Origin of the sequence: Novosphingobium sp. AP12 (genome assembly GCF_000281975.1) — a bacterium.
In the GTDB taxonomy this organism is placed as follows: domain Bacteria; phylum Pseudomonadota; class Alphaproteobacteria; order Sphingomonadales; family Sphingomonadaceae; genus Novosphingobium.
This window is the reverse complement of the sequence record NZ_AKKE01000139.1, coordinates 57,672-105,223: the sequence shown is the minus strand read 5'-3', so window position 1 is coordinate 105,223 and position 47,552 is coordinate 57,672. Positions and strand designations below refer to the sequence as shown.

The 47,552-nt window shown below is 65.8% G+C and carries 44 protein-coding genes and 2 tRNA genes (1 of these 46 only partly in view); 28 read left to right on the top strand and 18 right to left on the bottom strand.

The window, feature by feature from the left end:
- The 7 genes from PMI02_RS20420 to PMI02_RS20390 form a co-directional block, all read left to right on the top strand.
- On the top strand, positions 1–618 hold a 618-nt coding region (locus tag PMI02_RS20420; RefSeq protein ID WP_007686439.1), incomplete at its 5' end, for a rod shape-determining protein.
- Positions 619–728: 110 nt separating this feature from the next.
- Positions 729–1,613 carry a rod shape-determining protein MreC gene (gene mreC / locus PMI02_RS20415; RefSeq protein WP_007686438.1) on the top strand — a complete coding sequence of 295 codons (885 nt, stop codon included), beginning with the start codon at positions 729–731 and terminating at the stop codon, positions 1,611–1,613.
- Between the two features lie 2 nt (positions 1,614–1,615).
- Positions 1,616–2,164 carry a hypothetical protein gene (locus PMI02_RS20410; RefSeq protein ID WP_007686436.1) on the top strand — a complete coding sequence of 183 codons (549 nt, stop codon included), beginning with the start codon at positions 1,616–1,618 and terminating at the stop codon, positions 2,162–2,164.
- The gene (gene mrdA, locus PMI02_RS20405; RefSeq protein WP_007686434.1) at positions 2,161–4,251 is read left to right on the top strand and encodes a penicillin-binding protein 2; all 2,091 of its coding nucleotides are present in this window, start codon (positions 2,161–2,163) and stop codon (positions 4,249–4,251) included. The genes PMI02_RS20410 and mrdA overlap by 4 nt, the downstream gene beginning before the upstream one ends.
- Complete coding sequence (gene rodA, locus PMI02_RS20400; RefSeq protein ID WP_007686432.1) at positions 4,248–5,360, top strand: rod shape-determining protein RodA; 1,113 nt, start codon at positions 4,248–4,250, stop codon at positions 5,358–5,360. Before mrdA ends, rodA begins: the two co-directional genes overlap by 4 nt.
- A gap of 111 nt (positions 5,361–5,471) precedes the next feature.
- Positions 5,472–5,547 (top strand) — tRNA-Lys (locus PMI02_RS20395).
- A gap of 25 nt (positions 5,548–5,572) precedes the next feature.
- Positions 5,573–5,648 (top strand) — tRNA-Lys (locus tag PMI02_RS20390).
- A 48-nt stretch (positions 5,649–5,696) separates the two neighbouring features.
- Here PMI02_RS20390 and PMI02_RS20385 read toward each other — a convergent pair.
- The 4 genes from PMI02_RS20385 to PMI02_RS20370 form a co-directional block, all read right to left on the bottom strand.
- Positions 5,697–6,017, bottom strand: coding sequence for a PilZ domain-containing protein (locus PMI02_RS20385; protein WP_007686431.1), 321 nt, complete (start codon positions 6,015–6,017; stop codon positions 5,697–5,699).
- Positions 6,018–6,078: 61 nt separating this feature from the next.
- Positions 6,079–6,282 carry a hypothetical protein gene (locus tag PMI02_RS20380; RefSeq protein ID WP_007686428.1) on the bottom strand — a complete coding sequence of 68 codons (204 nt, stop codon included), beginning with the start codon at positions 6,280–6,282 and terminating at the stop codon, positions 6,079–6,081.
- Positions 6,282–10,556, bottom strand: a complete 4,275-nt coding sequence (locus PMI02_RS20375; RefSeq protein ID WP_007686427.1) for a translocation/assembly module TamB domain-containing protein — start codon at positions 10,554–10,556, stop codon at positions 6,282–6,284. The genes PMI02_RS20380 and PMI02_RS20375 overlap by 1 nt, the downstream gene beginning before the upstream one ends.
- Positions 10,556–12,868: an autotransporter assembly complex family protein gene (locus PMI02_RS20370; protein WP_007686425.1), complete on the bottom strand. Its 2,313-nt coding sequence runs from the start codon at positions 12,866–12,868 to the stop codon at positions 10,556–10,558. The genes PMI02_RS20375 and PMI02_RS20370 overlap by 1 nt, the downstream gene beginning before the upstream one ends.
- A gap of 104 nt (positions 12,869–12,972) precedes the next feature.
- Between PMI02_RS20370 and PMI02_RS20365 the strand changes: the two genes are divergently transcribed.
- A complete protein-coding gene (locus PMI02_RS20365; protein WP_238539124.1) occupies positions 12,973–14,070 on the top strand; it encodes a YihY/virulence factor BrkB family protein in 1,098 nt (365 codons plus the stop codon).
- Positions 14,071–14,129: 59 nt separating this feature from the next.
- On the opposite strand, the gene PMI02_RS26020 is transcribed toward PMI02_RS20365, so the two are convergent.
- Entirely contained in the window at positions 14,130–14,822 is a 693-nt protein-coding gene (locus PMI02_RS26020) for a TetR/AcrR family transcriptional regulator (protein ID WP_007686422.1), read from the bottom strand.
- Between the two features lie 142 nt (positions 14,823–14,964).
- Between PMI02_RS26020 and PMI02_RS20355 the strand changes: the two genes are divergently transcribed.
- The 8 genes from PMI02_RS20355 to PMI02_RS20320 all read left to right on the top strand — a co-directional run bounded on the left by PMI02_RS20355 (position 14,965) and on the right by PMI02_RS20320 (position 23,283).
- Positions 14,965–17,064, top strand: coding sequence for a PQQ-dependent dehydrogenase, methanol/ethanol family (locus tag PMI02_RS20355; protein WP_007686421.1), 2,100 nt, complete (start codon positions 14,965–14,967; stop codon positions 17,062–17,064).
- A 129-nt stretch (positions 17,065–17,193) separates the two neighbouring features.
- Entirely contained in the window at positions 17,194–18,030 is an 837-nt protein-coding gene (locus PMI02_RS20350) for a coniferyl-alcohol dehydrogenase (protein ID WP_007686419.1), read from the top strand.
- A 516-nt stretch (positions 18,031–18,546) separates the two neighbouring features.
- Entirely contained in the window at positions 18,547–19,350 is an 804-nt protein-coding gene (locus PMI02_RS20345; RefSeq protein WP_007686417.1) for a crotonase/enoyl-CoA hydratase family protein, read from the top strand.
- 57 nt (positions 19,351–19,407) lie between these two features.
- Positions 19,408–20,718 carry a 3,4-dihydroxy-2-butanone-4-phosphate synthase gene (gene ribB / locus PMI02_RS20340; RefSeq protein WP_007686415.1) on the top strand — a complete coding sequence of 437 codons (1,311 nt, stop codon included), beginning with the start codon at positions 19,408–19,410 and terminating at the stop codon, positions 20,716–20,718.
- Between the two features lies 1 nt (position 20,719).
- Entirely contained in the window at positions 20,720–21,142 is a 423-nt protein-coding gene (gene ribH / locus PMI02_RS20335) for a 6,7-dimethyl-8-ribityllumazine synthase (protein ID WP_007686413.1), read from the top strand.
- Positions 21,135–22,076, top strand: a complete 942-nt coding sequence (locus tag PMI02_RS20330) for an aldo/keto reductase (protein ID WP_007686411.1) — start codon at positions 21,135–21,137, stop codon at positions 22,074–22,076. The genes ribH and PMI02_RS20330 overlap by 8 nt, the downstream gene beginning before the upstream one ends.
- Before the next feature lie 296 nt (positions 22,077–22,372).
- Positions 22,373–22,537: a hypothetical protein gene (locus PMI02_RS20325; RefSeq protein ID WP_238539123.1), complete on the top strand. Its 165-nt coding sequence runs from the start codon at positions 22,373–22,375 to the stop codon at positions 22,535–22,537.
- Positions 22,538–22,722: 185 nt separating this feature from the next.
- Positions 22,723–23,283 carry a hypothetical protein gene (locus PMI02_RS20320; protein ID WP_007686407.1) on the top strand — a complete coding sequence of 187 codons (561 nt, stop codon included), beginning with the start codon at positions 22,723–22,725 and terminating at the stop codon, positions 23,281–23,283.
- 213 nt (positions 23,284–23,496) lie between these two features.
- Here PMI02_RS20320 and eno read toward each other — a convergent pair whose 3' ends face one another.
- Complete coding sequence (gene eno / locus PMI02_RS20315) at positions 23,497–24,783, bottom strand: phosphopyruvate hydratase (RefSeq protein ID WP_007686406.1); 1,287 nt, start codon at positions 24,781–24,783, stop codon at positions 23,497–23,499.
- Between the two features lie 180 nt (positions 24,784–24,963).
- Here eno and PMI02_RS20310 point away from each other — a divergent pair, with 180 nt between their 5' ends.
- The 5 genes from PMI02_RS20310 to PMI02_RS20290 all read left to right on the top strand — a co-directional run bounded on the left by PMI02_RS20310 (position 24,964) and on the right by PMI02_RS20290 (position 27,177).
- Entirely contained in the window at positions 24,964–25,476 is a 513-nt protein-coding gene (locus tag PMI02_RS20310) for a hypothetical protein (RefSeq protein ID WP_007686404.1), read from the top strand.
- A gap of 28 nt (positions 25,477–25,504) precedes the next feature.
- Positions 25,505–25,888 (top strand): phage holin family protein, encoded by a 384-nt coding sequence (locus PMI02_RS20305; protein ID WP_007686403.1) that lies wholly within the window; start codon positions 25,505–25,507, stop codon positions 25,886–25,888.
- Between the two features lie 16 nt (positions 25,889–25,904).
- A complete protein-coding gene (locus PMI02_RS20300) occupies positions 25,905–26,198 on the top strand; it encodes a hypothetical protein (RefSeq protein WP_007686401.1) in 294 nt (97 codons plus the stop codon).
- 11 nt (positions 26,199–26,209) lie between these two features.
- The gene (locus tag PMI02_RS20295) at positions 26,210–26,827 is read left to right on the top strand and encodes a hypothetical protein (protein ID WP_007686398.1); all 618 of its coding nucleotides are present in this window, start codon (positions 26,210–26,212) and stop codon (positions 26,825–26,827) included.
- A gap of 128 nt (positions 26,828–26,955) precedes the next feature.
- The gene (locus PMI02_RS20290) at positions 26,956–27,177 is read left to right on the top strand and encodes a DUF4170 domain-containing protein (protein WP_007686395.1); all 222 of its coding nucleotides are present in this window, start codon (positions 26,956–26,958) and stop codon (positions 27,175–27,177) included.
- A 72-nt stretch (positions 27,178–27,249) separates the two neighbouring features.
- Here PMI02_RS20290 and greA read toward each other — a convergent pair whose 3' ends face one another.
- From greA to carA, 5 genes are all read right to left on the bottom strand, one after another.
- Positions 27,250–27,726, bottom strand: a complete 477-nt coding sequence (greA, locus tag PMI02_RS20285) for a transcription elongation factor GreA (RefSeq protein ID WP_007686393.1) — start codon at positions 27,724–27,726, stop codon at positions 27,250–27,252.
- A 134-nt stretch (positions 27,727–27,860) separates the two neighbouring features.
- The gene (carB, locus tag PMI02_RS20280; RefSeq protein ID WP_007686391.1) at positions 27,861–31,184 is read right to left on the bottom strand and encodes a carbamoyl-phosphate synthase large subunit; all 3,324 of its coding nucleotides are present in this window, start codon (positions 31,182–31,184) and stop codon (positions 27,861–27,863) included.
- Between the two features lie 48 nt (positions 31,185–31,232).
- Positions 31,233–31,610 (bottom strand): hypothetical protein, encoded by a 378-nt coding sequence (locus PMI02_RS20275; RefSeq protein WP_007686390.1) that lies wholly within the window; start codon positions 31,608–31,610, stop codon positions 31,233–31,235.
- Complete coding sequence (locus PMI02_RS27340; RefSeq protein WP_007686389.1) at positions 31,607–31,759, bottom strand: hypothetical protein; 153 nt, start codon at positions 31,757–31,759, stop codon at positions 31,607–31,609. Before PMI02_RS27340 ends, PMI02_RS20275 begins: the two co-directional genes overlap by 4 nt.
- The gene (gene carA / locus PMI02_RS20270; protein WP_007686388.1) at positions 31,759–32,925 is read right to left on the bottom strand and encodes a glutamine-hydrolyzing carbamoyl-phosphate synthase small subunit; all 1,167 of its coding nucleotides are present in this window, start codon (positions 32,923–32,925) and stop codon (positions 31,759–31,761) included. Before carA ends, PMI02_RS27340 begins: the two co-directional genes overlap by 1 nt.
- Positions 32,926–33,101: 176 nt before the next feature.
- Here carA and PMI02_RS20265 point away from each other — a divergent pair, with 176 nt between their 5' ends.
- From PMI02_RS20265 to rpoD, 4 genes are all read left to right on the top strand, one after another.
- Complete coding sequence (locus PMI02_RS20265) at positions 33,102–33,554, top strand: GatB/YqeY domain-containing protein (protein ID WP_007686387.1); 453 nt, start codon at positions 33,102–33,104, stop codon at positions 33,552–33,554.
- A 72-nt stretch (positions 33,555–33,626) separates the two neighbouring features.
- Positions 33,627–34,061 (top strand): endonuclease domain-containing protein, encoded by a 435-nt coding sequence (locus tag PMI02_RS26550; RefSeq protein ID WP_007686386.1) that lies wholly within the window; start codon positions 33,627–33,629, stop codon positions 34,059–34,061.
- Complete coding sequence (gene dnaG, locus PMI02_RS20260; protein WP_036504744.1) at positions 34,061–35,941, top strand: DNA primase; 1,881 nt, start codon at positions 34,061–34,063, stop codon at positions 35,939–35,941. Before PMI02_RS26550 ends, dnaG begins: the two co-directional genes overlap by 1 nt.
- Positions 35,942–35,981: 40 nt before the next feature.
- Positions 35,982–38,009, top strand: coding sequence for an RNA polymerase sigma factor RpoD (gene rpoD, locus PMI02_RS20255; RefSeq protein WP_007686384.1), 2,028 nt, complete (start codon positions 35,982–35,984; stop codon positions 38,007–38,009).
- Between the two features lie 92 nt (positions 38,010–38,101).
- Here the strand turns inward: rpoD and PMI02_RS20250 are convergent, their stop codons facing one another.
- Entirely contained in the window at positions 38,102–38,731 is a 630-nt protein-coding gene (locus PMI02_RS20250; RefSeq protein ID WP_007686383.1) for a hypothetical protein, read from the bottom strand.
- 92 nt (positions 38,732–38,823) lie between these two features.
- Here PMI02_RS20250 and trmFO point away from each other — a divergent pair, with 92 nt between their 5' ends.
- A complete protein-coding gene (trmFO, locus tag PMI02_RS20245; RefSeq protein ID WP_007686382.1) occupies positions 38,824–40,182 on the top strand; it encodes a methylenetetrahydrofolate--tRNA-(uracil(54)-C(5))-methyltransferase (FADH(2)-oxidizing) TrmFO in 1,359 nt (452 codons plus the stop codon).
- 6 nt (positions 40,183–40,188) lie between these two features.
- Here the strand turns inward: trmFO and PMI02_RS20240 are convergent, their stop codons facing one another.
- From PMI02_RS20240 to PMI02_RS20220, 5 genes are all read right to left on the bottom strand, one after another.
- On the bottom strand, positions 40,189–40,641 hold the full coding sequence (locus tag PMI02_RS20240; RefSeq protein ID WP_007686381.1) for a hypothetical protein: 453 nt from the start codon (positions 40,639–40,641) through the stop codon (positions 40,189–40,191).
- 81 nt (positions 40,642–40,722) lie between these two features.
- Positions 40,723–41,418 carry a hypothetical protein gene (locus PMI02_RS20235; protein WP_007686379.1) on the bottom strand — a complete coding sequence of 232 codons (696 nt, stop codon included), beginning with the start codon at positions 41,416–41,418 and terminating at the stop codon, positions 40,723–40,725.
- A gap of 236 nt (positions 41,419–41,654) precedes the next feature.
- A complete protein-coding gene (locus tag PMI02_RS20230) occupies positions 41,655–43,064 on the bottom strand; it encodes a pyruvate dehydrogenase complex E1 component subunit beta (protein ID WP_007686377.1) in 1,410 nt (469 codons plus the stop codon).
- A 1-nt stretch (position 43,065) separates the two neighbouring features.
- Entirely contained in the window at positions 43,066–44,148 is a 1,083-nt protein-coding gene (gene pdhA / locus PMI02_RS20225) for a pyruvate dehydrogenase (acetyl-transferring) E1 component subunit alpha (RefSeq protein WP_007686374.1), read from the bottom strand.
- Positions 44,149–44,319: 171 nt separating this feature from the next.
- Positions 44,320–44,631, bottom strand: coding sequence for a septum formation initiator family protein (locus PMI02_RS20220; RefSeq protein ID WP_007686372.1), 312 nt, complete (start codon positions 44,629–44,631; stop codon positions 44,320–44,322).
- Positions 44,632–44,841: 210 nt separating this feature from the next.
- Between PMI02_RS20220 and PMI02_RS20215 the strand changes: the two genes are divergently transcribed.
- Positions 44,842–46,710 carry an ABC-F family ATP-binding cassette domain-containing protein gene (locus PMI02_RS20215; protein WP_007686370.1) on the top strand — a complete coding sequence of 623 codons (1,869 nt, stop codon included), beginning with the start codon at positions 44,842–44,844 and terminating at the stop codon, positions 46,708–46,710.
- Positions 46,707–47,168, top strand: a complete 462-nt coding sequence (locus PMI02_RS20210; RefSeq protein WP_007686368.1) for a GreA/GreB family elongation factor — start codon at positions 46,707–46,709, stop codon at positions 47,166–47,168. The genes PMI02_RS20215 and PMI02_RS20210 overlap by 4 nt, the downstream gene beginning before the upstream one ends.
- An 83-nt stretch (positions 47,169–47,251) precedes the next feature.
- Here the strand turns inward: PMI02_RS20210 and PMI02_RS20205 are convergent, their stop codons facing one another.
- Positions 47,252–47,552, bottom strand: partial view of a DEAD/DEAH box helicase gene (locus tag PMI02_RS20205; protein ID WP_007686365.1) — the 3' end only. Its footprint extends 1,517 nt past the window's final position; only the last 301 of its 1,818 coding nucleotides appear in the window; its start codon lies off the right edge, out of view — the gene reads right to left on this strand; the stop codon is at positions 47,252–47,254.

Sequence of the window (47,552 nt, the reverse complement as noted above, 5' to 3'; positions counted from 1 at the left end):
GAGCCTATGGCTGCCGCCATCGGCGCCGACATGCCCGTTACCGAGCCGGTGGGCTCGATGGTGGTCGACATCGGCGGTGGCACCACCGAAGTCGCGGTACTTTCACTGCGCGGTCTCGCCTACACCACGTCGGTGCGCGTGGGCGGTGACAAGATGGACGAATCGATCGTCTCCTACGTCCGCCGCCATCACAACCTCCTGATCGGCGACGCCACGGCGGAGCGCATCAAGAAGGACTACGGCATCGCGATCATGCCGGCCGACGGCATCGGCGAGACGATCCACATCAAGGGACGCGACCTCGTCAATGGCGTGCCCAAGGAGATCACCATCTCCCAGGCGAACATCGCAGAAGCCCTGGCCGAACCGATCGGCGCGATCATCGAGGGCGTGCGCATCGCGCTCGAGAACACCGCCCCCGAACTCGCCGCCGACATCGTCGACCAGGGCATCGTGCTCACCGGCGGCGGCGCGCTGATCCAGGGCCTCGACCAGTACCTGCGCGAGGAAACCGGCCTGCCGGTATGCGTCGCCGAGGACCCGCTGTCCTGCGTCGCGCTCGGTACCGGCCGCGCCATGGAGGACCCGATCTATCGCGGCGTCCTGATGTCCGCCTGATTGATTGCGGGAGCGTCTGCCGGGCTCCTTGGCCCGGCCGTCCTCCCCGACGTAAGCGGCGCACCTATCCTGCTCGGTGACGCCGCTAAGATGACAGGAGTGCATGGCGCATGGCACCGCCAGCAAATCGGCGCTCCGGCTTTTCGCGCAGGGCGCAATACACGACGTTCTTCAGCTATGCCGCCGGCGTCATAGGCGCGGTGGTGGGCCTGATCCTGCTTGTCGTGGCGATCGTCAGCCCCGGTACCTTCGCCGGCCTGCGAGGCGCGGCCGCCGACGTGACCGAACCGGCCGCGCAGACGACTGCCGGCGCCCGGGCCACCGGCAAGGATTTCATCGGCACCATCTCGGGCTTCTTCAAGACGGGTAGCGAGCACGCACGGCTCAAGCGCGAGCTTGCCGAGGCCAAGGTCCGCCTGGTCGAAGCGCAGGCCACCAAGGATGAAAATCGCCGCCTCAAGAAATTGCTCGATTTGCGCGAAGGTGACGCGCAGCCGGTCGCCTTCGCGCGTCTAGTCGGGTCGACCGGAGCCAGCTCGAGGCGTTTCGCGACGCTGGGCGCGGGCGCCGATCGCGGCGTGATAAAGGGCATGCCGGTCCGTTCGTCCATGGGACTGGTGGGCCGCGTGCTGGAGGTCGGCGCGTCGAGTTCGCGCGTACTGCTCATCACCGATACCGAAAGCCTGGTTCCGGTTCGCCGAGCGCGAGACGGTATCGCCGCATTCGCGCAAGGCCAAGGCGACGGCACCATCCGCATCCGCCTCGTCAACCTGGGACTCAATCCGCTGCTCAGGGGCGACGTCATGGTTACCACTGGCTCGGGTGGCCTTTACCGCCCCGGCACGCCGATGGCGGTCGTGACGGATCTGCTCCGCGACGGCGCCATTGCCCGTGTGCTCAGCAACCCTTCGGACACAGACTACGTGATCGTCGAAAGGGCATGGGCACCCCCGCCGCCTCCGCCGCCCGCCGACACCCAGCCCGGAAACCGATAGGCATGGCGCTGTTACCCCGCCCGGACAGCGTGGCCAGGCCAAGGATAAACCGCCAGCCCTCCGCTGTGGTGGCGCGCAGTCTTCCGTGGCTCACGGTGATGCTGGGGTCGATGGCGCCGGGCTGGCTGCTCATCGCCTCGGCGCCCGTACTGCCTCCGCTGGGCTTCCTGGCGTTCGTCGCCTGGCGGCAACTGCGTCCCGGACTGCTGCCGGTCTGGGCGGGCCTGCCGCTGGGCCTGTTCGACGACCTGTTCTCTGGCCAGCCGTTCGGCACCGCGGTCATGCTGTGGTCAATCGCCGCGATCGTGCTCGACGTGATCGAGGCGCGGCTGCCTTGGCGCAATTTCCTGACCGAGTGGCTGGTGGCGATCGGGCTGATCATCGCCTATATCGCGCTGTGCCTCGGCATCTCCAACATAGCCGGGGCCTCTGCCCCCTTACGCATCATTGGTCCGCAACTCGTGATTTCGGTGTTCTCCTACCCGCTCGTCGGACGTTTCGTGGCCCTCGTCGACCGCTTTCGGCTCACGCCCTTCGTGCTCATTCGATGAAAATCGACTTCCGGCGCTGGATCCGTCAACCGCATGTCAGCGCGGGCACGCTCCGCAACAGCTTCGACCGTCGCAGCGTGGTCATAGGAGCGATACAGGGCGGGATCGGCGTCCTGCTGGCCTCGCGCATGACCTACCTCTCGGTGTTCGAGAATGAGAAATACAAGCTCGAAGCCGAGAGCAACCGCGTAAACCTCTCGCTGGTTCCGCCGCGCCGGGGATGGCTGCTGGACCGCCACGGGCAGCCGCTCGCCTCCAACCGCGCCGACTTCCGTGTCGACGTCATCCCCGAGCAGATGAAGGACGCCGACCGCACCATCGCCGAACTCGGCAAGTTGCTTTCGCTCTCGCCCATCGACCTGCAGGACCTGCAGGACAAGATCGACAAGGCCCACGGCTTCGCCCCCGTGGAAGTCGCCACCGGCCTCGACCTTGAGCGCTTTTCCGCCGTCAGCGTGCGCCTGCCCGACATGCCGGGCGTCGTCACCCAGCGGGGTTTTTCGCGCTTTTATCCGACTGGCCCCTCCGTCGGTCATCTCATCGGCTACGTCGGCGCCGCCTCGGCCGAAGAGTACGAGAAGGACCACGACCCGGTCCTGATCACGCCGGGGTACAAGGTTGGCAAGGACGCGCTCGAGAAAATCTTCGAGAAGGAACTGCGCGGCAAGCCCGGCGCCCGGCGTGTCGAAGTCACCGCATCGGGCCGCATCGTGCGCAACCTCGACACGCGCGAGGACGTGCCGGGCCAGACCATAAAGCTGACGGTCGATGCAGGCATACAGGACTACGCCGCCCGCCGCATCGGTCCGGAATCGGCGGCGGTCGTCGTCATGGACTGCCGCAACGGCGACGTGCTCGCGATGGCCTCGATGCCCAGCTACGATCCCAATAGCTTTTCCGACGGGATCGGCCGCCTCGAATGGAAGATGCTGTCGGACGACGACCATGTGCCCCTGCGCAACAAGGTGCTGCGAGGGCTGTACCCGCCCGGCTCGACGGTCAAGCCGATGGTCGCGCTCTCCTTCATGGAGGCGGGGCTCGACCCTGACGAGTCGGTGTTCTGCGGCGGCGGCCTGCGAGTAGGTAACCGCGTGTTCCACTGCTGGCAGCGGCGCGGCCACGGTTCGGTCAACATGGCCAAGGGCATCTACCAGAGCTGCGACGTCTACTTCTATCACTTCGCCCAGCGCATCGGCATGGACCCGATCGCCGCAATGGCCGGCCGTCTGGGACTGGGCCACGAATTCGAATTGCCCGTCGTCGGCCAGTCCTACGGCACCGTGCCCAACCCGGCCTGGAAGCTGAAAAAGTACGGCAAGGAGTGGCAGACCTTCGATACGGTGAATGCCACGATCGGCCAGGGCTACTTCCTCGTGAATCCGTTGCAGCAGGCGGTCCAGGCGTCGCGCCTCGCCAGCGGACGGATCATCATGCCGCGCTTGATCCATGGCCGTGACGACAAGCCCGCGCCCTCGCTGGGCGTGCCGGCGGAGCACCTCGCCTATATTCACCAAGCCATGTCCGACGTAGCCAACGGGCCCGGCTCCGCGCCGCACGCGCGGCTGCCCTTCCCCGACATCAAGCTCGCCGGCAAGACCGGCACGGCGCAGGTCGTCGGCCTCAATATCGGCAACGGCAAGGGTGGACAGTGGAAACACCGTGACCATGGCCACTTCATCTGCTTCGCCCCGGCCGAGAACCCGATCTACGCCTGCTCGGTCGTGGTCGAGCATGGCGGCGGCTCCGGCGCGGCCTACCCGATTGCGCGTGACGTCCTGACCTACGTCTTCGACAAGCAGAAGGGCATGGACATCCTGACCGAGCTCGAGAAGAATTGGGGCGGCACTCCTCAGGAGCGCCTCGATGCCCGCTACCGTGCCTATTCCGCGCAATACGGCGTAGGCGCGCCTGCGGTCTCGCCCGACGCCGTCCAGCAGGCGGAAACCGTTCCCGAGCCCCGCCAGCCCATCGTCAGCGATGCCCAATCCCCTGCTCCCGAACCGGACGCAGCAGCCAATGCACCCGCTGGCACTGCCTCGCCCGTTGCACCGGTTACGCCCGGCAACTCTGGAGGAAACCCGCAGTGAGCCGTTCGATCGTTCCCGAGGCGATCTCGCGTCAGCCGTGGCAGATGCTCATCCCGCTCTGCGGCCTGGTCTGTCTCGGCGCAGCAGTGCTCTACTCCGCGGCTGGCGGCGGATTGCAGCCCTATGCGCTGAGCCATGTCGTGCGCTTCTGCGTATTCCTGGTCATGGCGATCATGATCTCTCACACGACCCGCAACCTTTTCCGCCTGGCCGCTTACCCGGTCTATGGCGGCATAGTCGTCCTCCTTGTTCTGGTGGAACTCATAGGAGCCGTCGGCGGGGGCAGCCAACGCTGGCTCAATCTGGGGGTGATGACGCTTCAGCCGTCCGAGCTTATGAAGCCGGCGATCGTTCTCGTGCTCGCACGCTTCTACGAGACCCTGCCCCACGCGATGACCGCGAGCTGGCGCGGCCTCGTACCCGCGGGCGTTCTGATCGGGGTCCCCGCGCTTTTCGTGATGATCCAACCTGATCTCGGCACGGCGCTGGCGATCTGCTTCGGCGGCGTGGTGACGATGTTCCTTGCCGGTCTGCCCCTCTGGTGGTTCGTCAGCGCAGCCGGTGCCCTCATGGTGATCGCACCGCTTGCGTTCTTCACCCTGCTCCACGATTACCAGCGCAACCGTGTGCTGGTGTTCCTAGACCCCGAGAGTGATCCCCTCGGCACAGGGTACCACATCACACAGTCCAAGATTGCGATCGGCTCGGGAGGCATCTTCGGCAAGGGTTTCGGAAACGGCACGCAGAGCCATCTGCAATACCTACCGGAACCGCACACCGACTTCGTCTTCGCCACCATGTCCGAGGAGTGGGGCCTTATGGGCGGTCTCTTCGTACTAGCGGTCTTTGCGATCGTCCTGGGCTGGGGCATGGGTGTCGCCCGCCGAGCGCCGGACCGGTTCTCCAGCCTCCTGGCTGCCGGCGCCACGGCGACGATGTTCTTCTACGTCATGATCAACCTGATGATGGTCATGGGTCTGGCACCGGTGGTCGGTATCCCGCTGCCGTTCATGAGCCACGGCGGGACGTCGATGCTCACCAACATGATCTGCCTCGGCACGATCATGGCGGTAAACCGTTGGAATCAGGGACGCGGCTCGCTTCGTTGAGCTATCCTGAAAACTTTTTCAAATTCCCTCTTCCCATACCCGAAACAGGCTTTATAGGGGCCTCTCCGCCGCCAAGCGGAGGGTCGAAAGACCCCTCGAGGCAGGTAGCGTGGACGCATAGCTCAGTTGGTAGAGCAGCTGACTCTTAATCAGCGGGTCCTTGGTTCGAGCCCAAGTGCGTCCACCATACCTACCTCCCACCCACTCCGTGGGGACGCATAGCTCAGTTGGTAGAGCAGCTGACTCTTAATCAGCGGGTCCTTGGTTCGAGCCCAAGTGCGTCCACCACCCCCCAATATCACGCCGCATTGAAAGCGCCTCTTGCCGGGTGCATTTTCACGCCTGCATGATGGTGATGCCGTAGGTTTCGCCTAGCTCCTCGATCACGCGCCCCTTGAGCGCGGAGATGAACTCCACTCCCACCTTGTCCTCCCGCAGCCAGCGCACCCGCGCTTCGATCGGCTTGAGGTGGGCGATCGTCAGGCGGACGTCCTCACCGGGGACGAAGCCGTCGGAGCTGCCGACGATACTGCAGCCACCTTGCGAAATGTCGCCAAGTTCCACCGGGAAGACGTGCCAGCTGGACTTGCGGCAGCGGGCTTGCAGCAGGACCGTGCGACGCGTGCTGAGCCGGTCACCGTTTTCATTCTCCTGCACGCACACTCCCCTCAGCGCCCATAGAGGAATTCACGTAGCAACAAGAAGTAAACCCGGAGTTTCAGTTGCCGACGGGATCGGGCTCGATATCGCCGTCGGCGGCGACCGGGGGAGCACCCGTCGCCGCAATCTGCGAATCGATGGCTTTCGCCTTCTTGACAATCGTCTTGCTCACGCTGTTGTAGCGCTCGTCGAAATCCGGCTCGCGGCTGCAGCCGCCAAGTACGGCCGCAATCATGACGACAGGGGCGATGAGCCGGCGCATCAGTAATCCTTCTTGATACGCACGTTGACGCTGTTCACGCCCGAGCCGCCCGCCTGGCTGAGTACCGAGAGCCACTTGGTGACACTCACTTCCAGCTGCGTGGCGGTGAAGCCGCGCGCGTCAGTGATCAGTTCCACGTAGATGTCGTCGGTAAGGTACTGGCCCGCCGCCAGCGCCGTGCCGCGGCCGCTCGCCTCGTCGGCGCCGAGGATGCGGAGCCGGTCTATTCCCGTCGCGGAGCGTAGCTTGCCAAGCGGGTTCAGCCCGCCGCCGCTGCCGCGCAGGGAATTGAGCGAGGAGGCGAGCTGCACGGCCTGGAGCGCCGAGAGATTGGCGATCGAGCTTCCGAACAGGATGCGCGACAGAACTTCGTCGTCGGGCAGGCTGGGTGTCGACGAGAAATCAATCTGCGGATTGAAGGCTTGGCCGCTGACATTCACGCTTACCGCGATATCCTCGATATCCTCAGTCGCCGTGATCGCCACGGTGGGATCGATCGTGTTGCCACCAGTGAACGAGACCAGTCCCTTGGTAATTTCGAACGACTTGCCGGCGAAGCCCAGCGTTCCCCGGACCAGTTCCACTTCGCCAGAAACGGAAGGCGCGGCGCTTGTCCCGGTCACGCGGAAATCCGCGCTCCATTCGGATTCGAGGCCCATGCCCGAGACATAGAGCTTCTCCGGCGCGCGCAAGCGCAGGTCGAGGCGGATGAGGGCGAAGGCGCTGGAGGCAGTGGGCGCCGGCTCGTCACCGGTGATGCGCTTGGGGCCGACGGGCGGCTTGAAGCGCACGCCGGTAAGACGCGGAACCTGGGCCGAGCCTTCACGCACGATCTGGTAGCGGGTTTCCGGAAGCCTGATCTCGCCTGCCAGCAGGGCAGTCTCGCCCGCTGCCTTGGTGAGGTGCAGATTGCCGGTTGCAGTGGCCGAGAGCGCGTCGCTGCGCGCCAGACGGGCGCGGTCAAGCTTCACGTTGATATCCATCGGGTAGCCCGCGTCCGCCGCGAGGCTGACGTTGCCGCTGGCGCTTACCGTGCCATCTCCGGCGCGCGCGGTAAGCGAGGTGAGTTCAAGCGTGCTCCCGGTGAACTTGCCGGAAAGCGCCATCGAACTGAGACGGGTGCCGTAGGCCTGGTTCTCGTAGACAAGATCGCGGCCCTGGACGACGCCGTTGATGCACGGGTCGGAGACGCGGCACGAGAAGTCGGCCGCAAGACCGATTGGACCGGAGAGCGTCTGGCCGGAGAGGCCGGCGAAGGAGAACAGGGTATCGGCGGGCCCGTTGTAACGGATGCCGCCTCCCAGCGGTGCCTCCATCAGGCGCGTGCTCCACGAGCCCGTTCCCGGCGCGAGCGGCTTCAAGCTCGCGACCATGCGGCCGATCACGGTCCCGCGGCGGCGGAATACCATACGGGTCTCGCCGCCGTCGTCGAGCAGCTTGCCCACGAAGTTGATGTCTACCGGCTGACTGACGGCGCTTGAGCTGGTGCGGGTGAAATTGTCGAGCGTCAGGCGCGCGTCGGCGTGCGGGAACGCGGCCGAGTTCGCCTGCTCGAAATCAAAGCTGCCGCTCGCCTTGCCGCCGATGCCGTAGCCCGGCGCGATCGCGTTGATGATTGCCATGTCGATGCCTTCGAGCCGGCTCTGGATCTTCATCCCATCGCCGTAAGTGCCTGCGACCTTGGCACTGCCGCCGCCGAACGCGATCTGGGTAGGGAGCAGCTCGTAGGTTCCGTTCTTCGGAACGATCCGCGCGGGCGTAGTGGTCTTCAGCTCGAGGCCGCGCACCCTGCCTTGCAGCGCCACGCGCCACAATTCAGGCTGGAGGTCGGCATTGACACCGACGCGGAACGTGACGCCGCTCACGCCTTCGATCAGGCCCTTGGCTTTGCCGCGACCATCGCGGTAATCGACGATGACGCGTGCGGCGGCAAGATCGAGCGCACCGATCGTCGTCCCGGCAAGCTGCGCGTCGGCGACGATATAAGGCTGGTCGTAGAGGACGGCACGCCCGTCGATGATGGCTGAGCCGATCGTAAGGTTCGCCGGTCCGGCAAAGGTCGCGTTCTGGGCACGCAGGTTGAAGTCCACGGCCTGGTACTTGCCCTCAGCGTCGAGGCGAACGAGGCCGCCGATGCCATTGCCGTTCGCAGTGAGCTGGCCGGAGAACGGCCCACTCTTCGTCTGGATTATCCTGCCCGCGAAATCGACACCTGACAGGTTCGCCTTGTTGATCTGCACCGAAGTAGCGGCGCCCAGCCCCAGGTTCACGTCGGCCGTCAGCGGACCGTAGTCGGTGTCGGCCTTGGCATCGAGATGATACCCGCCTCGCGCCCCGGTGATCCTAGCATCGAGATTGGCGAGACCAATACCGAGGCCCGGACGCTCCGCGGTGATGTGGGCGTCGGGGTTCTGGATCGTGCCGGTCACGCGAACACCAAGCGCCCCGTACTGGGTCGACGTACCATTGGCGGCAAGGGAAATGCGGCCGCTCGGCGACCAGCTGCCCTGCCCGTTCGTGACGCGCAGCAGCGGTGCATTTAGGCGCACCGACGAAAAACGCGCCACTCCATCGGAACTGTAGCGCACATTCGAAGAGGCGGAGAAATTACCGCCGAGGTACGTTTGCAGGCTTTCGTTCAGCAGCCGCGTCGAGCGCGCGCGTATGGTGCCCTGCAAGGCGAAGCCCTGAGCCTCCGTCTTGAGGTCCATGTTGGTGCGTATGTTGAAGATACCCACGCTGTCGACACGGTAGTTGTCGATCTTGCCGTCGACCGCGCCGGTGTAGAGGCCCTTGCTCATGTCCGCGAGCAGGATCAGCTTGGCGTCGATGCGGTTCGAGCGGATGCGCATGTTGTCCGAGAGGATGCGCGGCCCCTCGATCGCGAGATCGCCGTTGAGGCTGACGTTGGCGAGCGTGCCGCCGGCCACGGTATCGAGCCCGGTAATACGGCCGACGCGGGCGGCGACGGGAATGAGGATGTGATCGGCATCCACCGTGACTGCGCCGCTCGCGGTGAGGTTCTCAAGTCCCATGTCGTTCATCACCACACGCCGCGCGGCGATCTGGTAATTCACCTTGGGGGTGGCAAAAGCGCCGTCGAGCGCAAGGTTGGCGCTGATGCCAGCGCCGCTGAGGTTTTCGGCGAGGGCAGACGGCTTGAGCAGCACGAACGCGAGCTTGAGATCGTCGAAGCTGTTCTGAGAAAGGTCGACCACGCCGTTGGGCGTCAGGTTGAAGGCGTCGCTGGAGATCATGCCTGAAAGCGTCGCCCGACGCTTGTCGAAGGCGGCCACGACGTCGAGGTTCATGACCGGGCCGAGCAGGTTCGCGGTGGGGCCGGTGAACAGCCGTGCAATCCGCGTGGGGCCCTTGATCGCGAAGGTGCCGTTCCGGGCGGTCAGCGCCAGCCTCGCGAGATCGCCGTCGCCGAGGTTCGCTGCCAGGTTGCCGTTCCACGCGGCCCAGTCCCCCTTGCCGGCAAGCTTGAGTGTGATGGGATCCTTGAGGCCGCCCAGCGTTGCGATGAGACCTCCCCTCGGCGCGTCCATGTCGAGGTCGATATCGAGACGGTTGCGTTCCGGAACCGCGTCGAGGAGCACGGTGAAGCGGTCTCCGCCACCCTTGCCTTGCACAGCGATGGTGCCGCCCCTGGCGTTGATCTGTGCCCGCCCGTCGGCGATGTGCGCGTGTCCCGAGACGGTCATGATCCGGCGTTGGCCGGACACCGGGGGCTCCGCCACGAAGCGGTCGATGCGCAGGTTTCCGATGTCGATGTCGAGGTCCGGCAACAGTGGCGCATCGCTGGGCGGTGTCGCGCGGAACTGGGGAGAGCGGCGCAGGACGACGCGCTGAGCCGTGGCGCTGCGGACGTCGACGTGGTTCTCGAGATAGGCGAAGGGGCGCCAGTCGACACGGATTTCAGGCGAGTAAAGGAATTCGCCGCGCAAGTCGCGGACGGAGAGGCCGCGCAGGATCATCTTGCCGTAGAGCGACCCGTCAATGCGGGCCACCGAGATGCGCATGCCGTTCTCGAACTCGAGGCTGGCGATCTGATCGGCAACGAAACGGCGCCCGGGTCCGGTATTGATGCCCAGCACCACCGCAACTACGAAGGCGACGACGGCGAGCAGTAAGAATACGACCGTCTTGAGCGCCCTCACGCGGATCTTGTGCCAGCGTGAGGGGCCGGACGGTTCGATTTCGGTTTCGGTCGAAACGGTATCCACCTGCGGTTCGGTGCCCTGGTTGTCGATGTCGTCGGGGCCGGGCATCAGAACGCCTGCCCGATCGAGACGTAGATATTGAAGCGAGACTCGCCCGGCTTGCGGCCGAGCGGGGTCGCAAGGTCGAGCCGGACGGGGCCGAAGTTCGTGTAGAAGCGGCCGCCGATACCCACGCCATAGCGCAGGTCGGAGAACTGCGGCATCGTCTCGCGGTAAGCCTGGCCTGCGTCGACAAAGGCGACGACGCCGTAGTTGCCGAAGCGGTAACGCGCCTCGAACGAGCCTTCGTTCAGGCTGCGCCCGCCCACCGGATCGCCGTCGGGCGCCTGCTCGCCGAGCGCCTGGTAGGCGTAGCCGCGCACCGAACCGCCGCCGCCCGCGTAGAGACGCCGCGACGGCGCGATGTCGAACAGCCCGGCGCCCTGGATAGTCCCGAGACGAAGGCGCGCTGCGAGCACAAGGGCATCGCTCACCGAATAGTAGGTCGAAGCGTCCAGGCGCGCGCGGAAGTAGGGATCGAAACCGTCGCGCATGGTTGCCTCCGGCTGAAGCAATGCGGTCAGACGGTAGCCCTTGGTAGGATTGAGCAAGTCGTCAGAAGTGTCGAACCCGACTTGTCCGTTCAGCCCTGCTACGTAGTAGGTGTTGCGCTTGCGGTCGCCGGTCGCGACGTCGTAATCGGTTTCCGCCGTGGCCAGGAACTCGACTCCGTAGGCGTACGTGTAGCGCTTCTGCCAGATCGGCGTCGAATCGCGGGCGATGCGCGCCGCGATGCGGCCGGTGTAGGCGCTATAGGCGTCATAGTCGTTGTGGAACGCTTCAGCGACGAGTTCAAACGTGCGATCGCGCTTACCGGCATTCGAGCGCCGGAAGGTGACGCCCGCGCCCTGCTGGCGCGTGCCCAAAATGGCATTGCCGATCAGGGCGCCCTCAGGCGGGAACATGTTGCGATGCGTCCAGGTAGCCTGCGCGGTGACACCCTCCCCCGCCGCATAACCCAGCGATCCCGAGATGGTGCGGGGCGGCCCGGCATCCTGCTTTACGTAAAGGTCCACGTACTGCGTACCGTCGCCAACGGCGCTGTCGGTCTTGCGCGGCTCGACCGAAACGGTCGAGAACAGGCTGGTGGCGACAAGCGCCTTGCGCAGGTCGTCCACCTTGCGGCTGTCGTAGAGCTCGCCGTGCTTGAAGCGGGCGAGCACCTTTATGTGGTCGCCATCGAACGCGAGGTCACCGTCCGTGGTGAATCCGCCGAAGCGGCCGCGGGGACCTATCGTCACCGGCAGGGTGTAGACGCCCTCGGCGGTGTCCTTGTCGAGCAGGATGTCGCGCTGGCCGACGACCGCGAAAGGATACCCGTTCTCCGGCAAGGCCACGGCGATCTTGGCTTCCGCGCCCTGCACGCGCTCGGCTACGATCGGTTCCCCGACCTTCAGAGCAAAGTTGTCCGCGACGAGGTTCGGTGGTTCGGTGGGATCGGCCTTGAGCACGATGTCCGAGAAGACATAGCGCTTGCCCGGCGTCACGGCGATCACTGCGGACATTTCCGGGTTTGCCTGATCGGCAGGCGCATCGAGCCGCGTCCGGATCGATGGACTGTACCAGCCCTCGGAAGCCAGCACGGTCTCCATCAACTGGCTGTCTTCGGTCAGTCGCGCCGAAATCATGGCTGTGTTGGCGGCCTTGCCATCGCCTTTCTTGAGCGCGGAAAAAGAATCGAACTCACCCTTGAGACTTGTCTCGGTTTCCTTGTCGGCGAGATCGAGGCCCTGGAGATCGACGCGGTAGCGGACTTCGACATTCTTTTCATCGGCCCCTGCATCCTCGGCGAACTGGACGGGGGTGACCTCGAACTGGTCGATCGGGGGCAACGGAGCGTTCAGCTCGGCGTCTCGGACCGGGGCATCGCCGACTTCCTCGGCAGTGTCGCCGTCCGCCAGCGCGGGATCGCCGAGCGGCGCGGCCTGGCCCGCCTCCGGCTTGGCGCCCGACTGCTGTTCGGCCACGCGGCGTTCGAAAGCCTCGATCGATTCCAGCGGCTTGTCGAGCTCCGGGTCGGCGGATGCATCGAGACTTGGAATCGAGGAATTGAACTCTGCGTCGGGGATAATGGCATCCACCTGCGGCAGTGGCGGCTCGGCCGGCGGCGGCGGTACCGGGACCTTGCCCGCTTCGAGGTCGATGGCATCCGAAGCCGTCGGTGCGGGTTCGGCGGAGGTGCTCGCCGGTGCTTCCTGTGCGGCGGCGGGGACGGCAGCCGAAATGGCCGCAGCGGTGAGAACAATCGCGATGGCCCTGCTCGCGCAACTGTCGCGCAGACGCAGGGAACAAGCCGCCCGGTGGTCGATTAGCCTAGACATGGACAACGCGACGAATCACCCCTTTGCCGGGCCGGCATGCCCGACCCCTCCTGAAAATGCGTATCGCATCGCCTCCGCGAAAGTTCCCTCGTTCACACAGGCCAATGATGAATAACGCAAATATCGTCGAAGAAGAACCCGTGGCAGGTTCGGTGGCGGAGGTCGACGAAACGCCGGGACATGACGCCAACAGCCCGTGGAAGATGCCGCGTGCCGCGTGGTTCCGGGTTCTGAAGCGCGTCTGGGTCATGGTCGGCTTCCACGAATTGGGCCTGCTCTCTGCGGGCCTGGCGTTCTACGTTTTCCTCGCATTGACGCCGCTGATCGCGGCCACCGTCATGGTCTATGGTCTGGTCGCAGATGTGGAGATGGTGCGCAAGCAGATGGCAAGCATCGTCGACGTCGTGCCGGCGGACGTCGCAAGGGTGCTGGAAGAGCAACTTCTGAACATCATCTCGACCAACTCCGGCGTGACGGGGATTGCGTTGGTGATTGCGCTGTTCTTCGCGGTCTACGGCGGCATGCGTGCGGCCGGCGGCATGATGAGTGCGCTGAACATCATCAACGAGGAGCGCGAGACGCGCGGTTTCATCTCGATCACCCTGCGCACCGGCGGCCTGACGCTGGCGGCGATCCTGCTGGCGCTGACAGGTGTGCTGTCTGGCGGCGTCTTTGCCTGGCTTCAGACCCAGACCAGCGTCTACCTCGGTGGCCTGACGCAGGTGCTGTTCAAGCTGCTGACCTGGGCCTTCGCCGTTGCACTGGGCAGCGCGGGTTTCGCACTCATCATGCGATACGGCCCCGACCGCCGTCCCGCCAAGTGGCGTTGGCTGGCCCCCGGCTCGCTATTGGCGACGCTGCTGTGGCTGGCGGTTTCCTTCGGATTCTCACTCTACGTCGCCTACATCAGCAACTACAGCGCCACTTACGGCTCACTGTCGGCCATCGTGGTGTTCCTGATGTGGCTGTTCCTGTCGGCCTACGGCGTGCTGCTGGGAGCACTTCTCAACGCCGAAATCGAGCGGCAGACCTTCTGCGACACCACCACGGGCCCGGCGCGCCCAGCCGGCGAACGCGGTGCGGTGCTTGCTGATCTGGTCGACGATGCCGTGCCGTCCTTCGAGCAATTGGAGAAACGCAAGCGCCGGCGCGCGGATACCGAGCGGCGCAGGGCCGACGCCGGAGTAAAGCCCGGCGTGTGATCGCCACCGGCCGCAGCATCTCGCCTGCAATGGCGTGATCGACGCTGCTTACCGCCGCGTCATGACTTCGCCAGCGCAGCCGGGATTGGTGCATCGGCCCTTCCGGCCGCTCTTACCGAGCGCAGCGCAAAGCCCGCGTAGAACCCGGTGAGAGCCTCCAATGAATAGTTCGCCATGGCATCGATCGGCGAACCGTCCTCGTGCCGATACCAGTCCGCGCCCGAGTTGAGCATCCGCATCACGGTCGAGATCGTCAGGTAGCTGTCGATGCCGGCGTGGAACTGCCCGGCGGCCACACCTTGCTCCAAGACGGTGCGCCAGGCCTCGAACGCTTCCTTGCGCGCCTTCATCAAGTATCCGAAGTCGGCGCTGCGGCGGAAGAATTTCCGCTCGTTGAAGATGATCGCGTAAGCCTCGATCCGGTCCGCCAGCGCAGCCAATTCCTCCGCGACGAGCGAAACGAAACGTGTCTCCGCGTCGTATTCGGCGGCCGCGATCCGCAGCGCCCGCTCGCGCTGGTCGAGCGCGGCGTCCCGCACGATCTGGTCCAGCATCTCCTCCTTCGTCGCGAAGTGGTGATAAAGGCTGCCCGAGAGGATGTTCACGTCGTTGGCGATCTGGCGCACCGTCGTCGCCTCGAAGCCAAATTCGGCGAAACGCCGCGCCGCCGCCGCAAGGATGGCCTCGCGCCGATCCGCCTGGCCCGCCCTGCGAGTGCCTGCCGGCCTGCCTCTTTCCGCCTTCGACGCCACCTTGGATCCTTCTTCCGGCTTATTCCCAGTCTTGGCCCTAGCAAGCCCCGACCGACGTGGCGAGCGCCGCGCGTTACGATTTACATTGGCTCAAAAGCCGATACGTTTCGCCGCAAAAGGATTCATGGGAGGGACAATCATCATGCGCAGCTTCGCATCCGCGCTCGCCGTCGCCACGCTCGCGCTCGCCTCGACGGCGGTAACCGGCGCAGGTTCGGCGCCTGCCGAGACTGGCGCTGGTAACGACTGGGCAGCAGTAGGCGGCGCTTTCGACGAGAGCGGCTATTCGCGCCTGACGCAGGTAAATGCCGCCAATGCCTCCCGCCTCGGCGTCGCATGGTCGCTCGACCTGCCGGACGAAGTGACGCTGGAGGCAACCCCGCTTGAAGTGGAGGGCACGATCTACTTCACCGGCTCCTACGCGAAGGTCTACGCGGTCGCAGCGGCGACCGGGAAACTGCTCTGGACCTATGACCCGGAAGTCTGGAAGCACCACCCGGAGAAGATGTTCTTCTCCTTCGGCGCCAATCGCGGAATGGCGTTCGAGCGCGGCGCGGACGGGGTGGCGAGGGTTTTCGCCGCAGCGCTTGACGGCCGCCTGTTCGCGCTCGACGCCCGCACCGGCAAGGAGTTGTGGGTGACCGAGAGCGTGCCCAAGGGCGCCCTCAACATCTCCACCGGCGCGCCGCGCGTGATGGGCGGCAAGGTCATCATCGGCAACGGCGGCGCGGACTTCGGCGCACGCGGCTTCGTCACCGCCTTCGACACGGCAAGCGGCAAGCAGCTCTGGCGCTTCTACACCACGCCCGCCTCGCCCGAGCAGAACGCCGGCGACCCGGCGATGGAGCAGGCGGCGAAGTCGTGGGGTCCGGAGTTCTGGAAGAACACCGGCGGCGGCGGCACCGTGTGGAACGGCATGACCTACGATGCCGCGACGAACCGCATCTACATCGGCGTCGGCAACGCCGGACCCTACGACCCCGACAAGCGCGATCCCGGCGGCAAGGGCGACAACCTCTATACCACTTCGATCGTCGCGCTCGATGCCGATACCGGGCGCTACCTCTGGCACTACCAGGAGAACCCGCGCGACAGCTGGGACTACAAGTCCACGCCCAACATGGTCCTCGGCACCCTCCCCATCGACGGCAAGCCCCGCCGTGTCCTCATGCATGCGCCGACCAACGGCTTCTTCTACGTGCTCGACCCGGACACCGGAAAGCTGCTCAATACCCCCGGCATGACCACCTTGGTCGAGTGGGCGAAGGGCATCGACCAGAAGACGGGGCGCCCGATCGAGAACCCGAACATCCGCTACGAGACCGGCCTCACCAAGATGTGGCCCGGCACCGTCGGCGGTCATAACTGGCAGCCGATGAGCTTCAACCCGCAGACCGGGCTCGTCTACATTCCCGTCCAGCAGATCGGCGCTCGCTTCTCGCGCACCGACGGGTCGGAGAACGCCTTCAACGTCATGGGCCTCCACCTGGAGCCCATCACCGAGCGCGAGGGCGATGGGCGCGGCTACCTCGTCGCTTGGGACCCGGCGGCGCAGAAGAAGGTCTGGGAAGTTCGCCATGCCAACCTGTGGAACGGCGGCACGCTGACCACTGCAGGCGGCCTTGTATTTCAGGGCACCGCAGAGGGCGCCTTCAAGGCGTGGGATGCCCGTAGCGGCAAGCCGCTGTGGTCGTTCGATGCGCAGCTCGGCATCGTCGGCGCGCCGATCAGCTATTCGGTGGGGGGGAAGCAGTATGTCTCGATCCTCGTCGGTTACGGCGGCACCACGGCGGCTTACGGCAAGTTCATGGACGTGGGCTGGAAGTATGGCCGGCAGATGCGACGGCTCCTGACCTTCGTGCTCGACGGCAAGGCGACACTTCCGCCCGGCGAGCCCGCAACGTTCGAGATCGCCGCGCTCGACGACCCTGACCTCAAGCTCGACGAGGCGGACGTGGTGGCCGGCCGCGACCTGTCGGTCCGCTGCGCCGCCTGCCACGGGGTCGGCCTGCAATCCACCGGCACACCCGGGCCGGACCTCAGGGAATCGGGTATCGCGCTCGACCTCGCCGGCTTCACCGAGCTGCTCAAGTCGGGCACTCTGATCGAGCGGGGGATGCCGCGTTTCGACATGCTGAGCGACACCGAAATCCGCCAGATCCACGCCTACATCCGCGCCAAGGCGCGCGAGGCGCTGGGCAAGCGCGCCAGGGATGCCACCGCTCCGATGCCCAAGCTGTGACCGCAGCCTCATCGTGCCTGCGATGACCCGGCGGGACGGTTGATGCGCAGGCCACAGGCGGCCTAGCTACGCGCAACAATTCGGGGCTGGTCCTATCCGCGCCGCGCCCGAGAGAGGAAGGACGACAATATGAGTGATGTTCTCGGCTACAAGGGCAAGCGCGTCATCGTCAGCGGCTGCTTCTCGGGCATGGGCGAGGCTACCGCCAAGCTGCTGGTCTCGCTCGGCGCAGAGGTCCACGGCTTCGACTTCAAGGAAAGCGCGGTGCCGATGGCCTCGTTCACGCAGATCGACTTGCGCGATCCGGCGACCATCGAGGCGGCCGTCGCCGGTGTCGGCGGCAAGGTCGACGCGCTGTTCAACTGCGCGGGTCTTCCGGGCGGCGGCGGCTTCCCGCCGATGGACACGATGAAGGTTAACTTCCTCGGCACCCGCCACCTCACCGAGCAGGTCGTCCCGCTGATGGGCGACAAGGGCGCTATCGTCTCGATCGCCTCGACCGGCGGCCTCGGCTGGAGCCGCCGCATTCCCGTGCACATGCAGCTTCTGGCGACACAGGGCTTCCAGGCCGGTCTCGAATGGGCAGAAGCCAACCTCGACCAGGTTGCCGAGGGTTACGCCTTCTCGAAGGAAGCTGTGATCGTCTGGACCCAGTTCATGGGCGCGCAGCTCATCAAGAAGGGCATCCGCATCAACTGCTCGCTGCCCTCGCCCACGCAGACCCCGATGATGGCGACCTTCCATGCCACCTCGGGCAAGGACGTCGTCGACGCCGCCGCCGAGCCGCTCGGCCGCTACACCACCGCGGAGGAGCAGGCCGGGCCGCTGGTGCTCATCAACTCGGACCTCGCGGGCGTCGTCAATGGCGTCGTGCTGCCGGTCGACGGCGGCTTCATGGGCGGCCTCGCCACCGGCCAGGTCGACATCACCAAGATGATGAGCGCGGCCAAGAAGCAGGACGCCTGAGTCTTTCGCGCCGCAAGGCGACACAGGTTTACACGGTTTACACGGTCCTGGCGGGAAAGGTGTCGCCTTGCGGCCGGGATGTGTCGCCTTGCGCCCGAAAAGTGTCGCCTTGGGCGCCGGAAGTGTCGCCTTGCGCGCCGGAAGTGTCGCTTTGCAGGTGACAGGTGTCACCCTGGATGCCGCATGTGTCACCTTGCAGGTTACACCTGTCACCTTCCCGGGCGCATCGGGCAGCGACCAGTTGGTGACGATGAGGGCAGGGCGCGTGGGCATCCCGCGGAAATACCCCGCCCGGCCCTCTGTAGGAAAATGGATAGTGCCGGCCGCCCTGTCCTCCTGAAGCGAAGCAACGGGGATGCGGCAGCCGTCAGGGCTGGCGGAGAGGTCTTCATTACCCCTCCACCATCCGACTTCGTCGGCAGCTCGCCCTCCCATTCTTTCGGAACAGGGAGGATAGGGTCGACACCGATGCCGGTATCGATGCAACAAGACCCGGCACGCTACAGGAGACGACGGATGGACGAGGCGGTACTCTATGAGATTGACGAGGAAGGCATCGTCCTCCTCACCCTCAACCGCCCTGACCTGCGCAACCCGATCTCCGACCCCGAGATGGTCGAGGCGCTGACCGCCGCCCTCACCCGCCTCGACGCCGACCCCGCAGCGCGCGTCGCCATCCTGACCGGCGCGGGCAAGGGCTTCTCTTCGGGCGGCAACATCAACCAGATGAAGCCCGGCGGAAACCTCAACGCCGGTTCCCCGGCGGCGACGCGGCTTGCCTACAAGCGCGGCATTCAGCGCCTTCCGCTCGCTTTCGCCGCGCTGGAGGTTCCGGTGATCGCGGCGGTCAACGGCGCCGCCATGGGCGCGGGCTGCGACCTCACCTGCATGTGCGACCTGCGCATCGCGGGTGAGAGCGCCAAGTTCGCCGAGAGCTTCGTGAAGCTTGGTCTGATCGCGGGAGATGGCGGTTCCTGGCTGCTGCCGCGTGTGGTCGGCTGGTCCAAGGCCGCCGAGATGGCGCTGACCGGCGATCCGATCGACGCCGCCGAGGCACTCGCCTGCGGCCTGGTCAGCCGCGTGGTGCCTGATGCCGAGCTACTAGACGCTGCCCGCACTCTCGCCCGGCGGATCGCCGCCAACCCTCCCCATGCCGTGCGCATGACCAAGCGCCTGCTCTGGGAGGGCCGCCGCGCCGATCTCGCCACGCTGCTGGAGATGGCGTCCGCCATGCAGGCCGCTGCTCACGCCACCGCCGATCATGAGGAAGCGGTTGCCGCATTCCTCGCCAAGCGGACACCCGAATTCAAGGGCACTTGATTTCAATGTGATCCAATCTTATTCGCGTCACATCAAAATGTGAGATTGGACATTCCAATGGCTACCGATGTGATCGACAAGGTCCGCAAGCTCGTCAACGACGGCGGCATGAGCAAGGCAGGCCTCGCCCGCGCCGCCGGCCTCCACGCCAACACCCTGCGCGACTGCACCGAGCCGGACTGGAATCCCACCGCCGAAACGCTCGGCAAGCTTGAGCGCGTCCTCTTCGCCAACGACGACCGCGACATGCTCGTGCCTATCGAGGAGATCATCGACGAGGCCCGTAATGGCCGCATGTTCATCCTCGTCGACGACGAGGACCGCGAGAACGAGGGCGATCTCATCATCCCCGCGCAGATGGCAACGCCCGCCGCCGTCAATTTCATGGCGACCCATGGGCGCGGCCTGATCTGTCTCACGCTGACCAGCGGCCGGGTCGACGAACTTGGCCTCAACCTCATGAGCGCCAACAACGGCAGCCGGCACGAAACCGCCTTCACCGTCTCGATCGAGGCGCGCGAGGGCATCACCACCGGCATCTCCGCCGGGGACCGCGCCCGCACCATCTCCGTCGCCATCGACGGCACCAAGGGGCGGGACGACATCGTCTCGCCGGGCCACGTCTTCCCGCTGCGCGCGAAGGACGGCGGCGTCCTCGTCCGCGCCGGCCATACCGAGGCGGCGGTCGATATCTCGCGTCTTGCCGGGCTCAACCCCTCGGGCGTGATCTGCGAGATCATGAAGGAGGACGGCACCATGGCGCGCATGGACGACCTGATGGGCTTCGCGCGGCTGCACGACCTCAAGATCGGCACCATCCGCGACCTCATCGCCTACCGCCGCCGCCACGACCGCATGATCGAGAAGCGCAACGAGATCACCTTCCACTCGCGCAACGGCGGCGACTGGGTCGCGCGCTCCTACTTCAACCGCGCCACCGGCGACGAGACGGTCGCACTGGTCAAGGGCCGCATCGATCCCTCGCAGCCGACGCTGGTGCGCATGCACACGCTGTCGCTCTTCGCGGACATCTTCGGCGAAGACACCGGCGACCGCAGCGAGCTGCTCCAGCGCTCGATGAACATGATCGCCGAGGAAGGCTCCGGCGTGATCGTCGTCATCAACCGGCCGATGAACAAGCTGATGTCGCGGGTGATGGACATCAAGCAGGAATTCCGCAACGGCGGCACCCCGGACCTTGAGGAACTGCGCGACTACGGCGTGGGCGCCCAGATCCTCGCCGAGCTTGGCGTGCACGACATGGTGCTCCTGACCAACACGCGCCATTCCCTTGTCGCGCTGGAAGGCTATGGGCTCAATATCGTCGGCGAGCGTCCCATCGTCGACACTATCGAAGGATCGAACTGACATGGCCCGCTTCCTCATCGTCGAAGCCCGATTCTACGACGCTCTCAACGACATGCTGATCGCCGGCGCCAAGGCCGCGCTCAAGGCCGCGGGCCACAAGGCGGAAGTCGTCACCGTGCCCGGCGCGCTGGAAATCCCGGCCGCGATCTCGCTCGCCGACGCGACCGGCGACTATGACGGCTACGTCGCGATCGGCGTGGTCATCCGCGGCGAGACCTACCATTTCGAGATCGTCGCGGGCGAAAGTGCCCGCGGGGTCATGGCGCTTACCATGGACGGCATTGCCATCGGCAACGGCATCCTTACCGTTGAGAACGAGGAACAGGCGCTCGTACGCGCCGACCCCGCTCAGAAGGACAAGGGCGGCGAGGCTGCGAAGGCCGCCATCGCCCTTTACGGACTGAAGGACAAGTTTGGTGGCTGACGCGAACCCGGTCGATCATCCCGCCATCACGGGCATACCGCTCGTCTTGGGCGGCAATGTCTTCGGATGGACGATCGACCGGGACCGCAGCTTCGCCGTGCTCGACGCCTTCTTCGAGGCGGGCGGCCGGATGATCGACACGGCCGAGGGCTATTCGAACTGGGTCCCCGGCAACAAGGGCGGCGAATCCGAGGCGATCATCGGCGAGTGGATGGAAAGCCGGGGCGTGCGCTCCGAGATGCGCATCGGCACCAAGACCGGACAGGGCGGACCGCCCGGCGCGCTGCGCCCGGAAGCGGTCGGGCCCGCCCTCGAAGGCTCGCTGGAACGTCTGCGCACCGACTACGTCGACCTCTACTACGCGCACCGCGATGATCCCACCACGCCGCTGGACGAGGCGGTCGATGCCTTCGGCACCGCGTTCCGTTCGGGGCAGGCGCGCGAACTCGGCGCCTCGAACTACACGGCCGAGCGGCTCGCCGCCGCGCTTGAAACCGCCGACCGGCTCGGCACCCAGCCCTTCACGGTGCTGCAACCCCTCTACAATCTCGTCGCTCGCAGCAGCTTCGAAGGTCCGCTTCAGGACCTGTGCGTAGCGCGCGGAATCGCGGCGCTGCCCTATTACGGCCTGGCCTCGGGCTTCCTCTCGGGCAAGTACCGTTCGGCGGACGACTGGGCCGGCTCCGACCGTGCGCGCGGCCTCGACCAGGCGGCGGCGGACGGCGGATGGGAAACGCTCGCGGCCTTGCGCGAAGTGGCCGATGATCTGGGCGCGACGCCGGCGCAGGTCGCCCTCGCCTGGCTCAACACGCGCCGCGCGATCGCCGCCCCTCTCGCCAGCGCGACGAGCCCCGAACAGGTCGCCGATCTCGCCAGAAGCGCGCGGATGAAGCTGGATGAAAGTGTTTCCGCGCGCCTGAATGCCCGTTTATAAGTATTGATACTTAGCGTGGCCAATTTATGAACGAATTTACGTAATTCGTTCACCGAACCGCAATTCCTTCTGGCGTAATTCGTCCGAACGGAATGCCCACAACTGGGACAATCCGGAATTCTCGGTATCCAATCCTCCGTCATCGTGTAGTCGCCGTCATGCATCTCCGATTTTGATCTGAAATGGAGGTGTCTTTACGACTGCCAACACCATGCGAAAATGGTGAGGTCGCCAATCACGGCCCGGATATCCGGGTCCGGTGCGGGGTAATGCCCGCCCCGATGGAGAACACTTGGGTGAACACGGACGGAATTGCGAAGTCGCTGGTAACCGAACTGCAGGCGCGACTGGTAGAAATGGAAACGATCGGGGCGCTCGTGGCCGCGGCCCATCTCGAAGCCGCCATCGAAGCGTTGTGCCGCGAGTTCGGCGTGCCGCGCGATGCATCCAATACGGATTAGGCTACGCAAGACGCCAATGCGGATGACTGCCTATGGTTGTATCCGTGGCGGACGAAGCAGAAACGCGAAAACAATCAGGTAATTACCCTGATCGGCGCGGCTTTTCTCGCAACATTGGGAATAATCGCCGCGCGGTCGACTTCCGCTGATGAAGTCACGCGGCCTACAGCTGGCGGCCCTATTCGATGGAGAACACGGACCAGTTGATGCGCAATCGGGCGAAGGCCATCCGGCTGATCGGCATAGCCAACGAACTTCTGGCGATGGCGCGCGAACTGGAAATCGGCGAAAGCCCTTCCGCCATCCTCGATTCGCTGGCGGGCGGGACCGCCGAAGGCGGCAAGGTCACGGCCAGCCAGGACCACCCGATCTGGGTCGAACTCGCCCGCCAGAACTACGACGACAGGCGGCGGCGCACCAAGATCTTCCGCTCGGAGGAACTGTTCGGTGAACCTGCATGGGACATCCTGCTCGACCTGTTCATCGCCGCGAAGGAGCGGCGCCGCGTCTCGGTGACCAGCGCCTGCATCGGCTCGGCCGTCCCATCGACGACCGCGCTGCGCTGGATCGCGATCCTGGAAAAGCAGGGCCTGCTGGTACGCGAAGCCGACCCCGGGGATGCCCGCCGGGTCTACGTCAAGCTGAGCGCGCGGGGCTATGCCGCCATGCTCGAATACTTCGCCTCCGCATCCCGCTCGATCGTGCGGCTCGACGATTCCGCAAAGGAAATCGCCGCGCCGCGCTGACCGGCGGCGCCGGGCTATCAACCCTCTTAGCCCCATGGGAGGAGGCCCGGTGAAATGATGCGGAGGTGAGCGGGTGGCCGGTGCCGTCCATCGGCGCTGGTCACCCGCGACACAAATCGGCCGCCCAGGCGCATACGAAGCGCCGGACGGCCGTTTGATTATCGTCCGCCGCCGCGAGGCCCCCTGAAGGCCCCGCGCCAACGAAGATGGCGATCAGGCGCCGAGGCGGCCGAACGCGCCGATGCCGGCGTAGCGCGCAGCCTTGCCCAGCTCTTCCTCGATGCGGATAAGCTGGTTGTACTTCGCAAGCCGGTCCGAACGGGCGAGCGAACCGGTCTTGATCTGGCCGCAGTTGGTGGCAACCGCGAGGTCGGCAATGGTCGCATCCTCGGTCTCGCCCGAGCGGTGCGACATGACGGCGGTGTAGCCGGCGCGATTGGCGATCGACACGGCTTCCAGCGTTTCGGTCAGGGTGCCGATCTGGTTCACCTTGACCAGCAGCGAGTTGGCGAGGCCCTTCTCGATGCCCATGGTCAGGCGCTTGGGGTTGGTGACGAAGAGGTCGTCGCCCACCAGCTGCACCTTCTTGCCGACCTTGTCGGTGAGCGCCTTCCAGCCCTCGAAATCATCCTCGGCCATGCCGTCCTCGACCGAGATGATCGGGTAGGCATCGCACAGGTCCGCGAGATAGTCGGCGAAGGCCACCGGCGACAGGCTCAGGCCCTCGCCGCTGATCTCGTACTTGCCGTTCTTGAAGAACTCGGTCGAGGCGCAGTCGAGCGCGAGCTGGATGTCCGTGCCCGGCCTGAACCCGGCCTTCTCGATCGAGGCCATGACGAAGTCCAGCGCGTCGCGCGTGCTGGCGAGGTTCGGCGCGAAGCCGCCCTCGTCGCCCACTGCGGTGGCAAGACCCTTCTCGTGCAGGCCCTTCTTGAGCGTGTGGAAGATTTCCGCACCCCAGCGCACCGCTTCGGCCAACGAGTCGGCGCCGACCGGCATGATCATGAATTCCTGGAAGTCGATCGGGTTGTCGGCATGCTCGCCGCCGTTGATGATGTTCATCATCGGCACCGGGAGGACATGCGCCGAAACGCCGCCGACGTAGGAGTAGAGCGGCAGGCCGCGTGCATTGGCGGCGGCCTTGGCGGCGGCGAGGCTGACACCGAGGATGGCGTTGGCACCGAGGCGCGCCTTGTTGGCGGTGCCGTCCAGTTCGATCATCGCGAGGTCGAGGTCGCGCTGGTCTTCCGCGTCGGTGCCGACGAGGGCTTCGGCGATTTCGCCGTTCACCGCGTCGACGGCCTTGAGCACGCCCTTGCCGAGATAGCGGTCCTTGTCGCCATCGCGCAGTTCGACGGCTTCGTGGGCGCCGGTCGAGGCGCCCGAGGGCACGGCGGCGCGGCCGAAGCTGCCGTCTTCGAGGAGTACGTCCACTTCAACGGTGGGGTTGCCGCGGCTGTCGAGAATTTCGCGGCCGTGGATGTCGATGATCGCGGTCATTGGGCGGTTCTCCTCCTGTCGGCGCGCCGGCCGCGCCGTTTGCGGCGGTCTTAGCAGGGGAACTTCGCGTGGCAAGTTGCGTTGCAGCAATATCGTCGCGCAAATTGTGTTACTATGTCCTCATATGGCCTATAAGGGCAGCACCCCCGCGCCAAGGGTAGAAAAGGAAGGAATACCATCATGGTCGATCCCACCATCTCCGCCGGAAACGGCACCGAAAGCGCCAAGAATCACTTCTCCAAGGCCGTGGAAGAGGCAAAGGCCGGTGCGCAGGCACTGGCAGGCGAATACAAGGACAAGCTGAGCCAGGCCAAGGGCGAATGGACCAGCGAGGCCAAGGTGCGCTCGGACGAAGCCAAGGAAAAGGCCAATACCTTCGCCGCCGACGCCAAGGTGAAGGCCGCCGAATATGCTGTCGAAGGCAAGGCCAAGACCAGCCAGGCGATCGTCGGCATCTCCAGGCTGATCGACGATAACGCCACCCTCATCGACGAGAAGGTCGGCGCCAAGTACGGCGACTATGCCCGCACGGCATCAAAGTCGCTGAACGATGCGGCTGCCAAGCTCGACGAGAAGTCGCTCGAGGATCTTGGCGACGATGCGCGCGAATTCGTGCGCAACAGCCCCGGCATGGCCGTGGGCATTGCCGTCGGCGTCGGTTTCGTCCTCGCTCGCCTGTTCAAGGGCAAGTGAGGGCCCCCGCCCCCGCGTGACGACGACAATGCAGGAAACCGACACACGCCTCGCCCCCACGGGCGAGGAGTTCACTGACCTTTCGCTGGCGCAGGACCTGCGCCAGCTGGCCGACGAGGCAAGGACGCTTGCTCAGGCGGAATTCGCCTTTCAGAAATCACGCGCGGCGTTCGTCGGTGGCGAGACCAAGACCATTGCACTGTTGCTGGTGGTCGCGTTGGTCGTGGTGTTCTTCGCGGTCATGGCACTGGTGGTGGGCACGGTGATCGCGCTCGGCCCGGTGCTTGGGCCGTGGGGCGCCATGGCCGTCGTCACGGTCGCCCTTCTTGCGATCGCGGTGTTCAGTGCGCTGAGCGCGAAGGCCCGCCTCAAGCGGATGATGGCGATAGCCGGCAACGGCAACAAGACGTGAGAGGATCGAGGGGGCAATGAACAGGCTGGCAGCCCAAGTCATGGCGGATCGTGTGGCGCGCGACGCCGCGCGGGCGCGACTCAACGGGCATTATAGCGCGTTCAAGGCCGACGTAGCCGCACGCGGGATCGGCGGGCGCATCGCCGACGAAGCGGTCGAACAGGCCAAGCTGGTGTTCGACGAGGCCGTCACCGTCGTCGAGGAGCATCCCGGCGCGATCGGCGGAACCTTGGCGGCGCTGGTGCTTTGGTTGGTAAGAAATCCCCTCATCGCCTGGATCAAGGACACCTTCGATCCAGGCTCGAAATAAGGAGCCGTCCGGTGAGCACGACCGATCCGACTGATATCACCACCACCGGCAAGCCCAAGGCCGCCGCCAAGGGCACTGGCGGTACCAATGTCGTCACCCTCCCCGCCAAGGCGGTCGATGAGCGCCCCTCGGACAAGGTCATCGCCTTCGTCAAGCGCCACCCGGTGATCACGGTTGCCGGAGGCATCGCGCTGGGCGTCGCAGTGAGCGCGCTGATCCCCCGCCGCACGAGCCGCAAGTTCCTCGGCAAGGCGGTCGGGCTGGCGGAAGCGGCGAGCGCGGCCGGCGTGGTGCTCGGCAAGCAGGCGGGCGAAAAAGCCCATGACGCCGGCGTCGGCGCGCGCAAGCAGGCTTCGGTCCTGGCCCACAAGGCCGAAAAGGCCGGCGATGTCGCAGTCCACAGCCTCGAAAAATATGGGCTGGCTGCGGTTGCCGCCGCCACCGCCCTGGGCAAGGCTACGGCCAAGCGAGCGAGCCGTTTCAGTGATGTCGCCGCAGATGCAGCCCACCGCATCGGCGACGCCGCCGCAGACACCGCGCACCGGCTCGGCGATGTTGCGGCAGATCGCTCCGACAAGGTCGTCCATTTCGCGGAAGACGTTCGGAAGCGGGCCAAATCGCGCCGCTGAGTTGCCCGCATTATAATGCGTTGCAACATCGGATAAAGTCTGCATCGCAAGGGCGATCCCCACTTGCCCCGCAAGCTGGCTAAAATTATAGGGGCCGCTTCTCCCACACAGGAAAGCGGCCCTCTCCCATGCAGAAGCTTCACCTCGTCATGGGCGGCCGGGTCAAGGACCCGCGCAGCCTGGAATTCACCGATCTCGGCGCGCTCGACCTCGTCGGCGTCTACCCGGACTTCGCCTCTGCGCAGGAAGCCTGGAAGTCGAACGCCCAGCGCACTGTCGACGATGCGGAAATGAAGTACGTGATCGTCCATCTTCACCGCCTGCTCGAGCCCGGCCTGACCGAGGACTGAGCTTCTCAGGCACAGACAACAAAAAAGGCCGGCATCGCTGCCGGCCTTTTTTGTTGTCTGTGGAAGACTGGCTCAGATGAACTCGATCTTCTGGACGAGGTAGAACTTGTCGCCCGATGGCACGGTCACTTCGACCTCTTCCTCGACCTTGCGGCCGATCAGCGCCTTGCCGAGCGGCGAGTTGTAGCTGATGCGGCCAATCTTGGCGTCCGCCTCGTAAGGGCCGACGATCTGGTACTTCACCGGCTTCTCATCCTCGTCGAGGAGCGTGATCGTCGCGCCGAAGATGATCTTGTCGCTCGTCAGCGTCGCGGGGTCGATGATCTGCGCACGGGTGATCTTGTCCTCGAGGTCGGCGACCATCGCCTCGACCTGGCCCTGGCGCTCCTTGGCGGCATGGTACTCGGCATTTTCGGAAAGGTCGCCGTGGGCGCGCGCTTCCTCGATGGCGTCGACGATCAGCGGGCGCTCATCGCGAAGCGCCTTGAGGTCGGCGGTCATCCGCTCGTAACCTTCCGCGAGCATCGGCAGCTTTTCGATACTGGCCATTCTAACGTATTTCCTCCTGCTGCCTCCCCATCTCGATCGACCTGACCTGAGACTAGTCTCCTGTCCCGACCCGCGGGCTTTTAGCCGGTTGGGTCAGGGCCGATCTGCAGCGATGTGGGGAGGCGAGATCGATTTCAGCTATAGTAGTCTTGCAACGAACGCACTTCAAGTTGGCTGCCACGAATCGTCGCAATCGCTTCACTGGCGGCCACGCTGGCGGCGGCGGTGGTGAAGATCGAGACTTTCCCGGTCAGCGCCGAAGCGCGGATCGACGTCGAGTCCTTGAGGCTCTGCCAGCCTTCGGTGGTGTTGAAGATCAGCGCGATCTCGCCGTCGACGATCTTGTCGACGATGTGCGGGCGGCCTTCGGCGACCTTGTTCACCAGTTCCACCGGCAGGCCGGCGTCGGCGAGGTACTTCTGCGTGCCCGAGGTGGCGATCACGCGGAATCCCTGTTCGATCAGCGTGCGGATCGCGGGCAGGATCATCGGCTTGTCGCTGTTCTTGACCGAGACGAAGACAGTGCCCTCGGTCGGCAGCTTCATGCCCGCGCCGAGCTGGGCCTTGGCGAACGCTGTCGGGAAATCTGCATCGATCCCCATGACTTCGCCGGTGGACTTCATCTCGGGACTGAGCACCGGATCGACGCCGGGGAAGCGCGCGAAGGGGAAGACCGCTTCCTTGACCGCGACGTAATCCAGCTCGCGCTTGAACGGGGGGAACGTCGAAAGCATCTCGCCCGCCATGACGCGGCTGGCGATCTTGGCGACCGGCTGGCCGAGCGCCTTGGCCACGAAAGGCACCGTGCGCGACGCGCGCGGGTTGACCTCGATGAGGTAGACCTCGCCGTCCTTCACCGCGAACTGGATGTTCATCAGGCCGCGCACGCTGAGACCGAATGCGAGCGCTTCGGCCTGGCGTTCCATCTCGGCGATGATTTCGGGCGAGAGGCTGTAGGGCGGCAGGCTGCAGGCGCTGTCGCCCGAGTGGATGCCTGCTTCCTCGATGTGCTGCATGACGCCGGCGACGACGACCTGCTCGCCGTCGCAGAGCGCATCGACGTCGCACTCGATCGCATCGCGCAGGTACTGGTCGATCAGGACCGGGCTGTCGCCAGAGACCTGCACGGCGGTGGTGATGTAGTCGTCGAGCTGCTGCTCGCTGTCCACGATCTCCATCGCGCGGCCGCCCAGCACGTAGCTAGGGCGCATCAGCACCGGGTAGCCGATGCGGTTGGCGACGGCGACGGCCTCGTCGCGGCTGCGGGCGATGCCGTTGGCGGGCTGCCGCAGGCCGAGCTTGTCGACGAGTGCCGAGAAACGCTCGCGGTCTTCGGCAAGGTCGATCGCGTCGGGCGAGGTGCCGAGGATCGGGATGCCCTCGTCTTCCAGCGCCTGCGCCAGCTTGAGCGGGGTCTGCCCGCCGAACTGGACGATGACGCCGACGAGTTCACCCTTCGACTGCTCGACGCGCAGGATTTCCAGCACGTCCTCGGCCGTCAGCGGCTCGAAGTAGAGGCGGTCCGACGTGTCGTAGTCGGTCGAGACTGTCTCGGGGTTGCAGTTGACCATGATCGTCTCGTAGCCGGCCTCGGAAAGCGCGAAGCAGGCGTGGACGCAGCAGTAGTCGAACTCGATGCCCTGGCCGATGCGGTTGGGACCGCCGCCGAGGATCACGATCTTGCGGCGATCGGACGGCATGGCCTCGTCCTCGGGCTCACCGAAGAACGGGGCCTCGTAGGTCGAATACATGTACGGCGTGATAGCCTCGAACTCGGCGGCGCAGCTGTCGATGCGCTTGAACACCGGGAACACGCCGAGCTTGCGGCGAAGTGCGCGCACTTCCTTCTCGCTGGTGGCGCCGGCCATGGCGCGCAGCGCATCGTGCAGCAGGCCCGAGCGCTTTGCCTGGGTCTCGCCCAGGCCGCCCGCGACACCGACCGAACGCACCGCCAGCGTGGCGAGGCGCTTGTCGGAGAAGCCCATCGCCTTGAGGCGGCGCAGGCCCTGGGCGTCGATCGGCAGGCCGTGCTGCAGGACCTTCGCTTCTTCGGCGATGATCTCTTCGATGTGCCGCAGGAACCACTTGTCGTAGTGAGTGATCGCGTGGATTTCCTCCACGGTGAAGCCTTCGCGGAAAGCCTGCGCCGCATGGAGGATACGCTCCGGCGTCGCCTTGGAGAGCGCCGCGGTGATGACGTCGCGCCCTGCCCCTTCAAGCGCGGGCACGCGGTTGAAACCGTCGAGCCCGGTCTCCAGGCCGCGCAGCGCCTTCTGCATCGATTCCTTGAAGTTGCGGCCGATCGCCATGACTTCGCCCACCGACTTCATCGCGGTGGTCAGGTCGTTCTTAGCGCCCTTGAACTTCTCGAAGGCGAAACGGGGGATCTTGGTGACCACATAGTCGATGGTCGGCTCGAACGCCGCCGGGGTGGCGCCGGTGATCTCGTTCATGATCTCGTCGAGCGTGTAGCCCACCGCCAGCTTGGCGGCGACGCGCGCGATCGGGAAACCGGTGGCCTTCGAGGCCAGCGCCGACGAGCGCGAGACGCGCGGGTTCATCTCGATGACGATCAGGCGGCCGTCCTTGGGGTTCACCGCGAACTGGACGTTCGAACCGCCGGTCTCGACGCCGATCTCGCGCAGCACCTCGATCGAGGCGGTGCGCATGATCTGGTATTCCTTGTCGGTCAGCGTCAGCGCCGGGGCGACGGTGATCGAGTCGCCCGTGTGTACGCCCATCGGATCGACGTTCTCGATCGAACAGATGATGATGCAGTTGTCGTGGCGGTCGCGCACGACTTCCATTTCATACTCCTTCCAGCCGAGCAGCGATTCCTCGATGAGGACCTCGGTGGTCGGGGAAGCGTCGAGGCCCGAGCGGACGATCGCCTCGAACTCGGCCTTGTTGTAGGCGATGCCGCCGCCGGTGCCGCCCATCGTGAAGCTGGGACGGATGATCGAAGGCAGGCCGGTACGCTCCAGCACCGCGAACGCCTCATCTAGCGTATGGGCGACGCCCGAACGCGCCGACGCGAGGCCGATCTTGTCCATCGCGTCGCGGAAGCGCTGGCGATCCTCGGCCTTGTCGATGGCGTCGGCATCGGCGCCGATCATCTGGACGCCGTACTTTTCCAGAGTGCCGTCGTTGAACAGCGCCAGCGCGCAGTTCAGCGCCGTCTGCCCGCCCATCGTCGGGAGCACCGCATCGGGGCGCTCCTTCTCGATGATGCGGGCGACGATCTCCGGCGTGATCGGCTCGACATACGTGGCATCGGCCATGTCCGGATCGGTCATGATCGTCGCCGGGTTGGAGTTCACCAGGACGACGCGGTAGCCTTCCTCCTTCAGCGCCTTGATCGCCTGCGTCCCCGAATAGTCGAATTCGCAGGCCTGGCCGATGATGATCGGGCCGGCGCCGATGACGAGGATGGAGGAGATGTCGGTACGCTTGGGCATGGGCTGTCCTGGGGTATCCTGTAAGTCTTTTTAGATCGGTCCGGCGGCCTAGGCCACCAGATTGCCGAACGCCTTGTCCCAGTACTCTGGTCCTTGCGTGTTGGCTTGTACGATTATCGGGTTGGTCTTCTGTTCCTCGCGGATCACTTCGCGGAAGCGGTCCGCCTGGAACTGGTGCATCGAGCCGCCGTACTCGCCTTCCTTGGTCGACCAGGCACCCTTCTCGATCATCAGGTCGATGAAGGCCTTGCCGGCTTCCTTGGAGTGCTTGCGCACCTTCATGCCGAACTTGCGCACGGCCACGGAAACCTTGTCGTCGAAGATGAGCTGCAACTCGCCGTAAGGGTAGAAGCGCGGCGCGACCGAGAGGTCGGAGGCCGGGCCGGCGATGTAGTAGGCGAGCATGTGGTCGATCAGGTCGGTCATTGTTCAGGCACCTTTGCGGTTGTCAGGTGCCCGAGTGCATAGGCAATCCGGGTGGCCGGGTCGAAAGCTCCATGGACCGCATCGGCAATGATCGCCGATGCGGGGGACGGCACGGATGCCGCTTCAGGAGCCATGACGCGGGCCGCCATCAACCCAGCATCCCCACGAACTTGTCGAACAGGTAGAAGCTGTCCTGCGGGCCGGGGCTCGCCTCGGGGTGGTACTGGACGCCGAAGGCGCGCTTGCCCTTGATCGCGATGCCGCAGTTCGAGCCGTCGAACAGCGAGACGTGGGTTTCCTCGATGGTGTCGGGGAGCGTCTTGTTGTCGACCGCGAAACCGTGGTTCATCGAGGTGATCTCGACCACCCCGTCGCCGAGGCGCTTGACCGGATGATTGGCGCCGCGGTGGCCCTGGTGCATCTTGCTGGTGGTCGCACCCGCGGCAAGGCCGAGCATCTGGTGGCCGAGGCAGATGCCGAAGACCGGCACGTCGCGCTCCATCAGCGCTTGGATCACCGGCACCGCGTACTTGCCGGTCGCGGCCGGGTCGCCCGGGCCGTTCGACAGGAACACTCCGGCAGGCTCGAGCGCTAGGATGGTTTCCAGCGTCGCTTCGGCCGGAACCACGGTGACCCGCGCGCCCGCCTTCACGAGGTTGCGGAAAATGTTGTCCTTGGCGCCGTAGTCGATGGCGACGACGTGCGGGCGCTCGTCGCGCGGGGAGCGGCCGTATCCGGTGCCCAGCGTCCAGGTCGAGCCTTCCCAGCCCTCCTGGATCTCGCGGCTGACGATCTTGGCGAGGTCCATGCCTTCGAGGCCCGGCCAGTCCTGCGCCCGCTTGATGAGCGCGGGAATGTCGAAGTTGCCGTCGGGATCGTGGGCGATGACGGCGTTGGGGGCGCCGGCCATGCGGATGCGGCGGGTCAGCGCGCGGGTGTCTACGCCCGAGATTCCGACCTTGCCCTTGTCCGCCAGCCATTGACCGAACTCACCGGCCGAACGGAAGCTGGAGGCCAGCGTCACGTCCTCGCGGACCACGCAGCCGACGGCACCATCGACCTTCGACTCGAGATCTTCCTCGTTAACGCCGACGTTGCCGATGTGCGGGAAAGTGAAAGTGACGATCTGGCCCGCGTAGGACGGGTCGGTCATGACTTCCTGGTAGCCGGTCATCGACGTGTTGAAGCAGACTTCTCCCACGGATTCACCGACATGGCCGAAGCCACGGCCCCAGACTACGTGCCCGTCGCTGAGGACGAGCACGGCGGTCGCCCCTTCAGGTTTGGGCGCAAGCGAAGATGCGGCGTCGGCCATGATGGGTCGCTCCGTTGCAGGCGTTTTCTGACGTTGTGTGCTAAGAAGCTGCCGCTAGAGAGGGTTGTCCACCGCGTCAAGGCGCGGAGGTGCAAAATGGGCAGCGCCCTGCTAGTTTTGCAGATGCATTTGCTCCAGCGAGCGACCTCAACCTCTGTCAGGATACCATAGAGATAATGCTTCGTGATTCGATCAAGGCCGCCCAGATCTCCGCGATGAAGGCCGGGGAAAAGCAGCGCCTGGCCGCCGTTCGCCTCATCCTCGCCAAGATCAAGGACCGCGACATCGAACTGCGCACCGCCGCCGTCGCACCCGACGACGATGCGCTCGTGATCGACGTTCTGCAGAAGATGGTGAAGCAGCGCCGCGAATCGATCCAGCTGTTCGAACAGGGCGGCCGCCCCGAGAAGGCCGCCGAGGAACAGGCCGAGCTGGTGGTGATCGAGGAGTTCCTCCCCGCCCAGCTCTCCGAGGAGGAAACCAAGGCGATCATCGAGACTATCAAGGCCGAGGTTGGCGCTGCGGGCATGAAGGACATGGGCAAGGTCATCGCGGAGCTGAAGGCCCGCCACGGCAGCGAGCTCGACATGGGCAAGGCGAGCGGTTGGGTGAAGGCGGCGCTAAACTAACCATGCCGCCCGCAAGGGCCGGCATTCGACAGACTCCCCTCCCGCCTGCGGGAGGGGCCGGGGGAGGGCCTGTTGGAAGATACGACTGACAACGGCTACTCCCGCCCCACCGCTCGCTCACGGCAACTACGCCGCGATGCGACACCGGCCGAGCGGCAACTCTGGCAGCACATCCGAGCCCGCCAGCTTCGCGAAGTCCGCTTCAACCGCCAGTTTCCCGTCGGCCCGTTCATCTGTGACTTCGTGTCGCGCGAACATCGGCTGGTCATCGAACTGGATGGCGGCCAACATGCCTCGGCGACAGACTACGACCGGCGACGTACGCGGTTTCTCAATGAACAGGGTTATACGGTGATCCGCTTCTGGAATTCAGACGTGCTTGATAATATCGAGGGCGTCCTGGCGCGTATCGCAGACATACTGGCGGACATGCCCTCCCCCAGCCCCTCCCGCAGGCGGGAGGGGAGTTTATGGGGCCCGGCGCGTTCGCGCGGGCGGGCCATCTGATGCTGACCCCCCAATGGCTCGACCAGCTCCGCTCGCGCACGACCCTCTCCGCCGTGGTCGGTCGCTCGGTGCGCCTGCAGAAGGCGGGGCGGGAGCATCGGGCCTGCTGCCCGTTCCACAACGAGAATTCCCCCAGCTTCTACGTCAACGACGAGAAGGGTTTCTACCACTGCTTCGGATGCGGGGCGCACGGCGACGCGATACGGTGGATGACGGACCACCAGGGCCTCGCCTTCATGGATGCGGTCAAGGAACTGGCCGCCGAGGCCGGGCTGGACGTGCCCGCGCCCGATCCGCAGGCCGCCAAGGCCGCGGAAAAGCGCGATTCCCTTCATGACGTGATGGCCGCCGCGCAGGAATGGTTCAAGGCGAACCTAAGCGTTCCCGAGGGTGACGTTGGCCGCACCTACCTCGGCACGCGCGGCTTCGACGCGCACACGGTCCAGCGCTTCGGCTTCGGCTATGCGCCCGAGGGCCGGCAGTCGCTCAAACAGGCCCTCTCCCGCTTCCCCGAGGCTATGCTGATCGAGGCGGGCCTGCGCATCGAAGTCGACGGGCGCGATCCCTACGACCGGTTCCGGGGCCGCCTGATGCTCCCGATCGAGGATGCGCGCGGCCGGGTCATAGCTTTCGGCGGACGTATACTCGCCAAGGACAAGACGGATGCGCCGAAGTACCTGAACTCGCCGGATACGCCGCTCTTCGACAAGGGCCGCACGCTCTACAACCTGCACCGCGCCGCGCCCGCCGCGCGCCAGTCGGGGCGGATGGTGGTGGTCGAGGGCTACATGGACGTCGTCGCGATGGCCGCCGCCGGCATCGCCGAGTGCGTTGCTCCGCTCGGCACGGCCCTGACCGAGCACCAGATCGAGATGCTCTGGCGCCATGTCGAGACGCCGATCCTGTGCTTCGACGGCGACAAGGCCGGCCAGCGCGCGGCGATGCGCGCGATCACCCGCGCCCTGCCGCTGCTGCGCCCCGCCCATTCCCTGCGCATCGTGCGCCTGCCTGAGGGCCTCGACCCCGACGACCTCATCAAGGCCAAGGGCGCGCGCGCCATGGAAGCATTGCTATCCGAGCCGAAAAGCCTCGTGGAGGTGCTGTGGGAGGCCGAGCGCGACGCCGTGCCCCTCAGCACCCCCGAGGACAAGGCCGGCCTCAAGGCGCGGCTCATGGCGCACGTCGAGACGATCCAGAACCCCGACATCGCCAGCCTCTACCGCCGCGAGCTGCAGGACCGCTATTCCGAGTTCGCCTTCCCCAAGCGCGAGAGCCGCTGGCAACCGAACGCGGGCGGCGGCTTCCAGCAAGTACGGCAGGGCGCAGGTCCGCGCGGTAAGTGGAACGGCAAGCCCACCCCTGCCCCCTCGACGCCCGAATCGCTGAGCCGCCTGAACGCGCGCTATTCGCCGGGCGGCACGCGCGACGGCCTGTCCGCCGCGGTCATCGCCGGGCTGATACGATGGCCCGCCCTGCTGGTCCGCCATGCGGAGGCACTGGCCCGCACGCCGGGCCTCGATCCCCGGTTCGCATTGCTGATCGATTGCTGCCATGCAAGCGGCACGCTTGAAAGCGTGCGACTTGAGACCATATTACGAGCAAACGGTGCGGAACCTCCTCGTTCTTCCGAATATTCCGACTTCCCCTTCGGCTTCCTCGGGGCGGATGGAGACCCGGAAAAATCGGCCGAGGAACTGACGCAGGCCATCCAGCTTTTGATAGAGCGACCCGTGCTTGAAGCGGCCCTGAAAACGGCCACCGAACGTCACGAACGGGAGTTCACCGACGAAACTTTCGCGGAGCAGCAGCGGCTGCGCGAGAGAAAGCTGGAATTTGACAGTCGCCTCAGGCAAATGGCGACCAGACATGCGTCTTCGTGAATTATAATTATACGAAGGCACACGGGATAACGGCGGAAGAATGAGCAAGAACGACAACACCGGCGACACCAACGACGGCACCGATGCGCCGCTGATCGACCTCAACGAGGGATCGATCAAGAAGCTGATCGCCCGCGCCAAGCGTCGCGGGGTGATCACCTATGACGAGCTCAACGAGGCCCTTCCGCAGGACCAGATGTCGTCCGAGCAGATCGAGGACATCATGGCGGCCATCTCCGAGATGGGCGTCAACATCGTCGAGAGCGACGAGGACGCCGATAAGGAGCAGGACGACGACCGCGAGGCGGACGACGCCGACGCCGAGGGCGACGATGTTTCCCCGCGAGTCATGGTCGACGCCGCGAAGAAGAAGGAAACCATCGAGCGTACCGACGATCCGGTGCGCATGTACCTGCGCGAGATGGGCGCGGTCGAGCTGCTCAGCCGCGAGGGCGAAATCGCCATCGCCAAGCGGATCGAAGCCGGCCGCGACATGATGATCCTGGGCCTGTGCGAGAGCCCGATCACCTTCCACGCCATCATCCAGTGGTCCGAAGCGCTCAACGCCGGTGAAATGCAGCTGCGCGAGATCCTCGATCTCGACGCCATGCTGTCCAAGGAACCCGCACCCGAAGCCCTCAACGAGGACGGAGAAGGCGACGACGACGGTGAGATCAGCGAAAAGACCGCCGGTCCCTCCTTCAAGGAAGAGGACGACGTCGAGGAGGAATCCGCCGACGAGGTCGACGAGGACGGCAACCCGGTCACCAAGCGCGCCGAGGAAGAGGACGAGGAAGACAACACCCTCAGCCTCGCGCAGATGGAAGCCGCGCTGAAGCCCGAGGCGCTCGAGAAGTTCCTCCTCATCACCGAGCTGTTCCAGGCGTTCGAGAAGCTCCAGAACGAGCGTCTCGAAGCGCTCGCGCTGGGCATCGACTTCCCGGCCGCCAAGGAAGAGAAGTACCAGCAGCTTCGCGAAGACCTCACCGCGCAGGTCGAATCGGTGAAGTTCCACGCGACCAAGATCGAATACCTGGTCGACAACCTCTATGCCTTCAACCGCCGCCTCACCACGCTGGGTGGCCAGATGCTCCGCCTGGCAGAGCGTCACAAGGTCAAGCGCACCGACTTCCTCGAGACCTACGTGGGCCGCGAGCTGGACGATTCGTGGCTGCCCGAGATGGCGAAGAAGGACAAGAAGTGGGCTGCCTTCGCCGAGGCCGAGGCCGACGCGGTCGAGCGCATCCGCTCGGAAGTCGCCGACATCGCCGCCGCCACCGGCATGGCGCTCCCCGAGTTCCGCCGCATCGTGAACATGGTCCAGAAGGCGGAGCGCGAGGCGCGCATCGCCAAGAAGGAAATGGTCGAGGCGAACCTGCGCCTGGTGATCTCCATCGCCAAGAAGTACACGAACCGCGGCCTGCAGTTCCTGGATCTCATCCAGGAGGGCAACATCGGCCTGATGAAGGCCGTCGACAAGTTCGAGTATCGCCGCGGCTACAAGTTCTCGACTTACGCCACCTGGTGGATCCGTCAGGCGATCACCCGCTCGATCGCCGACCAGGCCCGCACCATCCGCATCCCGGTCCACATGATCGAGACGATCAACAAGCTGGTCCGCACGAGCCGCCAGTTCCTCCACGAGCAGGGCCGCGAGCCCACGCCCGAGGAAATGGCCGAGCGCCTGAGCATGCCGCTCGAAAAGGTGCGCAAGGTGATGAAGATCGCCAAGGAGCCGATCTCCCTCGAGACGCCGATCGGCGACGAGGAGGATTCCCACCTCGGGGACTTCATCGAGGACAAGAACGCGATCATCCCGGTCGATGCGGCGATCCAGGCAAACCTCAAGGAAACGGTCACCCGCGTCCTCGCCTCGCTTACCCCGCGTGAAGAGCGCGTGCTGCGCATGCGCTTCGGCATCGGCATGAACACCGACCACACCCTCGAGGAAGTCGGCCAGCAGTTCTCGGTCACCCGCGAACGTATCCGCCAGATCGAAGCCAAGGCGCTGAGGAAGCTCAAGCACCCGAGCCGGTCGCGCAAGATGCGCTCGTTCCTCGACCAGTAAGAGAAAAGCCCCGCTTCGGCGGGGCTTTTTTGTGGCGTCAGGAGCGGGAAACCAGCGTCAGACGAACTCGTCGCGCATGCTCAGTTCGCCGGTCACCCCGTCGCCAGCACCAGGTTGCCGATATAGAACAGCGGCCAGGCCGCCAGCGCCGCGACTGTCGCCGAGCCGCTCTCGATCGCTCCCATCGCCGCGATGCCCAGTACGTTGCCCGCGACGATCAGCGCCGCGCCCAGTCCGACGCGCGAGCGCGGGAAGGTGCTGATCCACGCCGCCGCGGCCATGCCGCCCAGCGCCAGCCCCAGGAACAGCGGCACGCCGACGCCCGCCCGGTCCGCCGCGAAGAAGCACAGCAGCGGTGTCCCCAGCGTCAGCGCAAGCGCCGAGGCCCGCCGCCCGCTGTCCATCACCGCCCGGCGATGGAGCAGGAACAGGCCGAGCCCGATGAGATAGCCCACCAGCAACAGGTTGAGCGCGATCAGCGGCGCATAGTCCAGCAGCGCCGAGCCCAGCCCCTCCAGCGCCAGCATTCCCGCCAGCGAACGGGTGTCGTTGCCCCGATGCCGCAGCACCGCATAGACCGCCAGAAGCAGCAGCGGCGCCGCCTTAAGCACAAGCAGGTAGGCGCCCGGCGTCGTCCCGCTATGCAGCACAACCCAGGCCACGGCGCAGGCCATGCTCGCCAGCAGCCAGGGTCGGCGTTCGATCAGGGCACGCTTGGGCATGGGTCTCGTCTCGTCGTTCAGGGCAGTTCGACCGGCCATGGCAGATGCGCCGCCCCTTTTCCATGGCGCGCATACCGGCTAGGCGCGCAAGGATGACCGACCCCACCCCATACGACGTCCACATCATCGGCGGCGGCCTTGCCGGCAGCGAGGCCGCGTGGCAGCTCGCCCGCCGGGGCCTGCGCGTCCGCCTCTCCGAAATGCGCGGGACCGGCGAGCGCTCTCCCGCCCACCAGACCGACGGGCTGGCGGAGATGGTGTGCTCCAACTCCTTCCGCTCGGACGACAGCGAGAAGAACGCGGTCGGCCTGCTCCACCACGAGATGCGCGCCTGCGATTCGATCATCATGGCCGCCGCCGCCAAGGCGCAGGTCCCTGCCGGCTCGGCGCTGGCGGTGGACCGCGACGTGTTCTCCGCCGAAGTCGAGGCGCGGCTGGCTGCCCTGCCGGGTCTCGACATCGTGCGCGAACGCATCGACATGCTGCCCGAGGCCGGCCTCACCATCGTCGCCACCGGGCCGCTGACGGGCGAGGCGCTGGCCGGCTCGATCGGCCGCGCCACGGGCGCCGATAGCCTCGCCTTCTTCGATGCCATCGCGCCGATCGTCTACCGCGAGTCCATCGACATGGACGTGTGCTGGATGGCCTCGCGTTGGGATAAGGGCGAGACCAAGGACTACATCAACTGCCCGATGAACCGCGAGCAGTACCTCGCCTTTCACGCCGGCCTCATCGCGGGCGAGAAGACCTCGTTTAAGGAGTGGGAGGAGAACACCCCCTACTTCGACGGCTGCATGCCGATCGAGGTCATGGCCGAACGCGGCGTCGATACCCTGCGCTTCGGGCCGATGAAGCCGGTCGGGCTCGACAACCCGCACTGGGCGACGCCCGAACATCCGAACGGACGCTGGGCCTATGCGGTGGTGCAGCTGCGCCAAGACAACAAGCTGGGCACCTTGTGGAACATGGTCGGCTTCCAGACCAAGCTCAAGCATGCCGAACAGGTGAAGCTGTTCCGCACTATCCCGGGCCTCGAAGGCGCGGAGTTCGCGCGGCTGGGGGGCCTGCACCGCAACACCTTCCTCAATTCGCCGGTGCTGCTGGACCGCAACCTGCGCCTCAAGACCGCGCGGCATGTTCGCTTCGCCGGGCAGATCACCGGCTGCGAAGGCTATGTCGAAAGCGCTGCTATCGGCCTGCTCGCGGGCCTGATGACCGCTGCGGAACTGACCGGGCGTGAATGGCAGGCGCCGCCGCGCACCACCGCGCTGGGCGCCCTGCTCTCGCACATCACCGGCGACGCAGAGGCGGAGAGCTATCAGCCGATGAACGTCAACTTCGGCCTGTTTCCCCCGCTCCACGACGTGAAGAAGAAGTCGCGCAAGGAAGCCTACACCTCACGCGCCAAGGAAGAGATCACGCCCTGGCTGGGAAGCCTGATGCCGGCGTGATCCGCCTCAGCACTTGCACTTCGCCCTTGGCTTGGGCGGCGGGGCAGTGCTGCGGAACTCCGCCGGGGTGAGGTACTGGTCGTGGTCGGCGTCGGCCTGGCCGAACTTGTCGACGGTGGCGACGGCCCATTCCTCGAACGTCAGCAGATTGTTGTGATCCTTGTCGAGCGCGCGAAAGCCGTCGGCGCGGGTCGAGAGCATTTCACTGCGCGAGATGCGATGGTCCCGGTCGCGGTCGTAGCGGAAGAAGCGGCGTTCCTCGCGCGTGAGCTGCGTGGCTTCGGGAAGTTCGGGCCCGTTGAGATCGCCCGGGTCGGCGCTCGGCAGGGCAGCCAGCGCTGTGGATATCGCTTCGGGCGGCGGGGCACCGGCTTCGACTGCCGCGCGTCCCTGCCACCAGAACAGGCCGATGCCCATCATGACGAACACGGCGAAGCCGCCGAGCAGGAAGCGATTCATTGCGAGGCCTTTCATCAGGCCCGCAACCTAGAGCGCCCATGCCCCTGAGCGGAAATTACATCCCTGTCATCGGGCCTGAAATCAGAAGCCCAGCAATCCGAGCCGCATCGCCTTGAGCACCGCCGCGGGCGAGGTGGCCGCTTCCTCGCCCTTGTCCAAGCGGCGATCGGCGAGGCCGTGAAGCACCATCAGTGGGCGCAGCCGGCGCGAAAGGCGCACGCCCCTCGCCCGGTCGGTCAGCGCCAGCGTACGGGCGGCGTCGCGCTCGCTCTCATGGCCGAGGCGCATGGCGAGGTCGGCCAGCGCCCATGAACGAGCGAGGCGCTGCACGGCGGCGAGTTCGCGGTTGCAGCCGAGCGCCTGCGCCAGCGTGGCGAAAGACGCGGCGCGGCCCTGGGCCATCGCCTCCAGCGCCGAAGCGGGCAGCGGCGCTGGGCCGGTGAGCGCTTCCCAGCCGTTGACGAGACTGACGAGGCCGCCGTGGTGCCCGTCCCAAGTGCGCAGCAGCGCCAGCAGCGGTTCGCCCTCGGGCCATTTGTCGGCGGGCTGGGAGAGCGACTCGCGCCACCATGATAGGCGCAGCTGAGCCAGCATCGGCTCGCGCGAATTGCGGAGGAGTCCGGCAAGGCGCGTGTCGAGCGCCAGCAGCGCCAGCGTCTGCACGCGTGCGGACCTGGGCGCATAGGCCAGCGCGAGCCGCGATACCGTGGGCAGCGACTGGACGAGGATGTCTTCGTTCGAAGCGGGGGTGGGTTCGGGGGCGGGTGGAGTGGTCACCCGGCCTCCCTAAAGCAGTGCGGGTCCCATGCAAGCGGGACTCAGAAGGTCAGCCGCATTCACCAGGCACAACAAAACCTCGTCATCCCCGCGAAAGCAGGGACCCAACTGATGCCGGTCCAATGCGGCGGGTCATCAGATGGGTTCCCGCCTTCGCGGGAATGACGAGGTTTTGGTATTGAGCCGGAGTATCAAGTCGCGGGTGCGGCCACTGAGCCGCGCCCCGCGCATCCAGATCAGCGGTAGGTGACCTTCTTGACCGCCTCGACCACGCGCTTGGCGTCGATCAGGGCGAGCTTCTCGAGGTTGGCGGCGTAAGGCAGCGGCACGTCCTCGTTGCAGACGCGCACGACCGGGGCGTCGAGGTTGTCGAAGCCTTCCTCCATGCAGATCGCCGAGATTTCCGACGCGATCGAGCAGACCGGGAAGCCCTCTTCCGCGACGACGAGGCGGTTGGTCTTGGCGAGGCTCGCCAGAACCGTTTCCTTGTCGAGCGGGCGCAGGGTGCGCAGGTCGATGACTTCGGCGTCGATGCCCTCGGCGGCCAGCGTCTCGGCGGCTTCGAGCGCGAGGCCGACGCCGATCGAGTAGGACACGATCGTCACGTCCTTGCCTTCGCGCATGATCCGCGCCTTGCCGATCGGCAGGACGTGGTCGTCAAGCTCTGGCAGCTCGAAGTTGCGGCCGTAGACCAGCTCGTTCTCGAGGAACACGACCGGATCATCGCTGCGGATGGCGGCCTTGAGCAGGCCCTTGGCGTCCGACGCGTCATAAGGCGCGATGACCACCAGGCCGGGCACGTTGGCGTACCAGGGGCCGTAGTTCTGCGAGTGCTGCGCGCCGACGCGCGAGGCGGCGCCGTTGGGACCGCGGAACACGATCGGGCAGCGCATCTGGCCGCCGGACATGTAATTGGTCTTGGCGGCCGAGTTGATGATGTGGTCGATCGCCTGCATGGCGAAGTTGAACGTCATGAACTCGATGACCGGACGCAGGCCGCCCATCGCTGCGCCGGTGCCGATGCCGGCGAAGCCGTACTCGGTGATCGGGGTGTCGATGACGCGGGTGGGGCCGAATTCCTCGAGCAGGCCCTGGGTTACCTTGTAGGCGCCCTGGTATTCGGCGACTTCCTCGCCCATCACGAAGACGCGCGGATCGCGGCGCATTTCCTCGGCCATGGCGTCGCGAAGGGCGTCGCGGACGGTCGAGGTCTTCATGTTGGTGCCGTGGGGCAGTTCGGGATCGCGCGCGGTCTTGATCTCGCTGGCGAGATTGGCGGTGCCGCTCTCGGCAGGCTTCTTGTCCTCGGCGGGCTTTTCGCCCTGCTGGGGTTCTTCGGCCACGGTCTTTTCGGCGGGCTCCTCTGCCTTGGCAGCCGGTGCCTCGGCAGCCGAAGCATCCTCGCCTTCGCCGGTGAGCGTGGCAATCACGGTGCCGACCTTCACGCCTTCGGTGCCTTCGGCTACGAGGATCTTGCCGACCACGCCTTCGTCGATGGATTCGAACTCCATCGTCGCCTTGTCGGTCTCGATCTCGGCCAGGATGTCGCCGGAGGAGACTTCATCGCCTTCCTTGACCAGCCACTTGGCCAACTTGCCCTCTTCCATCGTCGGCGAGAGAGCGGGCATCTTCAGTTCGATCGCCATCTCAGTAGCTCTCCACCAGTACGTCGGTATACAGTTCGGGCGCCGAGGGTTCCGGCGAGTTCTCGGCGAAGTCGGCCGACTGCGCCACCTGCGCGCGGACGCGCTTGTCGATTTCCTTGAGGCTTTCCTCGGTCACGCCCATGCCCATCAGTTCGGTCTTGGCGTGGTCGATGGGATCGCGCTTTTCGCGCACGCCCTGGACTTCCTCGCGGCTGCGGTACTTCGCAGGGTCGGACATCGAGTGGCCGCGATAACGGTAGGTGTTCAGTTCCATGAGCACCGGGCCATTGCCGCCGCGCACGTATTCGAGCGCGACTTCGGCGGCCTTGCGGACCTCAAGGACGTCCATGCCGTCGACCGACATGCCGGGGATGCGGAACGCGGTGCCGCGGCGGTGGAAGTGCGTCTCGGCCGAACCGCGCTTGACCGCGGTGCCCATGGCATAGCCGTTGTTCTCGATCACGAAGATGATCGGCAGCTTCCACAGCGCTGCCATGTTGAAGCTCTCGTAGACCTGGCCCTGGTTGGCCGCGCCGTCGCCGAAGTAGGCCATCGCGACGCCGCCGTCCTCGCGGTACTTGTGGGCGAAGGCGAGGCCGGCGCCGAGCGAGACCTGCGCGCCGACGATGCCGTGGCCGCCGTAGAAGCGGTGCTCCACGGAGAACATGTGCATCGAGCCGCCCTTGCCCTTCGAGATGCCGGCCTCACGCCCTGTCAGCTCCGCCATGATGAGCTTGGGATCGATGCCGTAGGCCAGCATGTGACCGTGGTCGCGGTACCCGGTGATGACCGAGTCCTTGGAATTGTCGAGCGCGGACTGCAGGCCCACGGCGACTGCTTCCTGGCCGATGTAGAGGTGGCAGAAACCGCCGATCAGGCCGAGACCGTAAAGCTGGCCCGCCTTCTCTTCGAAGCGGCGGATGAGCAGCATCTGCTCGTAAAGGTGGAGGAGTTCCTCCTTGCTGGGCACATAGCGGCGGTCGGCATCGAGAGCCTGCTGGAGGCTGCGAAGGGCGAAGTCCGCCTCGTCGATGGCGGCGTCGGTGTTCTCGGCTACCGGGGCGTCAGTCTTGGCTTTGGGCAACGTGTGCTCCCCCATCGTTGGTGCGATCGTTATGGAGGGCGGTATAGGAACGCCGCTTGAAAAGCGAAAGCGCCGAGGCTCGTTTTCAGCCTCTGAACGTGGCCTTTTTTGCAACGAGGTTTGCAAAAAACGGCATCGTACCATCTCTCCAACGAGAGAACGCGCGAGACGTCAGTGGAGTTGCATCACCATCTCGTCGGGACGTGCGACGTTGAGGCGGCTGCGCACCAGTTCACCCGCGAGGTCCGGGTCCATCTTGCGCTGGTCGAGCAGGGCGACGCGGTTCTTGAGCCGGTCACGCTGCGCCTGCAGTTCGACGAGCTTGGCGCGGCGCTCCTCGAGGAGGTGCTGGTTCTCACCCCAGGCGAGCAGGCCACTGGGTCCGGCGACGCAGTAAAGACCCATCAGCAGGAGCACGGCGAGGGCAAGGCCCTGCACGAGACGATCCCTGGCAATGTTGGCTTCCTGTCGCACGGTCCGCATGGCCTCATAGAATCACAGGTGATTCGCCGTTACAAGAAAAATTGCTAACGGATTCCGGCCATTTGCGACAGTCGGAGGCTTTCTGCCTGGCCCGGGAGCCTGCCGTTAGGTGTTGATAAGTTTCCGCAACCGTCAAGTGTTCACTCGGCTACGCTTTTTGCCGTCGCATCGCGGTTCCGATTTGCTGCACTTGCTGCTAGGCGCGGCGCCATGTTGACCATCCGTGACATCACCGTGCGCCTCGGCGGCCGAACCATCATCGACGGCGCCAGCGCCACGCTCCCGCAGAACGGCAAGATCGGCCTGATCGGCCGCAACGGCGCGGGCAAGTCGACGCTGGTGAAGACAATCATCGGCGAACTCGATCCCGACGGCGGCTCGGTGGAAATGCCGCGCCGCTCGCGCCTCGGCTACATCGCACAGGAAGCGCCCAGCGGCACCAGGACGCCGTTCGACGCGGTGGTCGAGGCAGACACCGAACGCACCGCCCTGCTCGCCGAGGCGGAAACCTGCACGGACGCCAACCGCCTCGGCGACGTGCACGAGCGCCTGATCGCGATTGACGCCTATACCGCCCCTGCCCGCGCCGCGCGCATCCTCGTCGGCCTCGGCTTTGACGAGGAGATGCAGGGCCGTCCGCTCGACAGCTATTCCGGCGGCTGGAAGATGCGCGTCGCGCTGGCCTCGCTGCTGTTCTCCGAGCCCGACGTCATGCTGCTCGACGAGCCTTCGAACCACCTCGACCTCGAAGCGACGCTGTGGCTGGAGAACTTCCTCAAGAGCTATCCCAAGACGCTGCTGGTCATCAGCCACGAGCGCGACCTGCTCAATACCGTGGTCGACCACATCCTGCACCTCCAGCGGGGCAAGCTGACGCTCTACCCCGGCGATTACGACAGCTTCGAGCGCCTGCGCGCCGAACGCGCCGCACAGGCCGAGGCCGCGCGGGCCAGCCAGGACGCCCAGCGCAAGAAGCTGTCCGAATACGTCGCTCGGAACTCCGCCCGCGCCTCCACTGCGAAGCAGGCGCAGTCGCGCGCCAAGATGCTGGCCAAGATGCAGCCGATCGCGGCGATGGCGGAAGATCCCTCGCTCAGCTTCGACTTCCCGAGCCCGAACGAACTGCGCCCGCCGCTCGTCACGCTCGACCTCGCGGCCGTGGGCTACGAGGCGGAGAAGCCGATCCTGCGCCGCCTCAACCTGCGCATCGACCCCGAGGACCGCATCGCCCTGCTGGGCCGCAACGGCAACGGCAAGACCACGCTGGCGCGCCTGCTCGCCCGCCAGCTCGACCCGATGGAAGGCTCCCTCACCTTCTCGCCCAAGATCCGCATCGGCTACTTCACGCAGTACCAGGTCGAGGAACTGCCTTCGAACTCCACGCCGCTCGAACTGATGACGCGCGCGATGGAGGGCAAGCCGCCGCTCGCCGTGCGCGGGCAGCTCGGACGCTTCGGTTTCTCGGGCAACCGCGCAACCTCCGAAACCGGCACCCTGTCCGGCGGCGAGCGCGCGCGACTGGCGCTGGCGCTGGTGACGCGCGACGCGCCGCACATGCTCATCCTCGACGAGCCGACCAACCACCTCGACGTCGATGCGCGCGAGGCGCTGGTGCAGGCGCTCAATGCCTTCGAGGGCGCGGTGATCCTCGTCAGCCACGACCGCCACATGGTCGAACTGGTCGCCGACCGGCTCGTCCTCGTCGATGGCGGACTGGCGGAGAACTACGACGGGTCCATGGAGGACTACGTCGACTTCGTGCTTGGTCGCAACCAGCCCAAGGCCGACAGCACCGGCGCCAAGTCCGACGCTCCGGTCAAGAAGTCCGGCGCCGTCGCGCGCGAGGAACTGAAGGCCCTGCGCAAGAAGGTCACCGAGGCCGAGACGCGCATGAAACGCCTGCAGGTGCAGCTCGACGACATCGACGCCGCCCTCGCCAGCCCCGGGACTGCCACGGGCGTCAACATCGGCGAACTCGGCAAGCGCCACGCCGCCGTCACGGCCGAGATGGCGCTGGCCGAGGAAAGCTGGCTCGAAGTCAACGAGGTCCTCGAAACCCTGATGGGCCGGGGCAAGTGAGCGTCGCCTTCCGCCGGGAAGGCGACGACGAACATCTCGAGCCCAAGTTCGAACTGCCGCTCCCGCCGGGGCCGAACCTCGTCACGCAGGCGGGGTTGGAACTGATCCGGCAGCGGATCGGCGAGTTGGAGGGCACGATCAAGGCGCTGACCGATGACACCGCGCTGAAGTCGGCCACGCGCGACCTGCGCTACTGGCAGACGCGGCTCTCCACCGCCGAGGTGCAGCCCGAGCCTTCGGGCGACAAGGTCATGTTCGGGAGCCGGGTGCGCTTCGCGCTGGAGGGCAAGGAGCGCGAGGTTTCCATCGTCGGCCACGACGAGGCGGAGCCCGCCAAGGGCCGCCTTGCGTTCTCCGCACCGCTGGCCCGCGCGCTGCTGGGCTCCGAAGCCGGCGAGTTCGTCGACTTCAACGGGCGTGAAGAGGCGATAGAAGTTCTGGCGCTTCTGCCGGGCTGAACGCCCGCGCCTTCGTCATCCCGGCACAGGTCCGGCGACGGTATCAAGGCGGGGCGGCCTCACAGCCGCCCCGAACCCATCAATCAGTCAGGACGACCCTTGCGGGGCTTCTTGTGGAACGGCTTGCCGCCTGCGGGGCGATCCGGACGCGGACCCGAGGTCGGGCGCGCACGGTAGGGGGCTTCTCCCTCGCCGCGCGGCTGGGCGGAGTAGCCCTGACCGCCGCCATTGCCCGGATGCGGGCGACGGCCGCGTCCCTGCGGGCCTTCACGGTCGCGGCTGCGGTGCTTCGCGACGTCGCGCGGGGTTTCGGTCGAGCGCTCGATGAGGACGGTGGCTTCGTATTCGCCATCGGGATTGGCGGTGCGCTTGACGGCAGCCGCA

Bases quoted from the DNA above. Each gene is read 5' to 3' on its own strand.
- mreC (WP_007686438.1), top strand. From the start codon at position 729: ATGGCACCGCCAGCAAATCGGCGCTCCGGCTTTTCGCGCAGGGCGCAA.
- PMI02_RS20410 (WP_007686436.1), top strand. From the start codon at position 1,616: ATGGCGCTGTTACCCCGCCCGGACAGCGTGGCCAGGCCAAGGATAAAC.
- mrdA (WP_007686434.1), top strand. From the start codon at position 2,161: ATGAAAATCGACTTCCGGCGCTGGATCCGTCAACCGCATGTCAGCGCG.
- PMI02_RS20380 (WP_007686428.1), bottom strand. From the start codon at position 6,282: ATGCGCCGGCTCATCGCCCCTGTCGTCATGATTGCGGCCGTACTTGGC.
- PMI02_RS20375 (WP_007686427.1), bottom strand. From the start codon at position 10,556: ATGCCCGGCCCCGACGACATCGACAACCAGGGCACCGAACCGCAGGTG.
- PMI02_RS20370 (WP_007686425.1), bottom strand. From the start codon at position 12,868: ATGTCTAGGCTAATCGACCACCGGGCGGCTTGTTCCCTGCGTCTGCGC.
- PMI02_RS20365 (WP_238539124.1), top strand. From the start codon at position 12,973: ATGATGAATAACGCAAATATCGTCGAAGAAGAACCCGTGGCAGGTTCG.
- PMI02_RS20355 (WP_007686421.1), top strand. From the start codon at position 14,965: ATGCGCAGCTTCGCATCCGCGCTCGCCGTCGCCACGCTCGCGCTCGCC.
- PMI02_RS20350 (WP_007686419.1), top strand. From the start codon at position 17,194: ATGAGTGATGTTCTCGGCTACAAGGGCAAGCGCGTCATCGTCAGCGGC.
- PMI02_RS20345 (WP_007686417.1), top strand. From the start codon at position 18,547: ATGGACGAGGCGGTACTCTATGAGATTGACGAGGAAGGCATCGTCCTC.
- ribB (WP_007686415.1), top strand. From the start codon at position 19,408: ATGGCTACCGATGTGATCGACAAGGTCCGCAAGCTCGTCAACGACGGC.
- ribH (WP_007686413.1), top strand. From the start codon at position 20,720: ATGGCCCGCTTCCTCATCGTCGAAGCCCGATTCTACGACGCTCTCAAC.
- PMI02_RS20320 (WP_007686407.1), top strand. From the start codon at position 22,723: ATGGAGAACACGGACCAGTTGATGCGCAATCGGGCGAAGGCCATCCGG.
- eno (WP_007686406.1), bottom strand. From the start codon at position 24,783: ATGACCGCGATCATCGACATCCACGGCCGCGAAATTCTCGACAGCCGC.
- PMI02_RS20310 (WP_007686404.1), top strand. From the start codon at position 24,964: ATGGTCGATCCCACCATCTCCGCCGGAAACGGCACCGAAAGCGCCAAG.
- PMI02_RS20305 (WP_007686403.1), top strand. From the start codon at position 25,505: ATGCAGGAAACCGACACACGCCTCGCCCCCACGGGCGAGGAGTTCACT.
- PMI02_RS20300 (WP_007686401.1), top strand. From the start codon at position 25,905: ATGAACAGGCTGGCAGCCCAAGTCATGGCGGATCGTGTGGCGCGCGAC.
- PMI02_RS20290 (WP_007686395.1), top strand. From the start codon at position 26,956: ATGCAGAAGCTTCACCTCGTCATGGGCGGCCGGGTCAAGGACCCGCGC.
- greA (WP_007686393.1), bottom strand. From the start codon at position 27,726: ATGGCCAGTATCGAAAAGCTGCCGATGCTCGCGGAAGGTTACGAGCGG.
- carB (WP_007686391.1), bottom strand. From the start codon at position 31,184: ATGCCCAAGCGTACCGACATCTCCTCCATCCTCGTCATCGGCGCCGGC.
- PMI02_RS20275 (WP_007686390.1), bottom strand. From the start codon at position 31,610: ATGACCGACCTGATCGACCACATGCTCGCCTACTACATCGCCGGCCCG.
- PMI02_RS27340 (WP_007686389.1), bottom strand. From the start codon at position 31,759: ATGGCGGCCCGCGTCATGGCTCCTGAAGCGGCATCCGTGCCGTCCCCC.
- carA (WP_007686388.1), bottom strand. From the start codon at position 32,925: ATGGCCGACGCCGCATCTTCGCTTGCGCCCAAACCTGAAGGGGCGACC.
- PMI02_RS20265 (WP_007686387.1), top strand. From the start codon at position 33,102: ATGCTTCGTGATTCGATCAAGGCCGCCCAGATCTCCGCGATGAAGGCC.
- dnaG (WP_036504744.1), top strand. From the start codon at position 34,061: ATGCTGACCCCCCAATGGCTCGACCAGCTCCGCTCGCGCACGACCCTC.
- rpoD (WP_007686384.1), top strand. From the start codon at position 35,982: ATGAGCAAGAACGACAACACCGGCGACACCAACGACGGCACCGATGCG.
- PMI02_RS20250 (WP_007686383.1), bottom strand. From the start codon at position 38,731: ATGCCCAAGCGTGCCCTGATCGAACGCCGACCCTGGCTGCTGGCGAGC.
- trmFO (WP_007686382.1), top strand. From the start codon at position 38,824: ATGACCGACCCCACCCCATACGACGTCCACATCATCGGCGGCGGCCTT.
- PMI02_RS20240 (WP_007686381.1), bottom strand. From the start codon at position 40,641: ATGAATCGCTTCCTGCTCGGCGGCTTCGCCGTGTTCGTCATGATGGGC.
- PMI02_RS20230 (WP_007686377.1), bottom strand. From the start codon at position 43,064: ATGGCGATCGAACTGAAGATGCCCGCTCTCTCGCCGACGATGGAAGAG.
- PMI02_RS20220 (WP_007686372.1), bottom strand. From the start codon at position 44,631: ATGCGGACCGTGCGACAGGAAGCCAACATTGCCAGGGATCGTCTCGTG.
- PMI02_RS20215 (WP_007686370.1), top strand. From the start codon at position 44,842: ATGTTGACCATCCGTGACATCACCGTGCGCCTCGGCGGCCGAACCATC.